The organism is Thauera sp. SWB20, from assembly GCF_000831325.1.
GTDB lineage: Bacteria > Pseudomonadota > Gammaproteobacteria > Burkholderiales > Rhodocyclaceae > Thauera > Thauera aminoaromatica.
In genome coordinates this window covers 678,355-735,056 of record NZ_JTDM01000021.1, presented here as the reverse complement: position 1 = coordinate 735,056, position 56,702 = coordinate 678,355, and the positions used below count along the sequence as shown (strand labels likewise).

Genomic DNA, 56,702 nt, shown 5'->3' with positions numbered 1-56,702 from the left:
GCCGCCTTTCTGATGCTCGGCGGCCATGGCGTCATCTCGGTGACCGCCAACGTCGCGCCGCGCGCGATGCATGCGCTGTGCGCGGCCGCGGCCGCGGGCGACATGCGCACCTTGCGCGCAACCAATGCCGGGCTCACCGGCCTGCATCGCGACCTGTTCTGCGAGGCCAACCCGATCCCGGTGAAGTGGGCGGTGGCGCGCATGGGGCTGATCGGCGACGGCCTCCGCCTGCCCCTCACCCCGCTGTCCGCAGCCCATCACGAGCGCGTGCGCGCGGCGATGCGCAAGGCCGGCATCCAGGCCTGATCCGAATCTCTCTGCCCAGGACTTCCATGATCCGCTCCAAGCGCACCTCCCTGTCCCTGCTCGCGCTCTCGATCGCGCTCGGCGGTTGTTCGGGATCGCTGCTCGAATCCAAGCGCATCGACTACAAGAGCGCGAAACAGATCGAACGCCCCCTCGAGATCCCGCCCGATCTCACCGCACCGCAGCGCGACGACCGCTTCGCCGTGCCCGATGTCGCCCCGCGCGGCGTCGCCACCTACTCCGCCTACACGGCCGATCGCGCCGGCCAGCCGGCGCAGGCCACCAGCGGTCCCCTGGTGCTCGCCAAATCCGACACCATGCGCATCGAGCGTGCGGGCAGCCAGCGCTGGCTGGTGGTGGGCGGCACCCCCGAGGAACTGTGGCCGCAGATCAAGGATTTCTGGCTCGAGCTCGGCTTCATCCTCAACATCGACAGCCCGGAAATCGGCGTCATGGAGACCGACTGGGCCGAGGATCGCGCCAAGATCCCGCAGGATTTCCTCCGCTCCAGCATCGGCAAGGTGCTCGACGGCCTGTTCTCGACCCCCGAGCGCGACAAGTTCCGCACCCGCCTCGAACAGGGCAAGGAAACGGGCACGGTGGAGGTCTACATCTCGCACCGCGGCATGATGGAAATCTACCCCACCGAGGCCAAGGACTCGACGATCTGGCAGCCGCGTCCCGCCGACCCCGAGCTCGAGGCCGAGATGCTGCGTCGCCTGATGGTCCGCCTCGGTGCCGAGGAGGCGCGTGCCGAGGTCGCGATCGCCACGCCGCAGCAGGCGGAGCGGGCGCGCATCGCCTCCGCGCCCGACGGCCAGGTGATGCTGGTGATGGACGAGGCATTCGATCGTGCCTGGCGTCGCGTCGGCCTCGCGCTCGACCGCATCGGCTTCACCGTCGAGGACCGCGACCGTGCGCAGGGCTTGTACTTCGTGCGGTACGTCGATCCCGACGCGGACAACCGCAGCACCGAGAAAGGCTTCCTGTCGCGGCTGGCCTTCTGGCGCAGCGATGCCAAACCGGCCGCCGGTGGCAGCGAATACCGTCTGCGCGTGCAGGGGCAGGGCGAGGCCTCGCGAGTCAGCGTGCTCACCCGCGAGGGCGGGCTCGACAACTCCGACACCGCGCGCCGCATGCTGGGCCTGCTGCGGGAACAGCTGCGCTGAGCGTCACGAGGGGATGGCACCGCCGCAGGTCGCGTCTCATCGGGGCGGAGGCGGTCTTCCCCGAGGTGGCGACAGCATGAAAAAAGCCGGCATGCAGCCGGCTTTTTTCATTCGAGCCGTGGAGCGGGGGCTTCTTACTTCGCAGCCGATTCCTTGGCGGCGCCGACGGCAGCTTCGGCGGCCGCCTTGGCTTGGGCCGCGGCATCGACGGTGTCGGCTTTGGCGTCGGCGGCGGCGTCCTTGACCGCCTCGACCGCGGCGTCGGCCTTCTTCGCAGCCGCGTCGGCAGCAGCGTCCGCCTTGGCGGCCGCAGTAGCGGCGGCTTCCTTGGTCGCCTCGACCGCCGCGGCGGCCTCTTGCTTGACGGCCTGCGCGCCGGCCGCGGCAGCGTCGCCGGCGGCCTTCGCGCTCTCCTTGGCCGCTTCCACCGCCTGGGCGGCCGATTCCTTCATCTGTTCCTGGGCCGAGGGTGCCGGCTGAACCGCGACCGGCTCTTCCTTCTTGCCGCAGGCAGACACGGCGAGGGCGACGAGGGCGGCGGCGAGGATGGAATGCTTCATGGTCTGTCTTCCTTGTTCTGGGGGTCGGGGTGCGTACGGCTTGTTTCGGCGGACGCCGGGAGACCCCGTCTTCCGCGCTGGATGCCGCAATGCACAAAGATTCTAGCATGGGGGATCATGTCGTCCGGATGAGGTGGCGGCGCGCAAGTGGGGCCCAAAGGTAAGGAGACATTGCCTGAAGCGGACATCCGCGCAGGCGTGGCGCGGTAGAATCGCGCGCTTCCCGAACCCTCTCGCACGACCATGCCGACAGCCAAGATCGATTCCCTGGACCACGAAGGCCGTGGCGTGACCCGCGTCGAGGGCAAGGCGGTATTCGTCGAGGGCGCCCTGCCGGGCGAGCGCGTCGAATACGTCGTGCGGCGTGCCAAACCGAGTTACGAGCAGGGTGAGGTGGTGCGCGTGCTGCGCCCGAGCGCGCAGCGCGTGGCGCCGCGCTGCCCGCATTACGGCGTGTGTGGTGGCTGCTCCATGCAACATTTGGATGCGGATGCGCAGGCCGCGGTGAAGCAGCGCCTCCTCGAGGACGCGCTGCGCCACATCGGCAAGCTGCACGCCGACCGCATCCTGCCGGCGATCCACGGTCCCGCCTGGGGCTACCGCTACCGCGCGCGCCTGGGCGTGCGCCTGGTGCCGAGCAAGGGTGGGCTGCGCGTGGGTTTTCACGAGCGCCGCTCGAGCTACATCGTCGACATGCGCACCTGCCCGGTGCTGCCGCCGGCGATCTCGGCGCTGCTGCCGCGCCTGCGCACGATGCTGGCCGGGCTGTCGATCGCGGATCGCCTGCCTCAGGTCGAGATCGCGGTGGGCGAGGACAGCACCGTGTTCGTGTTTCGCAACCTGCTGCCGTTCTCCGCGGCGGACGAGAAGCAGCTCGCCGCCTTCACCGATGCCGAGGGCATCCAGGCCTGGGTCCAGCCCGCGGGCCCCGATTCGGCGCGGCCTCTGCACCCGGCGAACGCGCAGCTACCGTTCTACACCTTGCCCGAGTTCGGCCTGCGGCTGGATTTCCGCCCTACCGACTTCACCCAGGTGAATGCAGACATCAATCGACTGCTGATCCGGCGTTCGATGCAACTGCTCGACCCGCGCCCGGGCGAGCGTATCGCAGACCTGTTCTGCGGGCTGGGAAACTTCAGCCTGCCGATCGCGCGCCTCGGCGCCGAGGTGGTGGGTGTGGAGGGCAGCGAGGCCCTGGTCGAGCGCGCCCATGCCAACGCGGCGCGCAATGGGCTCGCGGCGCGCTGTGAGTTCCACGCCGCGAATCTGTTCGAGACCACCGAGGACAGCCTGGCCGCGCTCGGCCGGCTCGACAAGCTGTTGATCGATCCGCCGCGCGAGGGCGCGATCGCGGTGGTGAAGGCGATCGACCCGTCACGCGGGCCATCGCGGATCGTGTATGTGTCGTGCAACCCGGCGACCCTGGCGCGCGACGCCGCGGTGCTGGTGCACGAGAAGGGCTATCGGCTCGCCGCGGCGGGGATCGCCAACATGTTCCCGCAGACCTCGCACGTCGAGTCCGTGGCGCTCTTCGAGCGCACCCCGGGGACTGAAGTCGGGCCGGGCTGAGCGGGGGCGCTCGCCCTCCGATGCGGGCGTGTCGCGGTGGTATACTTTGCAGTCTTGCGGAAGCGTGGCAGAGCGGTCGAATGCAACGGTCTTGAAATTTGTTTTAGGTAGTACGCAGGAAGCTTGGCAGAGTGGTCGATTGCACCGGTCTTGAAAACCGGCAACCCGCAAGGGTTCCAGGGTTCGAATCCCTGAGCTTCCGCCAATGATGAAGGCATTCAGCGTATTCCATTGAGCGCGCAGCAGCTTGAAGATGGCGACAAAAAGCCCCGCTAGCCGGGGCTTTATTGTTTGTGGAGAATTCTCACTCCGTATGTGATCAACTGCTCCGCCTCGAGATTCCAAGGCAGGAGGGCCTCGAAGTGTTCGACGGTGGTCGTGGTGGGCAAGGCGCGCAGCACTTGGCGCAGCCACAGCTACGGCTCGACGCCGTTGGCCTTGGCGTTTTCGGCCGGGTTGTTGTCGATCGGCAGATCGCCGCGCTCGAGGTAGCGCGTCGGACGCGGCCACTGCCGATGCAAGTCGCCCAGCGCACCTCCGAGCACCGAGGACGGTGGCACGGTAGGGAGCACTTGGTCACGACAGCAGCGCAGTTCATTGACGACAGCGCGGCTTCGGCCCTGGCGTAGCGCGAGCCACTCGGTGGCCTTGAATTTGCGCGTGTTCTTCTCGATGGCGTAGAGCTTGCCGATCAGGACCAGCACTTCGTGGGCGCGGCGGTGCTTGCCGGCGGGCAGCCCCTTGCTGACATCGACGAAACGGCATCGCGCATGCTCCCGGCCAAATTCATCGTTATGGAATTCTTGCCGACATGCCTAAGAAGCCCCTGGAATGAGGAAGCACAGGAATTTCATGGATTTGCCGAAACGAGTGCCCAAGCGCGAGCCTGCATCGGGTGTAAAAAAATCCGACACTCCTGCCGAAGGACGAGCTGAGACACGCCTCTTGCTGCTCAACAAGCCGTTCGGCGTGCTGTGCCAGTTCACCGACGAAGCCGGTCGCCGCACGCTGAAGGACTACGTGGAGGTGCCCGGTGTCTATGCCGCGGGCCGCCTCGATGCCGACAGCGAGGGCCTGGTGCTGCTCACCGGCGACGGTGCCCTGCAGCACCGCATTGCCGATCCGCGCCACAAGCTGGCCAAGACCTATCTGGTGCAGGTGGAGGGGGAGATCGACGAGGCCGCGCTGGCGATCCTGCGTGCGGGGGTGGATCTGGGGGACTTCCGCAGCTTGCCGTGCGCCGCGCGCCGCATGCCGGCGCCCGACTGGCTGTGGCCGCGCGATCCCCCCGTGCGCTTTCGCAAGTCGGTGCCGACGAGCTGGATCGAGATCGTGCTGCGCGAGGGCAAGAACCGGCAGGTGCGTCGCATGACGGCGAAGGCTGGCCATCCCACGCTGCGGCTGATCCGGGTGGCGATCGGGCCCTGGACGCTGGATGGATTGGGCGTGGGCGAATGGCGGGAACTTGCGTGCGCGGAGATTGCGAAGGTGATGGCTGCTGGTGCTCCGGCGGCGGCGCGCAGGGGCCGGTTGCGGCGCTAGAATCGGGCGTTTCGAAGAGCGCTGGTGGAGGCGTCCGTGAAAGTCATTCTCGATCTGTGCGTGGTTCCGCTCGGCGTGGGGCTGTCGGTTTCATCCTATGTGGCGGCTTGCGAGCGGGTGATCCGCGAGGCGGGCCTCGTGTCGCAGCTCCATGCCTACGGTACCAATATCGAGGGCGAGTGGGACGAGGTGATGGCCGCGGTCAAGCGCTGCCACGAGGTCGTCCATGCGATGGGCGCGCCGCGCATCACCACCTCGATCCGCCTGGGCACGCGCACCGACCGCGAGCAGACGATGCAGGACAAGATCGACAGCGTCGAGCGGGCGCTCGACCGGGCGGCGAGCGGCCCCGGTGCCTGACAGGTCCGGGGCCGCGCTCGGCAAGGACGCGCTTCAGCCGGTGCTGCGCGCGAGCTCGTTGCGGCGCAGCTTGCCGGTGTCGGTGCGCGGGAAGTGGTCCACGAGGTGGATCTTCTCGGGGCGCTGGTAGGGCGGCAGGCTCTCGATCGCGGCCTGCGCGGCGGCCAGCACCTGCGGTGGCGGCAGGTCTCCGGGAATGGCGAAGAGGTGCAGGCGTATCATGTCCGCGTCCTCGCCCTGCGCCGGGATCACGCACACCTCCTCGGCCTTGCCGCGCATGCGTTCCTGCACGGCCTGCTCGACCGCGACCACGTCCACCCAGCGGCCGAACACCTTGACGAGCTGGTCGCTGCGGCCGGCGAACAGCCAGCCTTCCCCGTCGGGGGCACGGCGGAACACGTCGCCGGGGGCGAAGCGGCCGTCGGCGAAGCGCGCGCTGTCGTGGGTGACCACGCGCGTATAACCGAGCGCGACTGCGGGGTGGGAGAACCACAGCCGCCAGGTCTCGAGCTCGCCGCTGGTGAGCTGCTCCGGGTGGATCTCGGTGAGTGGAGTGGGGCACGCGGCGTCCATCTCCGGCGTGCGGTAGAGCACCAGCGACAGCGTCTCGGTGGTGCCGTAGCCATTGACCAGCGGCACTCCGGTCATCGCCTGCCAGTCGCGCGCAAGCGCGGGCGGACAGGCCTCACCGGCGGAGACCGCGGCGTGCACGCCGCGGAAACGCACGCCGGCATCGATCAGGCGGCGGTAGAGGGTGGGCACGCTGAAGAAGATGTGCGGCTCGTGGCGCTCGACCATCGCCGCGACGCGCGCCGGGTCGGGCCATTCGGGGTCGAGCACGACGGTGGCGCCCAGGCGCAGGCCGGCGAAGAAGGCGTTGGCGAGCGGGTAGGCGAAGAACAGCTTGGAGCTGGAATAGAAGCGGTGCTCCGGGCGCGCACCGAGAAGGTCGCGGGCGAACACGTGGGCATAACGGATCGCGCGGTGGGCATGGAGGATGCCCTTGGGGCGGCCGGTGGTGCCGGAGGAGTACAGCAGGAACGCCGGATCGTCGTCGGCTGCCTGCGCGGCTGCGGGCGTCGCGGTGGCGCGCTCCACCCGGCGGCGCCATTCGCCGAGGTCGATCGCGTGCTTGTCGCCGAGCGCACGCGCGGCTTCGTCCTCGAGCAGCGCCGCGGCGGCGCCCGAGTCCAGCATCAGGTCGGCGAGTTGCGTGGTGGCGGTGCGCGGGTTGATCGCGATCGGCCGCACCCCCGCCCACAGCATGCCGATGAAGGCGGTGGCCCATTCGATGCCGTCGGGCAGCGCGAGCACGCAGGCGTCGCCGGGGCGCAGCCCGGCGTCGAGCAGGGCCGCGGCGCTGCGGATGGAATCGGCACGCAGGCCGGCGTAGTCGATGCGGACATCGCCCTCGATCAGCGCGATCCGCGCGGGATCGCCGGCGAGCAGCCATTCGGCGGCGTTCATGATGTCGCTCCGCAGACGGTGGTTCGCAGCGCGGGCGCGTGGCCCGAAATGGGATGGGTGGACATGATCGGTGTGTCTCCTCGGCAGGACTCCCCTCGCGGGCGGGGACGTCATCTGTTTGTCCGGACCATTAAATTCCCCCGGGCGATGCTGCACAATACCAATGAACGGATTACCTTTATTGACCCTATCGATAACACTCGGGCCAGCATGAGTCTGCGCGACTTCGACCTGAACCTGCTGCGTGTCCTGCTCGCGGTCTATGAGGCCGGCAGCGTGAGTCGTGCCGCGGAGCACCTCGGCCTGAGCCAGCCGACCGTGAGCAGTGCGCTCGGCCGCCTGCGCCGCGCGCTCGGCGAGCCGCTGTTCATCAAGACGGCGTCGGGTGTCACGCCCACCGCGCGCGCGCATGCGCTGGCGAGCAGCGCGCGGGCGATGCTGGCGCGGCTGGAAACCGATTTCTTCGTCGCCGACCGCTTCGACCCGGCGAAATACGAGGGCAACCTCACCGTCGCCCTCTCGGACGTGGGCGAGATGGTCTTCCTGCCGCGCATCCTCGACAGCGTGCGCCGCCTCGCGCCGCTGGCCATGCTCGATTCGGTGACGCTCGCGCCGGGAGAGCTGATGCGCGCGATGGAGGATGGAGAGGTCGATCTGGCGATCGGCTATTACCCCGACCTCGACGCCGCCGGCTTCTACCGCGAGAAGCTGCTCGACCACCGCTTCGTGTGCCTGTTGCGTGCCGATCATCCGGTGCAGGACCGTCAGCTGTCGCTCGAGCGCTTCCTCTCGCTCGAGCACGCCGCGGTCCGTGCCAAGGGGCGCAGCCAGGAGATCTTCGAGAAATACCTCGAGCGTCTGCGCATCCAGCGCCGCATCGTGCTGCGCACCCCGCACTTCATGAGCCTGCCCGGCATCATCGGGCGCTCGGACCTGGTGGTGACGCTGCCGCATGCGATCGGTCATTACTTCACGCGCGTGGGCGAGAAGGTGCGCATGGCCGAGCCGCCGCTGGCGATCCCGCATATCGAGCTGTACCAGCACTGGCACCGGGGCTTCCACCACGACCCGCGCAACCGCTGGCTGCGCACGCTGGTCGCGGGGCTGTTCTCCGACGGACAGGACGAGTGGCCCTATCCCTTCGCGTGAGCGGTCCGGCGCAGCCGCGTCGAGCGTTCAGCCGGCACGCCGGCGCGCGTCGCTCAGCGGCATGACGTCGGGCATCTCGAAGCGTGCGCGCTCGCGGTCGCCCTCGCGCAGCGGTTCGCAGGGCTTCAGGCTGGCGAGGCTGCGGCGGGCGAGGTTCTGGTAGCAGTCGGTGCCGATCACCTTCCACTTGCGCTCCTGCTCGGTGAGCTCGCGCAGCACCTTGGCCGGCACACCCGCCACCAGCACGCCGGGCGGGATCTTCATTTCCGCCTTCACGAAGGCGGCGGCGGCGATGATGCTGCCTTCGCCCACCTCCGCATGGTCCATCACCACCGCGTTCATGCCGACCAGCGCGTTGCGCCCGATCCGACAGGCGTGCAGCACCGCGGCATGGCCGACATGGCCGTTGACCTCGACCACGGTGTCTATGCCGGGAAAGCTGTGCAGCACGCAAGCGTCCTGCACATTGCTGCCCTCCTCGAGCACGATGCGGCCGAAGTCGCCGCGCAGCGAGGCGAGCGGGGCGACGTAGCAGCCGGCGCCGACGAACACGTCGCCGATCAGCACGGCGTCGGGATGCACGTAGGCGGTGGGATGGACGACCGGGCGGACGCCGTCGATTTCGTAGCAGGGCATGGCTGGGCTCCGATGGGATGGGACTCGTGCGGCCGACAGTAGCATGCCGGTGCGCGGGGCGCGTCGCCCCTCGCGTCGATGCGCGGCCTGCGGATCGAGGACGGGCCCCGGTCCCGGCTGCGGTGCAGGGCGCGCGTGAGTGCATGGGAAGGGCGCGGCACGCAAGCCGGGGTGCAAGAAAACCACTCGTGTCTTGATGTAGCGCAACATTGTTATTGATCGACTGGTTGGTCGGATCTGTTGCCGGGCACAATCCTGTTAACGGCGATCGAGCGCAAGCACCAGCCCGCGACCCGCAAGGATGCAGGGGCGAGGCGATGCGGACGATCCTCTCGATCGGCGACGACAGGCGCCGAGGGCGTGCGGCGTGCCCCCTCGGTGTGCCCCGGACAACCCGGTCGGCGTGCGTGCGCCTGCGCACCACGGAGCGGCCGCAGCACAGGAGCGAGACCCCGATGGCCAGAGGCAAGGCGCCGACCTTCCAGTTGCAGCGCGCGACGATCCTCGACGCCGCCGCGGGCCTCTTCGCGGCCGAAGGCTTCCATAACGCCTCGATGGCGGAGATCGCGCGCGCGTGCGGGGTTTCCAAGGCGCTGCTCTATCACTACTACCGCGACAAGGAACACATCCTCTACGACATCGCCGCGGGCCACGTCGAGGATCTGCTGGCGATCGTGGCGGATGTCGAGGCCGCGGCAGAGTCGCCGCGCGAGCGTCTCGAGCGCCTGATCCTGCGCTTCATGCAGGCATATGAGGGCGGGCGGCGGCAGCACGTCGTGCTGATCCAGGACGTCAAGTTCCTCAGCCCCGAGCAGCGCGCGCGCATCCACGAACAGGAACGCCGGGTGGTGCACGCCTTCGCGCTCGCGATCGAGGCGGTCGAGCCCGGCCTGCGCGTCGTGGCGCTCGACAAGGCGGTCACGATGGCGCTGTTCGGGATGATGAACTGGACCTTCACCTGGCTGCGCCCGGATGGTCCGCTGTCCTACGAGGACATGGCCCGGGTGGTGGCGCGGATCTTCCTGCAGGGCGTCGCGGGCTTCGCCGCGCAGGCGGGCCATCCGTCCGCCGCGGCGGTCGAGATCGCCCTGCCTTGAAGGCCCGGGTCGCCGCGGACAACGACTTCCCGGTGGCGCCCGGATCACACGGCTGCGCAGGTCCTTGCGCGGATGTTCGTTGACGTTTACGTTAGCGGAACTTCTGTGCAATCATCCAGGTCGAATCGATTGCATGCGAGCCCGGTGCGAGCCCCGTCGTGCGAGCGGCGTGAGAATGGGGCATGGGCGGACATCGCAGAACGGAGAATGAAATGAATCAAGAGATCGCCGGAAGGGCTGGCCGGGTGCGCGAATCGGCGAATGCAACGACGTATACGATATCCGATCTCGCCAAGGAGTTCGACATCACCACGCGCGCGATCCGCTATTACGAGGACCAGGGCCTGATCAGCCCGGCCCGTCGCGGCAGCCGGCGCATCTACAGCCGCCGCGACCGCGTGCGCCTGAGCCTGATCCTGCGCGGCAAGCGGCTGGGTTTCTCGCTGCAGGAGACGCGCGAACTCTTCGACCTCTACGACAACGCGCCCGGCGAGCAGGCACAGATGTCGCACTTCATGGAACTGCTCGGTGCGCGCAGGGCGATGCTCGAACGCCAGATGGAAGACATCCGCGCCATCCTCGACGAGATCGGCGCGGCCGAGAAGGAGGCGTTGCGCTCGATCGCCGTGCGTGCCCCGCAGCCGAAGGTGGCGACGAGCCCGAGCGCCTGAGCGCGCGCGGCCGCATTCGGGCGGCGCGATCAGCCCCCTCCGGGCCCCTCGGCCTCGGCGGCCCCGTCGCCGCCCGTGCGCTTGCGGCGCGGCGCGGTCTTGGGGTCGATCACGATGGGCTGGTAGATCTCCACCCGGTCGCCCTCGGCGAGCACGGTGTCGAGCGCCTTGATCTTGCCGAAGATCCCCACCTTGTTGCGCTCCAGGTCGATGTCCTCGTAGCGTCCGAGGATCCCTGAGCGCTCGATGGCCGCACGCAGCGTGCAGCCCTCGTCCACCTCCAGGCGCATCCACGCCGGCTTGTCGGGGTGCGCGTAACTGACGCTGATCTTCATCCTTACCTCCTGCGTTGCAGTGTGCGATCGCGCTTCGATCAGGCGCCCGCGGTGATCCCGGTGCCCGTGCCGGCGCCGAGGCTGCGTGCGCGTGCGCGGGCGAGCATGCGCTGACGTGCGGCCACCAGGAAGCCGAGGGCGAGGAAGCCGCCCGGCGGCAGGATCATCAGCAGCACGCCGCGGTAGCCCTCGAGGCGCAGCTCGAGAAAGGCGAAGTGCTCGCCGAGCAGCATCGAGGCGTCGGCGAACAGGGTGCCTTGGCCGATCGCCTCGCGCACCCCGCCCAGCACCATCAGCGCGAGGGTGAAGCCGATCCCCATCATGAGGCCGTCGAGCGCCGCCATGCCCGGCGCGCGTTTGGAGGCGAAGGCCTCGGCGCGCCCCATGATCGCGCAGTTGACCACGATCAGCGGGATGAACAGGCCGAGCACCTTGTGCAACTCGTGCAGCCAGGCGTTCATCGCCATGTCGACCAGGGTCACCACGGTGGACATCAGCAGCACGTAGATCGCGATCCGCACCTCGCGCGCGATGACGTTGCGGAACAGCGACACGAGCACGCCCGAGCTGACCAGCACCACGGTGGTGGCCAGGCCCATGCCGAGCCCGTTGGTCGCGCTGCCGGTGGTGGCGAGGGTCGGGCACATGCCCAGCATCTGCGCGAACACCACGTTGCTGTCCCACAGGCCGTCGCGGACGACCCTGCGCACTTCGCTCATGACGGACTCCCCGGTTGTGCCGCCGCGGCTGCGGCGCCGGCCGGCGCGGCGAGCAGGCGCTCGCGTTGCGCGGCGAAGAACTTCAGGCTGGCGTGGACCGCGCCGACCACCGCGCGCGGGGTGATGGTGGCGCCGGCGAACTGGTCGAACTCGCCACCGTCCTTGCGCACCCCCCAGCGTGTCCCGGTGTCGAGGCCGCGGCCGTCGAAGCCGCGGATCCAGTCCGACTTGCGCACGTCGATCTTGTCGCCCAGGCCCGGCGTCTCGCTGTGCGAGAGCACGCGCACGCTGGCGATGCGCCCGTCGCGGCGGATGCCGACGGTGAGCGTGATCGGTCCGCCGTAGCCGGCTTCACTCACCCAGTTGAAGGCCACGCCGCGCACCTCGCCCGCCATGCGCGCGCGATAGACGGTGACGGCGCGGCCTTCGCCCTCGATCGCCACCGTGTCCGCGGCCGGATTGTTGTCGTGGGGCACGCTGGAGAGGGTCTGGTCGAGGGCGTTGCGCAGGTCTTCGGCCTGGCGCAGGCGGATCTCCTCGTGGGTGGCGAGGTCGCCCATGCCCAGCATCGCGCTGCAGCCGAGGGCGAAGGCCCCGAGCAGCAGCCCCGGGCGCTGGCGCAGGCCGCCGGCAACGATCGAACTCATCGGCCATCCTCCTTCGGGGCCAGGGGGAGCGGGTTGCCGGTGCGCAGGCGGCCGTAGCGGCGCGGACGCACCAGGCGATCGATCAGCGGCGTCGCCGCATTCATCAGCAGGACCGCGAACGCCACCCCTTCGGGATAGCCGCCCCAGGTGCGGATCACGTAGATCAGCGCGCCGATGCCCGCGCCGAAGATCGCCCGCCCGAGCGGGGTGACCGGAGCGCCCACCGGATCGGTGGCGATGAAGAAGGCGCACAGGATCGCGCTGCCGCCGAGCAGGTGGAGCAGCGGCCCCGGGTAGTGCGCGGGGTCGATCTGGTTGAACAAGGCCGCGAGCAGGGCGAGCGTGCCGAGCAGCGCGGCGGGGATCTGCCAGGGCACGATGCGGCGCGCCACCAGCAGGGCGCCGCCGGCGAGCAGCGCGAGCGCTGAGGTCTCGCCCAGGCTGCCCGGCACCGTGCCGAGCGCGAGCGCGAGCAGCGCCTCGCCAGCGGCGAAGTCGCCGCCGTGCTTGAGCGGGGCGAGCGCGGTGGCCGCGCTCACGGCGTCCGGCACCGCGCCACCGCCGAGGGTAATCGCGAGGCCGTCCAGCAAGCCGGGCGCCGCCGGCGAGAACAGCGGCTGAGGCGCCACCCAGGCGGTCATCTCGAGCGGGAAGGACACCAGCAGCGCGACGCGCGCCAGCATCGCCGGGTTGAGCACGTTCTGGCCGAGGCCGCCGAAGACCTGCTTGCCGACCACGATCGCGAATGCGCCGCCCAGCAGCGGCAGCCACCACGGCGCCCACGGCGGCAGGCAGAGCGCGAGGATCAGGCCGGTCACCACGGCCGAACCGTCGGCGAGCGTGTGGTGCAGCGGCCGCTTGCCGATCGCCAGGGCGGCGGCCTCGGCCGCCACGCACCCGGTGATCGCGAGCACCACGGTGGCGAGCGCCGGCCAGCCGAACAGCCACACGCCGGTCGCGGTCGCCGGCAGCAGCGCGAGCAGGACCGTGCGCATGACCTGCGGGATGGTGCTGCGCCCATGCACGTGGGGCGCCGCTACCGGGGAGCGGTTCGGGGTCCAGCTCGTCATGATTCGGTCTCCGCCGTCTCGGCCTGGCGGGTGGGCCGGCGCGCGGCCTTGGCGGCGGCTTCGGCGGCCAGCCGCAGCCGGCGCGCCTCGGCCAGCTTGCGCGTCTCCTCGGCCTTGCGCTGGGCCTCGCGGCGCGCGGCGATCTCGCCCTTGGCGTAGTTGAACAGGTGGGCCAGCGGCAGGTGGGCCGGGCACACGTAGGCACAGCAGCCGCAGGACAGGCAGTCGCCCATGCCGAGCTCGGCGGCGTCGTCGATACGCCCGACGCGTACGCGCGCGGCGAGCTCGAGCGGCACCAGGCCGACCGGGCAGACATCCACGCAGCGCCCGCAGTGCAGGCAGGCGCGCTCGCTCGCCGCGTGCGCCTCGGCCGCGGTGAGCGCGATGATGCCGCTGGTGCCCTTGACCACCGGCGCCTCCAGCCCGGGCAGGACCTGGCCCATCATCGGTCCGCCCATCAGCACGCGGGTGGGGGGCGCGGTGAAGCCTCCGCAGAACTCGATCAGATCGGCCACCGGCGTGCCGATCGGCACCACCACGTTGCGCGGGTTGCGGATCGCGCCGCCGCCCACCGTGACCACGCGCGACACCAGCGGCTTGCCGAAGCGCACCGCGCGGCACACCGCGAGCGCGGTGCCGACGTTATGCACGCTGACGCCGATCTCGGCCGCCAGCCTGCCGGCGGGGATCTCGCGCCCCGTCACGGTGGTGACGAGCTGCTTCTCCGAGCCCATCGGGTAGCGCGAGGGCACGCGCAGCACGCTGATGCCGGGGTGGGCTGCGGCGGCCGCGCGCATCGCCTCGAGTGCCTCCGGCTTGTTGTCCTCGATCGCGATCACGGTGCGCTTCGCGCCCAGGCCGTTGGCGATCAGGCGCACACCCTCGACCACGTAGCCGGCGCCTTCGCGCATCAGGCGGTCGTCGCAGGTCAGGTAGGGCTCGCATTCGCCGCCGTTGATGAGCAGGGTGTCGATCGGGTGGCGGTTGCCGGCGTCCAGCTTGACCGCGGCCGGAAAGGCCGCGCCGCCCAGGCCGACGATGCCGGCGTCGCGTACGCGCGCGGCCACCTCGGCACGGGTGAGCGCGAAGGGATCGGCCGCCGGCTCGGTCTCGATCCAGCGCTCCTCGCCGTCGGCTTCGAGCGTGATCGTCTGCACCGGCAGGCCGGAGGGGTGCGGCGCCATGTGGTCGCCGATCGCGATCACCTTGCCCGAGGTGGGCGCGTGCACCGGCGCCGACACCGAGCCCTGGTGGCGGGCGAGGCGCTGCCCCTTGAGGACGTGGTCGCCGACCTTGACCTCGGGCGCCGCCGGTTCGCCAATGTGCTGCTGCAGCGGGATGTGCAGGCGCTCGGGCAGTGGCAGGCGGGCGATCGGATGGCAGGCGGTGGGATCCTTGTTCCCTTCGGGATGGATGCCGCCGCGGAAGCGGAAGATCTTCATGGTGAGTACGGGCCCGGTGTGTTTGCGAGGGGCGCTCAGGCGTGCCTGACGCCCGGCTTGTGCCAGCGCCAGTTGCGTAGGGTGACCGGGATTCCCTCGAGGTCGATGCCGCCGGTGGGGCAGACCTCGGCGCAGGCGCCGCAGCCGATGCAGGCCTCTTCGAGCACCACGTGGAGCTGCTTGGTCGCGCCCAGGATGGCGTCGGTCGGGCAGGACTTGATGCAGCGCGAGCAGCCGATGCAGGCGTCGGTGCGCACGCGCGCCAGCAGCGGGCCGCGGTCGGGCAGGTTGCCCGGATCGAAGGTGGCGCCGAGGATCTGCGCCAGCTTCTCGGCGACCGCACGCCCTCCCGGAGGGCACAGCGTGACCGGCGCGTCGCCCGCGGCCACCGCGGCGGCGGCCTGCGCGCAGCCGGCAAAGCCGCACTGGCCGCACTGCGAACCGGGGAGGGCCTCGGCGATGCGCTCCACCACCGGGTCGGTGGTCGCCCCCAGCCACTGCGAGGCGAGACCGAGCAGCCAGCCCAGGCCGAGGCCCAGGGCGGCGACCGCCACTACCGAGAGAATCATCGTCATCTTCGTGCTCCTTGCTCGTTCGGAGGGGGAGGGCTCAGCGCACCGGCAGCCCGGCGAAGCCCATGAAGGCCAGGGACAGCAGGCCGGCGGTGATCAGCGCGATGGGGGCGCCGGCGAAGGCGGCCGGCACGTTCGCGAGCGCGATGCGCTCGCGCAGGCCGGCGAAGAGGAGGATCACCAGCGTGAAGCCGAGCGCCGAGCCGGCGCCATACAGCATGCTTTGGACGAGGCCGTTGCCTTGCTGGGTGTTGAGCAGCGCCGTGCCGAGCACCGCGCAGTTGGTGGTGATCAGCGGCAGGTAGATGCCCAGGGTGTGGTGCAGCACCGGGCTGGCCTTCTGGATCGCCATCTCGGTGAACTGCACCACCGCGGCGATCACCAGGATGTAGGTCAGGATGCGCAGGTGCAGCATGTCGAGCGGCTGCAGCAGGGCGTGCTCGACCACCCACGCCGCGCCCGAGGTGAGGGTGAGCACGAAGGTGGTGGCCAAGCCCATGCCGAGCGCGGTCTCGAGCTTGCCCGACACCCCGAGGAAGGGGCACAGGCCGAGGAAGCGGACCAGGATCACGTTGTTCACCAGGGCCGTGCCGAGCAGTAGCAGCAGATATTCCTTCATGGCGGGATCAGGTTCCTGCAAGCGGTTCGAGTGGCATGCAAGTTCATCTTAATTGACGTTGACGTTAACGACAAGTAGAATTCGCTCCGTAGTGCCGAATTCCGCTCTGCGCCCCGCAGCGCCCCCACCCAAGCCGGAGGAGTCCGCCATGCCCAACGTCACCGCCGTCATGTCCACGCCCAACCCGCTGGCCAACAAGTTCATGCTCGATGCGCCGCTCTATACCGGCGCGCCGCGCCATTTCCGTGCCGGTGTTGCGGTCGTCGGCGACGCCCTGGGCGAGAGCCTGCTGGCGGTACCCGGCGTCGTCGATCTCTATTGCACGGGTGGCTTCGTTACCATCACGCGCGATCCGGGCACGCCCTGGTCGGCGATCGAGCCCGCGGTCACCGAGCTGATCGAGGGGCACAAGGCGCGCCGCGTCATCGGCATCGCCAACCCGGCGGGACCGGGCGGGGCTGCGGGCGCCGTGGCCGGCGCAGGCGAGGCCGCGGCCGAGGAGCCGGTCGAGGTGGAGGCCGACGATGCCGAGCTGCTGATGCGCATCAACCAGATCCTCGACGAGCACATTCGCCCCTTCCTCGACCAGGACGGCGGCGGTGTCGACGTGGTGAAGCTGAAGGAATTTACCCTGACGGTGCGCTACAAGGGCGCCTGCGGCGGCTGCCCGTCGTCCTCCACCGGGACGCTGTTCGCGATCAACAACCTGCTGCAGAACTACGTGGACGATCGCCTGCTGGTGGAACCGATCTACTGAAGAACGCGCGCCGCGCTCGCGTCACCCCTGGCCGTCGGCCACGGGGCGCGCGACAGTGTCGCGGCGGCCGTCGCGCGGCGGCGCCACCGCATCGGACGCGCGCGCGACCACCTCCGGGTAGTAGCACATGAAGCCGGTCGCGCAGTGTTCGTGCGCAGGCCGCAGATCGCGCGCGCGCGCCGCCACCGCCGCGGGGGCTTCGCCGTTCTCGTGGGCGTCGAGGATCTGGCGGACCATGCGCACGCTGGCGAGCTTGCGCTCGGGCGGGCCCTCGCGGCCGGCGATCTTGAGCGCATGGATGCCGCCGCGCCCGAGCGTCGGGATCGCGCACAGGCCGCAGGGGCCGAAAGGCATGCCGCCGGCGGTGGTGGTGAAGCCGCACGAGAAGCGGTACCACAGCCAGCGCCGGTAGGCCTCGTCGTTCTCGCGCAGGCGGGCCGCGAGCGTGGCCGAGAGCGGCCGGCCGTCGCGGTGGCGGTGGGCGTAGGCGTAGCGGTCGAGGCAGATCGGCCCGCCGAGCGCGCCCGGCAGGTGCAGGGTGTTGCAGCTGCCTTCCTCGTATACGCAGCCATCGTTGAGAATGAAGGCCTCGATCTCCAGGTCGGGCACCGCGGCGGCGATCTCCGCGGCCTCGTCGAGCGTGACGTCGCGCGGCAGGATCAGCCGGCGCGCGCCGAGCTCGCGGTAGAGGCGGGCGCCGTCGGCGTTGCGGCAGGTGGCCACCGAGCTGACGTGGATGCGCAGCCCCGGCACGGCCTCGGCCAGCGCGAGGATCAGACCGGGGTCGCTCGCGATCACCGCATCGCCTCCCATGTCGGCGTAGGCGTGCGCGATCGCACACGCGAACTCGATCTGTTCGACCGAATACTGCTGTGCGTTGAGCACCAGGGAGAGCTGTACGCCATTGCGGTGGGCGAGCGCCACCGCCTCGGCGAGCGCGGCCAGCGAGGGGAGGTTGCCTCCGGGACGGCGGTTGGCGCTGGCGCCACCGAAGCGCTCGGCCCACTCGCGCGGCGTCACCCCGCAATAGAGTTCGTCCGCCCCGGCGCGCGCCAGCGCGGCGATCTCGTCGAGTTGCCGGATGGGGGCGACGATCTTCATGCGCGTTTCCTCACAAGGTCTCGCCGGGCACGATCAGGCGCGCCACCCGGCCCGCCGCGACCGCGCTGGCGAGCGTGGCGAGGTTGGCGGCGGAGTGGCGGCAGAACACGGTGTTGCCCACGTGCAGGGTCTCCCAGGCGTCGTGTGTACCGTCGCGTGTGCGCTCGGTGCGGGCGGCGAGTCCGAGGCATTCGTGGCGGCAGAAGGGCCGCGCCGCGAACCGCTCCGGGCCCTCGCGCGCGAGACCTGCGGTGCGGCACATGCGTCCCTTGGCGACGAAGGCGAAGGGCAGGTGCACCCCGAGCGGCAGCGGCACGCCCGCGAAGCTGTCGGCGGACGCGAAGAGCGGCAGGTCGATCTCGACGCGTGCGATCCCCAGGCGGGCGAGCAGGCGCCGGGTCCAGGGCGAGGCGAAGCCGTGCGCGGCGGGCGGTGCGTACTGCGGGTTGCCGAGGCGCGGGTCCTTGAGCATGCGGCACAGGATGCGGCCGGCGACGGCCTGCAGCAGCGGATGGCGCTCGCGCAGGCGCAGCGCCACCCCCCAGTCGTTGACCACCACCTCCGCGCCCGGCGGCAGCAGGGCGAAGAGCGCATCGAGGGCGCGCAGGACCTCGGGCGAGGCCACCGGCGTGAGCAGGCAGACCTCCAGCCCGGCCACGGACGCCTCGGCGAGCGTGCGCGCGAGCTGCGCGGGCTCGGGCAGCAGGCGCTCGCAGAATTCGCTGCCGACGCGCAGCCGCGTCGGGCGCAGCGGTGCCAGCCAGGCCGCGAGCGCCTCGTCGTACAGGGTGGCGGACCAGAATGCCGCGCGTGCGGGCGTGTCCGCACCCAGGCGCTCCAGTGCGCGCGGTCGCACCATCGCCACCGCGATCGCCACCCCGGTCGCCGGCAGCGCAGCCAGGGACGGAGGCGACGCCGTGCTCGCAGCAACGCTCGCGCTTGCCGGCGCGGACGGGCGGCGCAGGAAGCCGAGCGGTGCGGACATTCAGGCGGCGGGGAGGTTGATGTTGAAGAGCTGCGGGCGGGTGTATTCGAGCAGCCCCTCGAGGCCGAACTCGACGCCGAAGCCCGACATCTTGCAGCCGCCAAAGGGGCAGTGCGGCAATACCTCGGCATGGCCGTTGATCCACACCGTGCCGCACTCGAGGCGGTTCGCCAGCGCGCGCGCGGCCTCCAGGTCGCCCGACCACACCGAGCCGCCGAGACCGTTGGTGCTGGCGTTGGCGAGCCGCAGCGCCTCGTCCACGTCGCGGTAGCGGATCACCGGCAGCACCGGGCCGAACTGCTCCTCGTCGACCAGCCGGGTGCCGTCGGCGATGTCGGCGACGATGGTCGGCGGGTAGAAGTAGCCCTTGCCGGGCAGCGGCTCGCCGCCGCACAGGATGCGGGCGCCGGCGGCGCGTGCATCCTCGACGAGCTCGCATACGCGCTCGAACTGGTCGCGGTTCTGGATCGGCCCGAAGCTCGTGCCCTCGTCCAGGCCGCTGCCGAGCTTCTGCCGCGCGGCGATGGCGACCAGGTGCCGGCACATGTCCTCGTACTGGGACTCGTGCACATAGAGGCGCTTGAGCGCGGCGCAGGTCTGTCCCATGTTGAGGAAGGCGCTGCCGAACACCCCCTCGGCGATCGCGCCGATGTCGGTGCCCGGCAGCACGATGCCGGCGTCATTGCCGCCCAGTTCCAGGGTGAGCCGCTTCAGCGTGTCGGCGGCGTTGCGCATGATGTCCTGGCCGGTGCGCGTCGAGCCGGTGAACACGATCTTGTGGATGCCGGGGTGGCCCGAGATCCCGCGCCCGAGCGCTGCGCCGCCGGCCACCGCATTCACCAGCCCGGGCGGCGCCACCTCGTCGATCAGCTCGACCAGGCGCAGGGTGTTGAGCGGGGTCAGCTCCGAGGGCTTGATCACCACCGCGTTGCCGGCGCGCAGCGCGGGCATGATGTGCCACACCGCGATCATCAGCGGCCAGTTCCACGGCGTGATCGATCCCACCACGCCGAGCGGCCTGCGGTGCAGCTCGATGCGCTTGCCCGGGCGGTCCTCGATCACCTCGACCGGCAGCTCGAGCGCGGCGGTGGCGCGCGTCCATGCGACCGCGCCGCCGACCTCAATGTGCGCGAGCGCGAGCGGCTTGCCCTGCTCGCGGACGATGATCTCGGCGAGCTCGGGCGCGTTCTGTTCGATGCGCGCGGCGATCGCTTCGAGCAGGGCGCGGCGTTCCGCGCAGGAGCTGTGCTGCCACTGCTCGAACGCGCGCGCGGCCGCCGCCACCGCCTCGTCGAGCTGCGCGGGGGAGGCGTTCGGGCACTCGGCGAAGGCCTCGCCGAGCGCGGGGTCGATGACCGGCAGGGTGCCGCGGTCGCCGGCGACCTTGCGGCCGCCGATGACGAGGGAGGGCGTCTTGTTCATGGATCGGATCCTGGCAGGAGTTGGAAGGCGTGGTGACGGGCTCGCGGGTCGGCTGCCGCGGCCCTGCCTGCGTCGATGGGAAGACTAGCCCGGCGCTGTAAACCAGCTTTTCACGATTTGTGCGGAATTGTGCGCAGTTGTAGCGTGCGCGGCGCGAGGCGGGCGGCCTCAGCGCGCCGCGGCTTCGAGCGCAGCTTGCGCGTCCCGGGGGTCGAACGCGTGCAGCGCCGCGATGCTGTCCTCGAACAGCGTCCGCAGCGCGCCGGCCTGTGCGCGCAGGTCGGCCGGGAGGGGCGTCGCCTCGAGCTCCCGGCAACGCGTGGCGAAGGCGGCGAGGCCCAGGTTCGCGGCCATGCCGACGAGCCGGTGCAGGCGCTCGCGTTGGGTCGCGGGGTCGGCGCTCGCGGCGAACTCGGCGAGCCCGGCGCGGCCCTGGGTGGCGAGCATGTCCATCATCGGCCGCACGCGCTCGTCGCCGAGGCGGGCGAAATGGGTGGCGAGCAGGCGCGTGTCCATCAGGGCGCTCCCCGGTGCCGCGGCGGGCGGTATGGGGGGCTCGCGCAGGCTGCGGATCAGCTCGTCGAAGTCGAAGGGCTTGCCGACGACCGCGTCCACGCCGGCCGCGCGGTAACGCGCCACCTCGTCGGTGGTGATCGAAGCGGTGAGCGCGACGATGCGCGCGCGCGCCTTGCGCGCGTCGGGGTGGCGGCGGATGCGGCGTGCGACCTCCATGCCGTCGAGGTCGGGAAGGTGGATGTCGAGCAGGATCGTGTCGAAATCCTCGCGCTCGTGCAGCTCGAGCGCGCCGTAGCCGTCGGCCGCGAAGCGCACGGTGTGGCCCTCGTCCTCGAGCAGCGTGCCGGCGATGCAGCGGTTCAGTTCCACGTCCTCGACCACCAGCACGTGCAGGCGCGCCTCGCCGATGGCAGCGTGCGGACGCGGCGATGCCCGTGGCGCCGGGGTTGCGAGGGGGTATTCCAGTTCGCAGGAGAAGGTGCTGCCCTCTCCCGGGCGGCTGCGCACGCCCAGGCTTCCACCCTGCAGGTCGACGAGGCGCCGACAGATCGCCAGCCCCAGGCCGGTGCCGCCGAAGCGGCGGGTGATCGAACCGTCGGCCTGGGTGAATTCGGTGAAGATGCGGCGCTGCGCCTCCTCGGCGATGCCGATGCCGCTGTCCTCGACCTCCAGGCCCAGGCGGCAGCGCCCCGCGCGCGCCGGCAGGCACCGCGCGCGCACCGCGACGAAGCCGCGCGCGGTGAACTTCACCGCGTTGCCGGCCAGGTTGAGCACGATCTGGTGCAGTGCGCGACGGTCGCCGAGCACCCCTCCGGGGAGCGCCGGATCGATCTCCAGGCGCAGCACTAGCCCTTTCTGTGCGCTCATCGTCGCCAGCATCGGACGCAGGGCGGCGAGCGCCTCGGCCGGCGAGAAGGGCGCGGACTCGAGCGTGAGCTGCCCGGCCTCGATCTTGCTGAAGTCGAGCACGTCGTCCAGGATCCCGAGCAGCGTGCTGCCCGAGGCCCGGATCGCGTCCACCCATTCGGCCTGGCCCGGCGCCAGCCCGGAGCGCGCGAGCAGCTGCGCCATGCCGAGGATGCCGTTCATCGGCGTGCGGATCTCGTGGCTCATCGCGGCGAGGAAGTCGCTCTTGGCGCGGCTGGCGGCCTCGGCGCGCTCGCGTGCGAGTTCGGCGCGCTCCTTGGCCTTGCGTTCGCCGATGTCGGTGAGCGAGCCCTCGTAGCAGCGCAGCCGCCCGCCGTCGTCGAGCACGCGGCGGGCCGAGATGGAGACCTCGACCTCGCTGCCGTCGCGCCGGCGCCAGCGCGTCTCGAAGCCGACCACCTTCTCCTCCATGTTGAGGCGGCCGAGGAAGCGGCGCTGGTCCTCGGCGCGGGCGAAGCACTGCGTGCTGACGTCGGTGATGCCGGTGAGGAACTCTGCCGCGCTGTCGTGGCCGAGGAGGCGGACCAGCGCGGGGTTGGCGGACAGGAAGCGCCCGTCGGGATCGACCCGGAAGATGCCCTCGATCGCGTTCTCGTACAGCGAGCGGTAGGCCTGCTCGGATTGCTGCAGGCCGAGGTAGAGCTTGGCGTTCTCGATCGAGATTGCCGCCTGCGCGGCGAGGATGCGCAGCGTCTTCAGGCGTTGCTGGTCGAAGATGTCGCGGCCGAGGCGGTGCTCGAGGTAGAGCAGGGCGGTGAGCTCGCCGTGGTAGAGGATGGGCATGCACAGCAAGGAGCGCGGCGCCTGGCTGCGGATGTAGGGGTCGTGCGCGAACATCTGCTGGCGCGGGGCGTCGCCCAGCACCAGCGCCTCGCCGGTGCGGGCGACGTAGTTGAGCACGCTGACCGGCACGCGGCTCGTCGCGGCTTCGAGGGCGAGGCTGCACATCAGCGTCGAGCCCTCTTCCAGCCCGGCGATCGCCTCGACGCGCAGATGCCGGTCGCGGCTCAAGGCGAGCGCGCCGCGCTGGGCGCCCGCGCTCGTCAGCGCGAGCTGCAGCAGGCGCTCGATCAGGCGCTCGAGCACGATCTCGTCCGAAATCGCTTGCGAGGCCTCGATGACCGAGGAGAGGTCGAAGGAATGGTTGGTCTCGTCGAGGCCGCCCTGCATTTCGCCCGCGCCCGCGAGCCCCGGCGGTCGGGGCCACAGGCCGTATTCCTCGAGCTGCTCGTGCAGATGGACGACGGGGGAGTGGGCGCCGAGGCGCTGGTAGCGTCGGCAGGCGTCGTCGAAGCAGCTGCGCGCCACCGCGCGTTCGCCGGCATCGAGGTGGAAGCGCGCGGCGAACTCGCAGGCGAGCGCGGCGTCGAGCCAGAAGCCGCCCTGCTCCGCGAGCGCGATGGCGCGATCGTAGGCCGCCGCTGCACCGGGGCGGACGCGCACGCGCAGGCGTTCGGCCTCGATCAGCGCCACGCGGTGGGCGTGGTTGGCGGGCGCATGCCTCGCCTGCATGCGCACGTGGCGCACCAGGCGTCGCAGCGTGTGCAGCGCGCGCCGGCGCGCCTTGCCCGGTGGCGGCAGGGTGCGCAGCAGCGCGAGCGCATGCAGGCTGCGGAACCAGGTCGCGGTATAGGTGCCGCCGACATAGGGCAGGTGGGCTTCGCCCAGGGTGCATTCGGCGAGTGCGGCGGGATAGTCCGCATGCACCAGCGCGAGCAAGGCCTTGTAGAAGTGGTGCAGGCAGACCGCGGTGAGGTGGTTCCCGCGCCGATGCGCCTCGAGCATCGCCGCCTCGCGGTAATGCTCGCCGTCGAGCGCGGTGGGCGAGGCCGACGGCTCGCACAGCCGGGTGACCGCCTGAAGCGCCATGTAGCTGTATTGCAGGGACTGCTGCTGCCCGGTCTGTTCGAGCTGCACCAACTGCCCCCGCATGCGCCGGGCGAGGGCCTCGAGATCGTCGGCGAGCGGCACCGCGTACTGGATCGCGGCGGCGAGGCTGTACGCGGCGTACTCGAGATCGCCGCAGGCGAGCGCCTCGGCGTGTGCCTCGCGCAGGCCGTCGAGGGCGCACTGCAGCGGTTCGCGGTAGTGGCGCACGTAGCAGTTGAACAGCGACAAGGTGCGCTGGCGCCCCTGGCGCGAAGGGCGCGCCGCCTCCAGTGCGAGTGCCAGCGTGCCGGCGCGGTAGCCCTCGTCGATCGCGCCGAGCACGCCGCAGAGCACGCCGCCGAAGCCGGCGAGGGCCTGGGCGCTGGCGTCGGTGTGGCCGTGGCGCAGCGCGAGCTCGACCTGGCGCGCCATCACCAGCGGGCGCAGGGCGGAGCTGGAGAACTTGACGATGCCGAACATGCCTCCGAGCAGCGCCTGCGCGGCGAGCACGCGTGGCTCGGTCGCTGCGGGCATGTGCAGCAGTTCCTCCGGCGCGGTGTGGCGGATCAGCAGGCGGGTGCGCAGCAGTTCTGCCGCGATGCGCAGGCGGCCGGGCGCCGCGGGAAGATGTACGCCCAGACGCGCGAGGGTGTCGCGCGCGATCTCCAGCCCGGCGCCGAAGCGGTTGTGCGCGACGTGCGCCTGGATGCGGATCTGCTCGCAGCGTACGCGGTCGAGCGGAGCGTGCGCGTGCTCCTGGGCGGCATCGAGCAGGGCCTGCATGCGCTCGCCGTCGCCGCGGCTGTTGGCCGCATCCGCGGCGGCGAGGTGCAGGTCGAGGCACAGCCGGTGCTGCGTGCGCCAGGCGTCCGCGGGCAGCGCGTGGAGGCCGCTGTCGAGATAGTCGAGGGCCGACTCGAAGGCGGCGGATTCGCGCGCGCGCAGCCCGGCGCACAGGTTGAGGGTGGCGAGCGCGATGCGTTCGTCGGGGTCGTCGATGGCGCTGCGCGCGAGGTTGAGGTGGCCGGCGATCTCGAAGACCCGGCGGTCGAGCGCGCCCGTGTCGAGGTTCTGGCGCAGCAGGCGGCCGACGCGCAGATGGAGCTGCTCGCGCGCGTCGTCCGCGAGCAGCGAGTAGGCCGTCTGCTGCACGCGGTCGTGCGCGAAGCGATAGCGCGCGCGCCCGAGACGGTCGCGCTCGGGGCGGTCGCCGTCGTCGAGCGGCACCACGAGGCCCTCGCCGAGCGCCGGCACGAGGTCGTGCGCGAGCTGGCGCGCGCGCCCCTCGGCGACGATGGACAGGGTCTTGAGGTCGAAGGTGCCGCCGATGCAGGCCGCCAGCGGCAGCACCGCGCGCGTGCGTTCGGGCAGGCGGCGCAGGCGCTCGACCATGAGCTCGACCACGTCGGTGCTGAGCGCGCGCGCGCGGATCGCCGCTTCGTCCCATTCCCAGCGTTGGCCGTGGAAGCGGATCAGGCCTTCCTCGTGCACCGCGTCGAGGAGCTGGTTGAGGAAGAACGGATTGCCCTGCGTCTTCTCGTGGCAGGCTTCGGCCAGGCGCGCGCATTCGATCGGGCTGCAGCGCAAGGTGTCGGCGAGCAGCTGGCGGACCTGCGCGAGGTCGAGCGGCTGCAGGCGCAGTTCCACCGGCGGCAGCGCGCTCCTGCGCAGGTGCTCGACGAACCCGGCGAGCGCATGGCCCGGCCCGATCTCGTTGTGCCGGTAGCTGCCGACGAGCAGCAGGCGCGGCAGCCCGGCGTGGGTCGCGAGCGACTCGATGAGTCCGAGCGAGGCCGGGTCGGCCCATTGCAGGTCGTCGAGGAAAAGCGTGAGCGCCTGTCCGGGCTCGGTGAGCGCGTCGATCAGGCGCGAGAACAGATGCAGGCGGCCCTGCTCGTCGAAGCGGTGCTGGCCGGCCGGCGACGTGCCGGCGTCGGGCACGACGAGGCCGAGTTCGGGCAGCAGGCGCACCAGCGTGCCGAGGTAGCCGCCGAGCTGCTCGCGCAGACGGCTGCCGAGGGCCGCGAGGCGTTCGCCCGGCTCGGTGAGATGCTGACGGACGAGCTCGCGCAGCGCCTGCAGCAGCGCGGAGTGGGGTGGGTTGCGGCGGTACTGGTCGAACTTGCCGCTGGCGAAGTGGCCGTGGCGCTCGAGGACGGCACGGCGCAACTCGTGCACCAGGCTGGACTTGCCGACCCCGGTGTAGCCGCTGATCAGCACGATCGCGCGCCCCCCGGCGGCGCACGCCTCGACCCGACCCTCGAGTTCGGCGAGCTGGGCCGTGCGGCCGTAGAGCCGCCTGGGCACCTGGAAGCGCGCGGAGACGTCGCGGCTGGCGAGCACGAAGTCGTGCGCCGCCGGCTGTTCCCGCCGCTGCAGGCACTCGCGCAGGTCGTGCACGATGCCGTGCGCCGACTGGTAGCGCTCGGAGGCGTCCTTGGCGAGCAGCTTCAGGACCACGGCGGAGACCGCCTCGGGGAGCAGGCGGTTGATGTGGTGCGGCGGGCGCGGCTCGCGGGCGATGTGGCAATGCACCAGTTCGAGCCCTTCGCGACCCGCGAAGGGCGGCTGGCCGGTGAGCAGCTCGTACAGGGTGGCGCCGAAGCTGTAGTAGTCGGTGCGGTAGTCGATCTCGCGGTTGATCCGCCCGCTCTGCTCGGGGGCGAGGTAGGGCAGGCGATGTCCCGCCAGCTGCGGCGTGTTCCAGTCCGCCTGCTCGCGCAGGAAGCGCGTCGCCATGCCGAAATCGACCAGCAGGGGCGCGCCGGACGGGGTCACCAGGATGTGGTCCGGATTGATCTGCTTGTGGATGACGCGGGCCTCGTGCAGCCTGCCGAGCAGCTCGCACACCCGGATCATCAGCGCCAGCCAGTCGTGCCATTCGCGGCTGCCGGGCCGCATCGCCTGGCGCAGCGAATGCGCCTCGCGGTCGGCGAACACCAGCGCCGGGCCGCGCTCGAACTCGAGCTGCTCGAGCGCCTGCGGAATGCCTTCCAGCTCGAGCGTGCCGAGCAGCTCGAACTCGTGCTGCAGGCGTGCGGGCGCCCCGGGCGCGCAGCGTCCGCGATCGAGCTGCTTGACGATCACCGGCGCGTCGCGTCCCGGCAGCAGCACGCGGCTCACCGTGCTGCAGCGCCCCTGGTAGAGGCGCTTGAGCAGGCGGTATTGCAGCGGGGGCGCGTTCATCGCGGCGGCCGGCGCGGGTTCAGTCGAGCTCGCCGGCGAAGAGGTAGCCCGCGCCGTGCGCGGTCAGGATCAGGCGCGGGTCGGCGGGGTTGTCGTCGAGCTTGCGGCGCACGCGCCCGACCAGCACGTCGACCGTGCGGTCGTTGGGCGTCCACTCGCGGTCGTGGATCGCATCCATCAGCTGGTCGCGCGACAGCACCTGGCCGGCGTGGCTCAGCAAGGCCATCAGCAGCTTGAACTCGCCCTGGGGAAGGCGCTCGATGCGGCCGTCCGGGGAGACCAGCTGGCGCTTGTGCGGGTTCAGCGTCCAGCCTTCGAAGCGGAAGCAGCCTTGCTCGGCCTCGCGCGTCTCGCTGCCGGCGCATTGCGCCACCCGCCACAGCAGGTTGCGCGCGCGCACCAGCAGCTCGCGCGGGTTGAAGGGCTTGGTGACGTAGTCGTCGGCGCCGAGCTCGAGCCCGACGATGCGGTCGATCTCGTCGTCGCGCGCGGTCACCAGGATGATGCCGACGCGCGAGGCGGCGCGCAGCTCGCGGGTGAGCGTGAGCCCGTCCTTGCCGGGCAGGCGGATGTCGAGCAGCACGAGCGCGATGCGCTCCTGCTCGACGCGCTGCAGCAGGTCGTCGGCATTGTCGCTCGCGGAGACGCGATAGCCTTCCTTCTCGAAATAGCCGACGAGCAATGCGCGCGAGACGGGGTCGTCCTCGACCACCATGATGTGCGGCATCGCGGGTGTCTCCTTCGACATCGATCCTCCTTCGTTTGGGGTCGAACGTTCGCTTGTCGTGCGCGGATGATCCCCCGAATCCCCGTCACCGGCAATCCGTCGCGAGAGGGCGTGCGTGGGATGTTGCACGGCGTTTACATTCGCGCACAACTCGGCACATCGGCCGCCAAGTTCGTTTACCGGACGGCCTTATCGTGTCCGTCATCGGAAGTCCGGCGGGCCGCCACGGCACCCGCCCGGGCCGCATGCGCAACGGAGCGAGGAGCGAAGGCCTTGGAAAAGGAAAGGAACATCACGTCGATGATCGCGGCGGGGCTGCTCGCCCTGGCGGCCGTGGTCGGCGCGCCGGAGCGGGCGCTGGCGGCGGACGGCGCGGCGCTGCTGGCCGCGAACTGCCTGTCCTGCCACAGCGCGCAGGGCGGCAGCATTTCCCGCGTCGAGGGCCAGCGCAAGACCCCCGAAGGCTGGCAGATGACGATCACCCGGATGCAGGAACAGCACGGCGCGAAGGTCTCGGCCGAGGACAAGCGCCGCCTGATCAAGTACCTGGCCGACACGCGCGGGCTGGCCCCGGCCGAGACGGCGGGCTGGCGCTATCTGCTCGAGCACGACAACAACCGCGTCGAGACCATCGACGGGCGCTACCGCGACATGTGCGCGCGCTGCCACTCCGGCGCCCGCTTCGCGCTGCAGCGGCGCAGCGAGGACGAGTGGAAGCTGCTGATGCACACGCACATCGGCCTCAACCCGACGCTCGAGTTCCACTCGCTGGCACGCGACCGGCAGTGGTTCCCGCTCGCGGTGAACGAGGTCGCCCCCGCGCTGGCGCGCGACTTCGCGCTCGATGCGCGCGCATGGAAGGCGTGGCAGGCCGCGCCGCGCACGGCGCTGGACGGCAGCTGGCGGATCGCCGGCTTCCTGCCCGGCAAGGGCGCGTTCGAAGGACGGATGCGCGCGAGCGCGGCCGGCGAGGACCGCTACGAACTGGCGATCGAGGGCCGCTACGCCGACGGGGCCCTGCTCTCGGGGCGTGGCGTGGCCACGGTGTACACCGGCTACGAGTGGCGGGGCAGCGTCGACATCGACGGCGTCGCGCTGCGCCAGGTGATGGCGGCCGATGCGCGCGGCGAGCGCATGCATGGGCGCCAGCACTTTGCCGATTCGCGCCGCATGGGCGGGGCGCTGAGCGCGCTGCGCGAGGGTGCCGCGCCGATGGTGATGGCGGTGATGCCCGCGCAGCTGCGCCGCGGCGAGACCGCCGAGCTGACCGTGGTCGGCAGCGGGCTGGCGGGGGCGGTGTCGCTCGGCAAGGGCGTGCGCGTGCTCGAGGTGGTCTCGCGCAGCCCCGACCGCGTGGTGGTGCGTGCGCGTGCCGAGGGCCGTGACGGGCTGAACGACGTGGCGGTGGGCAGCGCGCGCGGCAAGGGGCTGCTCGCAGTTTATGGGCGGGTGGCGCGCGTCGAGGTCGAGCCGGCCAACGCGATCGCGCGCGTGGGCGGGCCGGGCGATGCGCAGATGCAGAAGGTGGGCGTCGCCTACCGCGCCATCGGCTGGGCGGCGGGGCGCGACGGCAAGGCGGGTACCGCCGACGACCTGCGCCTCGGTTACCTGCCTGCACGCTGGTCGATCGAGGCCGCCGACGAGGAGGCCGAGAAGGCGCACGATGCGGACTTCGTCGGCCATATCGGTGCCGACGGCGTGTTCGTCCCGGGCGATGCGGGACCGAACCCGGCGCGGCCGAAATCGCTCGGCAACACCGGCCGGGTGAATGTGGTCGCCACGGTCGAGGCCGCGGGCGCGACGGTCGAGGGGCGCGGCAAGCTCGACGTCGCGGTGCCCGACTTCGTTCAGCGTGCGCTCGATTGAGCGCGGGGCGGATCCGATGACGACCCTGACCCTGATCCGGCCCAACCTGCACCGCGTCGACAGCGCGGGCCGGCAGCTGCTGTTCCATGTGCCGAGCAGCAGCCTGTTCGAGCTCGATGGCGCCGCGCGCGACGTGCTGGCGCTGTTCGACGAGCAGGCCACGCTCGAGACCGCGACCCTGGCCGATCGCCTCGGTGGCCGCCACGATGCGCTCGCCCTGCGCGAGACGGTGGACGAGCTGCGCCAGCTCCACGTGCTCGCCGAGCACGGCGAGGACGGCCCGATCGAGCCGCCGCCGGACCCGCCGACGCGCTTTCCCCTCGACACCCTGGTGCTCAACGTCAATACGGGCTGCAACCTGAGCTGCACCTATTGCTACAAGGAAGACCTCAGCGCGCCGGCCAAGGGCCTGCGCATGAGCCTGGAGACGGCGACGAAGGCGATCGAGATGATGCTCGTCGAGTCGCCCGGCAAGCCGAAATACACCCTCGTCTTCTTCGGCGGCGAGCCCCTGTCGAACATGGGCCTGATCCGCGCGGTGGTCGACTTCGCCGAGCGCCGCTTCGCCGAGGTCGGCGCGCGCGTGGATTTCACCCTCACCACCAACGCCACCCTGCTCACCGCCGAGATCATCGACTGGCTGGACGCCCACCGCGTGGGGGTCACCGTGTCGATGGACGGGCCGCCCGCGGTGCATGACCGCAACAGGCGCAGCTTCGGCGGCGAGGGTACCTACGACGTGGTGCGGCGCAAGGTCGACCTGCTGCTCGCGCGCTACCGTGCGCGCCCGGTCGGCTGCCGGGTCACGCTCACCCGCGGCATCACCGGGGTGGTGCCGATCTTCGAGCACCTGCACCACGAGGTCGGCTTCGCCGAGGTCGGCTTCGGCCCGGTGACCTCGGGCGACATCCAGGCCTTCAACCTCACCGCCGAGGAGCTCGCCGAGGTGTTCCACGGCCTCAAGGCGCTCGGTCGGCGCTATCTCGACGCGGCGCTGCGCAACCGCAGCCTCGGCTTCGGCAATCTGCACCAGCTCATGACCGACCTCCACGAGGGCAACAAGAAGCGGCTGCCCTGCGGCGCCGGGGTCGGGCTGCTCGCGGTCGATGGCAAGGGCGGGCTCAACCTTTGCCATCGCTTCACCGGCTCCGCGCTGCCCACCTTCGGCGACGTCGATGCCGGCATCGACCGCGCCCGCCTGGGCGCCTTCATCGGCCGCCGCCTGGACCGCAACGGCACCGGCTGCGCGACCTGCCGCATCCGCAACCTCTGCTCCGGCGGCTGCTACCACGAGAGCTACGCCAAGTACGGCGATGCCGCCGCGCCTTCCTATCACTACTGCGAACTGCTGCGCGACTGGATCGACTTCGGCATCGAGACCTACGCGCGCATCGTCACCGAGAACCCCGGCTTTTTCGCCGCACACGTTTCCCCGCGGAGGACCGCATGAAGCACCTGAAGTCGCTCAACAAGAAGGCGCAGCGCCTGGACGCCGCGGAGGGCAAGCCCGAGGCGATCGAGGAGGTCGTCGCCATGCAGACGGTGGTCGGCTGCACCGCGACCACCGACCCGGGCTGGGAGATCGACGCCTTCGGCGGCGCCGCCTCGCTGTGCCAGCCGATGGAGGCCGACCTCTACGGTTGCGCCGACTCGTGCTGGTGGCCGGCGCAGGTGCCCGACACCATGAGCCATTACCCCGACTGGGGCGACGGCAAGGCCGATGCGACCAGGGACTGGCGCAAGCTGGACGGCATCTTCGAGGACAAGATCTGAATGGGAGCGATCCTCATGAGCCTCATCCCCGACCTGCGTGCGCTGCGGGCAGCCGGCGCGATCGCCGCCGCGGCGCTCGCGACCGCGTGCGCGACCCCGGCGCAGAAATCCGCGACGAGCGACGCGGAGTATCTGCTCACCGTCACCCGCCCCGGCCTGCTCCACGTCATCGACATGAAGACCGACCGCATCGCGCGCAGCTGCGAGCTGCCCGGCAAGTTCGGCTCGGGCGCGCTGGTGCCGACGCGCGACGGCCGTCACGCCTTCGTGCTCGGCAACCTGTGGGAGGACGTGTACGGCTTCGAGCTCGAGACCTGCAAGCTGGTGTTCTCCGCCCGCCAGTCGGAAGGCGACGTCACCGTCAAGACGGTGCAGTCGCTCGCGGTGAGCGCCGACGGCAGCGAGTTGTACACCGTGCAGAACCCGGTGCGCCGCGGTGCCGACCGCTTCGAGGTGCTGCCGCCGCGCCTCGCGGTATATCGCATCGCCGACGGGCTGGACGCCAAGCCGGTGCGCAGCTTCCCGGTCAAGCGCCGCATCACCAAGATCGCCGCCACCGCCGGCGGCGAGGTGATCCTCGGCGGTGCCGACGTGGAGGCGATCGACGTGCGCAGCGGCGCGGTGCGCACCGTGTCGGCGCTGGCGAGCTGGGACCGCGGTCCGCGCTGGCTGACGCCGGACGCGTTCGCGATGCACTCGCAGGGCGAGCATCTGAACGAGTACGTGATGCCCTACGTGACCGCGAAGTTCGCCGACGACCGCCAGGACATGGCGAGCGCCGAATGGTGGTGGGGCATGAGCCGGGTGGACCTCGCGACCGGCAAGGCCGAGGCGCGCGAGATCTTCCCCTTCGAGTTCGTGATCTTCTCGCTTGTCGCCGATCCGCGCGATCGCAACATCCTCTACGGCGCCTTCAATACGCTCTCCAGGCACGACATCGAAAAGCGCGAGACGCTGAAGGTGGTGGAGCTCGACCACACCTACTACAGCCTGCAACTGTCGCGCGACGCCTCGCGTGTTTACGTCGGCGGGGCGGGCAGCACGATCAGCATCCACGACAGCGGCACGCTGGAGAAGATCGGCACGATCCAGCTCCCGGGCGACATGTCGACCGCCGACGTGCGCGTGGCCTGGCGGCGCCCGTAGTCGCGGCGCGTGTTTCCCTGGCGCCTGACGGGGGGCCGTACTATATGTTCAGCAGGAGCCGGCCGCTGCCGCGACCGGATTCGGCGAACGCCGCTTGCTGCGGCGAGTCGCGGCCACGTCAGGGAGGGATCCGCCATGACCCGAACGCCCAAGGTGTGCTTCGACCGGGTGCTGCCCCGGGACCTGATGCGCTTCCAGACCACCATGCCCGACCGGCCGGGCCAGGTGCGCGGACTATCGCCGATCGGCAAGACCTGGATCAACGGCTCCACCCTGCATGTGCGTTTCATGGGTGGAAGCGCGCAGCAGAAGAAGAAGGTGCAGGAGCAGGCCGCGTGGTGGACGGCGCACGCCAACCTGCAGTTCGTGTTCGACGACGCCCCCGCGGCCGAGATCCGCATCACCTTCGACGAGAACGACGGAGCCTGGAGCTACATCGGCACCGACGCGAAGAGCATACCGGTCAACGAGCCGACGATGAACCTCGGCTTCCTCGACGGCGGTACGGCGGCGCACGAGTTCGGCCATGCGATCGGGCTCGCGCACGAGCACCAGAACCCCGCCGGCGGCATCCAGTGGAACGAGCAGGCGGTGATCCGCGCCATGGCGGGGCCGCCCAATCACTGGAGCGAGACCCAGACCCGGCACAACATCCTGCGCAAGTACGCCGCAAACCAGGTCAACGGCACCGACTTCGACCCCAAGTCGGTGATGCTGTACTTCTTCCCTGCGGAGTGGACCCTCAACGGCGTGGCGACCTCGCGCAACGAGGTGCTGTCGGAGCTCGACAAGCAGTTCATCGCCGGCGCGAAGATGTATCCGCGCGCCAAGCCCGGCGTAACGGGCGAGGTGACCGAGCTGAAGGTCAACGCACGCCGGCGCACCGCCGCCAGCATCGGCAAGTTCGGCGAGGAGGACGTATTCCGCTTCCGCGTGACGCAGCCCGGGCGCTACGTGGTCGACACGCGCGGTCCGACCGACGTGTACATGAAACTCTTCGGCCCCGATTCACCGACCGCGCTGATCGCGGAGGACGACGACTCCGGCTTGGGCAGCAACGCGCGCATCGCGACGGATCTGGTCGAAGGCGAGTATTTCGTGCAGGTGCGTCACTGGAATCGCGCCAGCGGCGTCGGGGATTACACCGTGGCGGTGCGCACGGCGAACTGAGTCCGCATGCGCGGCCGGCCGTTTCAGCCGGCCGCGAGCAGCAGGCGGCCGAGCAGCTTGCGCAACTGCACGCGTTCGGCAGGATCGAGATCCTGGAGCACGCGTTCCTCGTGGGTCCGGACCTGCGGAATCAGGCGCTGCAGCAAGTGCCGGCCGGTAGCGGTGAGATGCAGGGCGTTGGCGCGCCGGTTGTCCGGTGCGCGCACGCGCTCGACCAGGCCGCGTGCCTCGAGCTTGTCGAGCACCGACACCACGCTGGAGCGGTCGAGCTGGATCGCGTCGGCGAGCTGGGTCTGCTTCATGCCCGGATTGGCATCGATCAACACCAGCACGCCGAACAGGGTGGGGGTGATCTCGGCTTCGTCCATGCTCGTGCAGAAGTCGCGGAAGATGCCGATTTGCGCGATGCGCAGGCGGTAGCCGATCAGCTCGGGGAGCATCCCGAAGCGGATGCCCTCCGGCGGGGTCTGCGCGCTCGTTTCGTCGTTGCCACGGCCCATCGGTCGCTCGACTCGGGGTTGAACAAGCGTGAAATTCTAACAGGCGGAGCGCGCGGCGCGGGCAAACCTGGCGGCCCGCGCCAGGACGAGGGCGCGCGGATCGCTTGCCGATGCGCGGCAGGCGTGGGGACGCGGCCCGCCGGCGCACCTCATCCCGCCCCGCCACCGTCTGTTCGCCCCACCGCCTGGTGAGCGCCGATGCCCACACCCGCTTGCTCGCCCTTGCCGCCCGCGGCACCCGATGCGGCCCCGGTATCGGCGGGCCTGCCCGGGCCTGTCCAGGTGGGCGACGTGAGCGATTTCGGCAGGGGGCTGCTTGCCTGGAATGCGACCTACGAGCAGCTCGCACCGGGCTGCTTCGAGGGCGGCGCGGAGGAGTTGTGGATCGACGACGGCCTCGAGGTCCTGTGGGAGACGGGCAACCGCTCGGTGTGGACCGCAGGCAGCAATCGGGCGGGCATGGTGTCGCTCGGCATTCCGGTGGCAGGCGGCGGCGCCGGCATGCATGTATTGCGGCGTTCCGATCCAGGACGGGGCGGTGTCGTGGCTTCCGGGCGGCGGAGATTTCGAGATCTTCTCCCGCGAGCGCATGGATATCGTCTCGGCGACGGTGTCCGAATCCCTGCTGTGCGGATTTGCCGCCAGCGACTCGCCGCGGACCGCGGAGGCATCGCTGCAGCGCCCGTTTCTCCAGCAGCAGCCGAGGCGTGCCGGGATGTTGCGCCGCGCGCTGATCGAGATCGTCGTCGTGGCCCGCCGCCAGCCCGGCCTGCTGGAGATTCCGGCGAGCAGGGCGGCGATGCGCGACTGCGTCCTGTCGCTGATGCTCGATACGCTGGATCGGGCCTCGGAGCGCCCGACGGCGGACCTGCGTCCGAGCGTGAAGGCCTGGATCGTGCGCAAGGTGCGCGAGCTGGCGCTCGAGCGCCCGAGCGAGCCCCTCCAGATCGCCGACATCTGCCGCAGCCTCGCGGTGTCGCGGCGCTCGCTGCAGTACGCGTTCGAGGACCTCGTCGGGATGGGGGCGGTGGAGTTCCTGCGCAACGTGCGCCTGAACGCCGTGCGGCGCGAGCTCCGTGTTGCGACCGGCAGCCCCGATGAACCGATCGCCGCGATCGCGGCGCGCTGGGGCTTCTGGCACATGCCGCGGTTCGCGGCGTACTACCGGGCCCTGTTCGGAGAGCTGCCCTCGGAGACGCGTCGGCGAGAGGGTGGCAGCACGCCGCACGGTCCCGGTTGAGCGTTTGCTGCACTGCGTCGGCATTTCCATGCCGATTGCGGATACCGTCCCATGCATCGGTCTTCCTAATCTCCACATCACGACTCGGCCAGCTGGTGCGAGCGCAACACGCCGCGGACGCTCATTCCAGAGCATGGACAGCGGCGACGGAGGAGATCGGAGATCATGGATTACAAGACCTCTGCGGCGTCGGCCGCGGGCGCCGACGACAGTGCGCGGCGACGGTTCCTGAAGCTGGCATCGACGGCTGCGGCCGCTTCGGTGTTGCCGGTGGGCGTCGGCGCGGCAGCGCCCGCGACGCCGGGTTACGACGTGGTGGTGGTGGGCGGCGGCTTCGCCGGCGTCACCGCCGCGCGCGAACTCGCCCACCGTGGCGCGAGGGTGCTGCTACTCGAGGCGCGCAATCGTCTCGGCGGGCGCACCTTCCATGCGAACTTCGGCGAGCGCAAGGTGGAACTGGGCGGCACCTGGATCCACTACACCCAGCCCCACGTGTGGGCCGAGGTCATGCGCTACGGCATGGAGATCGCCGAAACGCCAGGCGTCGCCCATCCCGACCGCGTGCTGTGGATGTCCGGGGGAAAGGTGCTGGAGATCCCGGTGATGGAGAACTGGGCGCTGCTCGAGGACGCGCTCAAGCGCTTCCATGCCGAGGCGGGCGAGGTCTTCGAACGACCGTTCATGGCGGGCCTGTCGGCCGCCGGGCGCAAGCTCGATCACCTGTCCATCGCCGACCGCATGGCGGCAATCGAGATGAGTCCGGCGCAGCGCGACCTCATGAACGCGATGATGGCCACCAACTGTCACGGCCCGATCGCGAGCGGCGCCTACACCGAGATGCTGCGCTGGTGGTCGCTGGTCGATGGCGATGCGGCGCGGCTGCTCTACAGCTGCGCGCGCTACAAGCTCAAGGACGGGACCTCGACGCTGATCGAGCGCATGGCCGAGGACGGCGGCTTCGACGTGCGCCTGTCGACCGCGGTGGCGGAGCTGAGTCAGGACGCCGCAGGCGTGAGCCTGGTGACGGAGGCGGACGAACGCATCTCCGCCCGCTTCGCGGTCGTCGCGGTGCCGGTGAACACGGCCGGCCAGATCGAGTTCTCGCCGCCGCTGCGGCCCGGCAAGACCGCGATGGCGAAGGAGCACCACGCGGGCAAGGGGCACAAGCTCTATCTGAAGGTGAAGGGCCGGCTGGAGACGCTGATCTTCTTCGCGCCCGAGACCGAGCTGTTCACGATGGTGTTCACCGACCAGCCGGGCGAGGACGGCGGCGTGCTGGTCGCCTTCGGTCCGCCAGTCGACGGCAGGGTCGATCTCAACGACCCGAAGGCGGTCGAGCCCTTCGTGCGCCGCTTCCTGCCCCACCTTGCGGTCGAACAGGTGCTCGGCTACGACTGGGGGCTGGATCCGTATTCGCGCGGCACCTGGTGCACGCTGCGTCCAGGGCAGTTCGGCAAGCACCTGGAGGACCTGCGTGCCCGCGAAGGCCGGGTGTTCTTCGCCGGGGCGGACATCGCCACCGGCTGGCGCGGCTTCATCGACGGCGCGATCGAGTCCGGCCTGCAGGTCGGACAGGCGGTCGCGGCCGAGCTGCGCGGTCGCGCGTGATGGGAGCCGGCATCATGAGCAGATCCGTCCCGCTGCGCGCCGTGGTCGCGATCCTCGGCGTGCTCGCCGTACCGGCACCGGCGCTTGCCGCCGACATCGGCGAGTCCGGCTTCGTCCAGTGCGCCGCCTGCCATCCCGCCGCTGCAGGGCAGCCCCACGGCGTGGGGCCCAACCTGCACGGTCGCTTCGGACGGGCGATCGCGGGCACCCCGGGTTTCGTCTTTTCCCGCGCACTCCGGAAGCGCGAGGGGGTGTGGACGGAGGCGGAGCTGGACCGCTGGCTCGCCGATCCGCAGGCCTACGCGCCCGGGACCAAGATGGCCTATGCGGGCCTGAAGGACTCGGTCCAGCGCCGGGCGGTGATCGAGTACCTGAAGACGCTGCGCTGAGGAAGGCGGGCCGGTGGGGCAGGGCCGTGGTGGCCTCCGCTACAACTGCGCACAAATCGGCACATTTCGCGGAAATGCGGTTTACACCGCGTCGCTATGCTCGACACACCATAGGCCTGCAAGGCTGGCGGGAAGGCGGGCCCGGTCGGCCGCTGCGCAGCGGTGGCGTCCTCGGTGACCGCCTGCCGCTGCCGACAAAATCAGAAACGTGGAGGAGACACTCATGAGGTTCTGCAAGCTGACTGCGCTCGCCTGCGCCCTGCTGGCCAGCCACGCCGCCCTGGCCGCCGACGCGGCGAGCCTGGGTACCACGCTGACCCCGCTCGGCGGCGAACGCGCGGGCAACGCCGACGGCAGCATCCCGGCCTGGACGGAAGGCTCGGCACTCGAGCCGGGCTGGAGCTACGGCAAGCCGCGCGCCGACTACTTCAAGCACAAGGGCGACAAGCCGCTGTTTACGATCGATGCCGCCAACGTCGACAAATACGCCGGCAAGCTCACCGAGGGCCAGGTCGCGGTGATCAAGGGCTTCAAGAACTACAAGCTCGAGGTCTATCCGAGCCGCCGCTACTGCTCCGCGCCCGACTTCGTGCAGGCCAACACCAAGGCCAACGTAGGCATGGCGAAGATCGGCGCCGACGGCTGGAGCCTGGCCGAGGCCACCGTGCCCGGCATTCCCTTCCCGCTGCCGCAGAGCGGCATCGAGGTGCTGTGGAACGCCAAGCTGAAGTACGCCGGCGTCGCCCTCGACATGAAGGCGCTGTGGGTGATGCTGTCGCCGCGCAGCGGCGGCAGCGACTGGATCGAGGCCGGGTCCACGCAGACCTATTACTACCCCTGGGGCAAGAAAGGCTCGAACAAGCTCAGCGAGCTGCCGCCGGTCGAGTACCACACCTACTTCAACTACACCTCGCCCACCGCACTGGCCGGCCAGGCGCTGGTGATCACCTCGTACCTGAACAAGACCAGCGACACCTTCTACTACTTCCCCGGCCAGCGCCGCGTGCGCCGCATGCCGAGCTACTCCTACGACGCCCCCCAGGTCGGCTTCGAGAACCAGTACACGCTCGATGAGCCGCGCGTCTTCAACGGCACGCCCGACCGCTTCGACTGGAAGCTGGTGGGCAAGAGGGAAATGTTCATCGGCTACGGCAGCTTCGGCATGTACGACCCCGCTGCCGACCGCCGCAAGGTGGTGACGCCCGACGGCGTGGATCCGAAGGCGACCCGCTACGAGCTGCACCGCGTCTGGGTGGTCGAGGCCACCGCCAAGGACGGCGTGCGCCACGTCGCGCCCAAGCGCCGCTTCTACTTCGACGAGGACTCCTGGGCGCTGATGGGCGCGGAGGACTACGACGCCCAGGGCAAGCTGTGGAAGGTCCGCGAGAGCTTCCTGATTCCGGTCGCCGAAACGGGCGCCTGCGACAACCCGGCCTTCGTGCAGTACGACCTCGTCTCCGGCCGTGTGCTCTTCGACCAGGCGGGCATGGGTGCCGGCAAGGACATGGTCTGGGCGGTCGAGGCCGACGATCCGAAGTACAAGGACGCCTTCTACACCCCGGACAACCTGCGCGCGATCAGCGACCGCTGAGCCCGCTCCCTCCTCTTTCTTCCCGACCATCACCCGGGCGCGTGCGCCGGGCCGTCATGCGGCCCGGGCGGGGCGTCCTGCGGAGAACGATCATGACGACACATCTGAAGAAACTGGTGCTGGGGCTGGCCATGGCCGGCATCTGTGCGCCGGCGGCGTACGCCTTCCAGTTCGAGGCCGGCTCGGTGCGCGGTTCGCTCGATTCCACGCTGACCGCGGGCTTCGGCAAGCGCGTGGAGGGCCGCGAGTGCAGCCACCACGGCGATCAATCCACCCCCTGCGGCGCCGATGCCAACACCGCGGTATGGGGCAACGGCGACGACGGCAATCTCAACTACGACAAGGGCGACCTGTTCACCACCCACCTCAAGGGCTCGCACGAGCTGCTGCTGAGCTTTCCCGACGAGTGGAAGTTCATGGGCCGGGTGGGCTGGCTGTACGACTTCGTCGCCGACGACACCGCGCGCACCCCGCTCGACGGCGACGCCAAGCAGGCGGTCGGCCAGTACGTGCGCCTCTACGACCTGTGGGTGAGCAAGGAATTCGACCTCGGCGAGCGCCGCGGCCGCGTGCGCTTCGGCAACCAGGTGGTGAGCTGGGGCGAGAGCCTGTTCATGATCGGCGGCATCAACTCCAACGTGGCGATGGACCTGCAGCGCCTGTCCTCGCCCGGCGTGCAGCTGAAGGAGGCCTTCCTGCCCTCGCCGGCGCTGTCGGTCGCCGCCAACCTCGGCAGCGGAGTGAACGTCGAGGCCTACTACCAGTTCCAGTGGAAGCCGTACAGCTTCCCGCCGGCGGGGACGTATTTCTCGCAGAGCGATTTCTTCGACAAGGGGCGTGACAGCCTGATCTATTTCACGCCGGATGCCGCCAGCCGGATCCGCACCCCGGGCGATCCGCTTTACGGCATGACCCTCGCCGCGGCTCGCACGGCCATGCTCAATGCTGGGGAGGCCATCCCGGTCGACGCCGACGACGAGCCGGGCGACTCCGGCCAGTTCGGCGTCTCGCTGAAGTACCGGCCCGAGGGCATGGACGTCGATCTCGGCCTCTACTACCAGCGCTTCCACGACAAGACCCCCAACCTTCAATACTGGAACGCGAACGGTGCGGCTCGCATGTACTTTCTGGAGGACCGCGAGCTCTACGGCATCAGCGCCAACACCTCGGTGGGCAACTGGGCGGTGGGCGCCGAGTTGTCGTATCGGCCGGAGGATGCGGTTTCGCTCGGGGCCTGCCAGGACATCGGCTTCGGGTCACCCGATCAGTGCGACGGCTCGATCGACGAGGAGCGCTACCAGTTCCACCTCACCGGCATCCTCAGCCTGACGCCCGGCGACCACGGCTGGTTCCTCGACCTGATGGGCGCGCAGACCGGCACCTTCCTTGGCGAGGCGGTGGCGATCGCCTATCCGGGGGTGAGCAAGGACAAGGCCTACGTGCGCACCCGCAACGGCGTGACCTACCAGCAACTCCCCGCCGCCGGCGCGTGGACGCACGACAGCGGCGTCGGCGACAAGCTGTCCTGGGGCTACATGTTCGACTTCAGCCTGACCTACGACAGCACCCTGATCCCGGGCTGGCAGGTGATCCCGGGGGTGTTCTTCTCGCATGCGGTCAATGGCAACACGCCCAACTTCATGGCCAACTGGATGGAGGGGGCGAAGTCGGCCAACTTCTATGTGCTGTTCAACCGCAACCCGATGACCTGGCAGGCCGGCATCAACTACACCCGGTTCTGGGGCGGCGACTACAGCTTCAGCGCGCCCTACAAGGATCGCGACTTCGTCGGCGGCTTCATCTCGCGCAACTTCTGAGGAGCACCCCCGGGGGCGGCGAGCGCCGCCTCCGGCCCGCTGCCCCGTTCCAATCCCGATCGGTAGCACCCGCCCATGCTCAATCCCTTCAGCGTCAGCAAGGTCGACACCTTCCTGACCCGCTACCTGCGCCTGCTCGAGGCGGTGTGCTTCCGCTTCCGCGGCACCATCCTGGTCGCGCTCATGTTGTTCACCGCGCTGATGGGCTACTTTGCCCTGCAGCTGCGCATGGACGCCGGCTTCGAGAAGCAGATGCCGATCGGCCACGAGTACATCCAGACCTTCGACAAGTATCGCGAGGACGTGCTCGGCGCCAACCGGCTGAACTTCGTCGTGAAGGCGCGCAGCGGCGACATCTGGACCCAGGCCGGGCTGGAACGCCTGTACGAGGTCACCCAGGCGGTGAGCTTCCTGCCCAACGTCGACCGCCTCGGCGTGCAGTCGCTGTGGACGCCCAACTCCTTCGTCAACGAGATCACCGAGGAGGGCTTTCGCGCCGATCCGCTGATCTCGGGCACCATCATGCCGCGCGACCTCACGCCCGAGATCATCGCCGGCATCCAGCGCGCGGCCAGCCAGGGCGGCTTCATCGGCACCCTGGTGGCGCGCGACCAGACCAGCGCGATGATCGTCGCCGAGCTGCACGAGCGCGACCGCGAGGGCAAGGCGCTCGACTACGTCGCCTACAACCGCATCCTCGAGGAGCTGCGCGCGAAATTCGAGGACGCGCAGTTCGAGGTCCAGATCATCGGCTTCGCCAAGCAGATCGGCGACATCGCCGACGGCGCCTCGGCGGTGCTCGAGTTCTGCGCGATCGCGCTGCTGCTGACCGCGCTCGCGGTGTACTGGTACTGCCACTCGGTGCGCTTCACCCTGCTGCCGATCGCCTGCTCGCTGACCTCGCTGGTGTGGCAGTTCGGCACCCTCAGGCTGCTCGGCTACGGGCTCGACCCGCTCGCGGTGCTGGTGCCCTTCCTGGTGTTCGCGATCGGCGTCTCGCACGGCGTGCAGCAGATCAACTTCATCGTGCGCGAGCTCTCGCACGGCAAATCGAGCGACGAGGCCGCGCGCGCCAGCTTCACCGGGCTGCTGATCCCGGGCACGCTGGCGCTGGTCACCGCCTTCGTGTCCTTCATCACGCTGATCCTGATCCCGATCCCGATGGTGCGCGAGCTGGCGATCACCGCCTCGCTCGGCGTCGGCTACAAGATCGTCACCAACCTGGTGATGCTGCCGCTGGCGGCCTCGCTGTTCACCTTCACCAAGGAATACGCCGACAAGGCCGTGCTCAAGCGCGAGCAGCGCTCGGCCTGGCTGCGCACGCTGGCGCGCGTGGCCGAGCCGCGCAACGCGGCGATCGTGATCCTGGCGACCCTGGCGGTGTTCGCGGTGGCGGTGTGGCAGAGCCACGACCGCGTCATCGGCACGGTGCAGCCGGGCGCCCCGGAGCTGCGTGCGGAGGCGCGCTTCAACCGCGACGCGGTGTCGATCGCCTCCAGCTACGACACCGGCCTCGACTGGCTCACGGTCATCTTCGAGGCGCCGCCCGACGCCTGCGACGACGTCGCGGTCGGGCGCTATCAGGACCGCTTCGTCGCCGAGATTCAGTATGTGCCGGGCGTGCTGTCGGCGCTGTCCTTCTCCGGCCAGCTGCGCACCTACAACGAGGGCTACAACGAGGGCAACCCGAAGATGTCCGTGGTACCGGGCGACCCCGGCAACTACGCCGCGCTCGCCACCGAGATCGGCCGCGTGCGCGGCTTCATGAACAAGGACTGCAGCATGACCGCGGTGCACCTGTTCCTGTCCGATCACAAGGCGACCACGATCAACCGCGTGATCGCGGCGGTGAAGGCCTTCCGCGAGCGCGACCGCGAGCCCGGGCTGACGATCCGGCTGGCCTCCGGCAACGCCGGCGTGCAGGCCGCGGTGAACGAAGAGGTGCACAAGTCCGAGCTGCCGATGATGCTCTATGTGTACGCGGCGATCATGGTGCTGGTGGCGCTGATGTACCGCGACTTCCGTGCCGTGGTGGCGTGCTGCCTGCCGCTCACCGTGGGCACCTTCATCGGCTACTGGTTCATGAAGGAGCTCGAGATCGGCCTTACGGTGGCGACCCTGCCGGTGATGGTGCTGGCGGTCGGCATCGGCGTCGATTACGCCTACTACATCTACAACCGCCTGCAGCTTCACCTCGCCCGCGGTGAGAACATCGTCAAGGCGCTGGAACACTCCATCCTCGAGGTCGGCACCGCGACCATCTTCACCGCGATCACGCTCGCGGCGGGCGTGGCGACCTGGATGTTCTCGGAGCTCAAGTTCCAGGCCGACATGGGCAAGCTGCTCGCCTTCATGTTCATGGTGAACATGGTGATGGCGATGACTGCGCTGCCGGCCTTCGCGGTGTGGCTGGAACGCCTTTTCCCGCGCAAGGGGCCGGTGCGTGCGCCGGGCATCCTGGCGCACTGACTGCGGAGTGGACATGAACGCCTTCTCGACGCCGCGCCGCGTGCGCTTCTTCGCGACCCGCATCGCGGCCTGCTGCGCGGCGCTCTGCGCGAGCCTGGCGCCCGCTGCCGGCGATACGTCGGTGCACGGCGCGGCCGCCGCTGCCGCCGCCTTCGTACCGCGGCCTGCGGTGCGCTCGGCCTTCGCCGAACGCAGCATGATCCTCGACGCGACCCGTGCGGGCCCCCGCCTCGTCGCGGTGGGGGAGCGCGGCGTGGTGCTGCTCTCCGACGACGACGGCGCGCACTGGCGCCAGGCGGGCAAGGTGCCGGTCGACGCGACCCTGACCGCGGTGAGCTTCGCCGACGCGCGCGAGGGCTGGGCGGTGGGGCATCTCGGCGTGATCCTGCACAGCGCCGACGGCGGCGAGACCTGGAGCGTGCAGCGCATCGACCCTGTCGAGGACAGGCCGCTGTTCGCTGTGGCGTTCACCGACGCACGCAACGGAGTCGCGGTCGGGCTGTGGTCGCTGATGCTGCGCACCCGCGACGGCGGCCGGACCTGGGAGGCGGCGGAGCTGCCGCCGCCGCCGGGCGACACGCGCGCCGACGCCAACCTGATGAGCGTGTTCGGCGATGGGGAGGGGCGACTATTCATCGCCGGGGAGCGCGGCCTGGTGTTGCGCTCGCTCGATGGCGGCGCGACCTGGAGCTATCATCCGACCGGCTATCGCGGCACGTTCTGGAGCGGCACCGCGCTCGCCGACGGCACGCTGATCGTCGGTGGCCTGCGCGGCAGCGTCTATCGCAGCACCGACAACGGCGAACACTGGCAGCGCGTCGAGACCGGCTCGCAGAGCTCGGTCACCGACCTCGTCGCCTTCGACGGTCGCGTGCATGCGGTCGGCCTCGACGGTGTCAGCCTCGACAGCCGCGATGGCGGGGCGAGCTTCGCGGTGGAGCGGCGGGCGGATCGCCTGTCGCTGACCGCCGCGGTGGCGACGGCCGGTGGTGTGCTGCATTTTTCGCGCGCTGGCCTGGTGCGCTGAAACGGGTGGGCGCGCAATTCAGGCGCCGTATCGCGGCTCGCGCCGCTCCTGCGGAGAACCGCTTCCGCCGTGCGGGAGCGCCGCAGGGCGCGAACGGTGGCTTGCAGCAGCGATGACGCGGGATCCATGCGCCGTATCGCGGCTTGCGCCGCTCCTACGGAGAACCGCTTACGCCCTGTAGGAGCGCCGCAAGGCGCGAACGCTGGCCCGCTCAGGCCGCCTGCGCCTTGGCGAGCTTGCCGAGCAGGCGCTGGCGGGTCTTGTCGACGCCGACCACGAAGCGGTTGTGGCGGCCGCGGGCGACCTCCTCGAGGGCGTCGCGCGCGCTGAACTCGAACACCACCGCAGGGCCATCGACCTGGACCAGCTTGACGGTGATCTCGATCCACATGCCGAGCAGGGTGGCGCCGACGTGGTCGAGCTCGACGCGGGTGCCGACCGAGTCCTTGCCTTCTCCGATGTGCTGGAGCAGCAGGTCGCGGCAGCACACCTCGATGTCGTAGAGCAGCGCGGGGGTGGAATAGACGCGGCACTCGTCGCCCATGAAGGCGATCGTGCGGGCGGCGTCGATATCGTACTTGCGGGTGAGGCTGAGGCCGGGTTGAAGGGTGTCGCTCATCGTCTGTCTCCGTCTGCGGGTGGTTGGGTGTGTGTTCGTGCTGCGGGGTGCTTGCGGGCTGGAATCACGATTGGCCGAAATGGCGGCGGATACGCTCGGCGTCCAGGCGGGCCTCGACGTGGCGCACCAGCGCGCGGGTGCCGCGCGCGACGTTGCGGAACACGCATACGCCGCGATCCATCAGGCCGGCGGCCATGGCGTCGTAGAGGCGGCCGGCGTCGACGACCGCGACGATCGGCTTGTCTGTGCGCGCCACCAGCGGCGGCAGGGTGTGCACCGTGCTCTCGGGGTCCGACAGGTCGTAGCCGGGGCGCAGCCTGCTCTGTTCGAGCGCGCGCACCATGGGGGCGGTGGGGTCGAGGCCGACCACGACCGCGTCGACCTCGGGATCCTCGATCATCGCGGCGGTGATGCGCACGTGGGCGTCGTCGTCGGCGCCCGGGTTCATGTCGAGCGGGTTGCGCACCTCGACCAGGGCGGCGAGCTTCTTCTCGGCCAGCACCGCCTCGATGCGGCCGACGGTGTCGGCGGACAGCGCGGCCATGCGCATCGAGAAGGTCTCGCCGACGATCGCGTCCGCGGCGCTCACCGCCTCGAAGCCGGCGCCGCTCGCCGCGGCGAGGCGGTCGCCGCCGATGCGCTTGGCGTGCAGGGTGCCGGCCATGTAGAAGAGGTCGTCGAAGACCTCGACGTCGTCGGTGACGGTGGCGCCGGCCTGGGCGAGCACCGAGGCGAACAGCACCGGGTCGCCCGCGATCGAGGCGGTGTGGCCCATCACGCCGGCCTGGCCGGCCTCGCTGCGGCCCGACTTGTACACCACGACCTGCTTGCCGGCGAGCACCGCGCGCCGCACCGCGCGCGCGAAGGCCAGGCCGTCGAGGTCGCGGAAGCCTTCGACGTAGATGCCGATGCTGTCGACGTCCTCGCGCGCGGCGAACCAGGACAGCAGGTCGCCGTGGGTGAGGTCGGTCTGGTTGCCCATCGCGATCATGTAGCGCGGGTCGAGCCAGGGGTTGTGCGAGAGCCGGGTGATCATGAAGGCGCCGCTCTGGCTCAGCATGACCGCGCGGCGTTCGGGTGCCTTCTGCGGCTTGGGCAGGCGCTCGAGCGGAATGAACCAGGAGTCGTAGCGCCCCGGGTGCGAGACCACGCCGAGGCAGTTGGCACCGAGGAAGATCGGCCCGCCGTCGCCGCACGCGTGCGCGGCGTTGATGCGGGCCGCCAGGTCGGCGGCGGGCGCGCGGCTCTTCGCGGTCTCGCCGAGGCCGCCCGGGATCAGCATGACGGCCTCGACGGTGCCGGCCGCGATGATCTCGTCGACCAGGGGGTAGACCGCGTCGGCGGCGACCGCGACGATCAACAGGTCGAGCTTGCCCTCGATCGCGGCGAGGTTCTCGATGCAGGCGACGCCGTCGATCTCGCCGCCGCCCGGGCGGATCACGCACAGGCGCTCGGGCGCGCAGCCGCTGCCGAGCAGGTTGCGCAGGATGATGCGACCGAAGTTCATGCCGCTGGCCGAAGCGCCGACGATGCCGATGCGCTCGGGGTGGAGCAGGCGGTCGATCTTGTGGATCGGTCGTGCCACGCGCAGCGGCGGAGGGGCGCCGACGCTGCAGCGCGCCGCGACAACCCGGACAGCCTCGCCGTCGCAGGCGCAGTCCAGCGCCAGCTCCTGCAGCGCGGCCTGCGCGCCCGGGGCGTCGGGCAGGCCGCCCGCGGCCAGCTGCAGCGCGGCCTCGAAGAGGCGGGCGAGCGCCGCGTCCGGGGGCTGCACGCCGCGACGGGCGGCGAGGGCGGTGATGCGCTGCCAGGCGATCGTGCGACGGAAACGCTCGAGGAAGTCCTCGCCGTCGGTGAGCTCGACCGCGGCATGCACTGCCGCGCGGTCGCGCGCGAAGTTGGCGGGGTCGAGCGCGCCGTCGAGGCCGCCGGCGCCGGCGCTGAGCACCAGGCCGAACTCGCGCGTGGCATGGACGCGGATCGACAGTTCGATCGCGTCCGCTGGCGCGGTCGTGGTGTGCAGGTCTGCGGCGGCGAGCAGGCGGGCGAGCTCGTCGGCGTCCAGCGTCGCGCGCCCGGTTGCGAGGGCCGTGCGGTAGTGCTGCGCGGCCTCCCCTGCTGCGCGGCTGGCGGCATGGCTTCGGACTTCGGTCATCGGGTGTCTCCGTGTCTGTTCTTGTGGGGTGATGCGTTCCCGACGCGCCCTCAGGCGGTGCTGGTTGCGGCGTTGCGGCGGTCGATCACGCGCTTTGCCTTGCCGACCTGGGTACGCTCGATGCTGTCGGGGTCGAGGATCTCGATCTCGGCGCTGATGCCGACGAAGCTCTTGATCGCGTGCCGGACCTCCTCGCCGATCTGGCGGCGCAGGCCCTGGCCGATGCCGTCGGCGAGCTCGGGGCGCAACTCGGCGCGGACGGTGAGCTGGTCGAGGTGACCCTCGCGGGTGAGCACGAGCTGGTAGTGGCCGCACAGCTTGTCGTGGCGCAGCAGCACCTCCTCGATCTGGGTCGGGAAGACGTTGACGCCGCGGATGATCAGCATGTCGTCGCTGCGCCCGGTGATCTTGTCGATGCGGCGCATCGCGCAGCCGCTGCCGGGCAGCAGGCGGGTGAGATCGCGGGTGCGGTAGCGGATCACCGGCATCGCTTCCTTGGTGAGCGAGGTGAACACCAGCTCGCCACGCTCGCCGTCGGGCAGCACCTCGCCGGTGACCGGGTCGATGATTTCGGGATAGAAGTGGTCTTCCCAGATGTGCGGGCCGTCCTTGTGACCGACGAACTCGCAGGCCACCCCCGGGCCCATCACTTCGGACAGGCCATACACGTCGATCGCGTCGATGCCCAGCACGCGCTCGATCTCGGCGCGCATCTGGTTGGTCCACGGCTCGGCGCCGAACATGCCCAGCCGCAGCGTGGTCGCCGAGGGGTCGAGCCCCATGCGCTGCATCGTGTCGGCCAGTGTCAGCATGTAGGACGGCGTGGCCATGATCACCGTGGGGCGGAACTCCTGGATGAGCTGGATCTGCTTCTCGGTGTTGCCGCCGCCCATCGGGATCACCGTGGCGCCGAGCGCCTCGCCACCGTAGTGGGCGCCGAGGCCGCCGGTGAAGAGGCCGTAGCCGTAGGAGTTGAGGATGATGTCCTCGCAGCTCGCGCCGGCCACGCGCAGCGAGCGCGCCATGACCGCGGCCCAGCGCTCGATGTCGCCCTTGGTGTAGCCGACCACGGTGGGGCGGCCGGTGGTGCCGGACGAGGCATGCACGCGCACGATCTTGGCCATCGGCACCGCGAAGAGGCCGTAGGGATAGTTGTCGCGCAGGTCCTGCTTGGCGGTGAAGGGGAACCTCGCCAGGTCGGCCAGGCCGCGCAGGTCGGATGGCCGCACGCCGGCGGCCTCGAAGGCGTGCCGGTAGTGCGGCACGTTGTCCCAGGCGTGCTGCAGCGACCAGCGCATGCGCTCGAGCTGCAGCGCCTGCAGCTCGGCGCGGCTCATCTGCTCCGGGGGGGACGGCTTCTCATTGCTCATCGGCCTGCTCCGCGATCTTGCGCACGAAGCGCAGGTTCTCGGCCACCTTGTTCTGGATGTGCTCGACCTGCTCCGGGCTGAGGTGGCGGAAGCGCCCCATGGCCTTGAGGTAGTCGGCCACCGGCAGCGGCTTGTCCACCGGGCGGGTGAAGTGCAGCCCGGCCTCGGGGGTGTATTCCCACAGGGTGACGAAGTTCGACTCCACCGCCTTGCGCGCGACCTCGATGTTGAGCGCGCTCTGGAAGCGCCAGCCGGTGGTGCAGGGCGAATACACGTGCAGGTAGGCGAAGCCCCGCTCGGAGGCGGCGAGGGCCTTGTCGAGCTTCTCGTAGAGGTCCTCCATGTACGCGGTCGACGCGGTGGCGACGTATTCGCAGCGGTGGTTCACCATGATCATCGGCAGGTTCTTGGCGTCCTGCGTCTTGCCGCGGCCATGTGCGCCGATCGGGGTGGTCGAGGTCCATGCGCCGTAGGGCGTGCAGCTCGAGCGCTGCATGCCGGTGTTCATGTAGCCCTCGTTGTCGACCACCATGAAGAGGATGCGCTCGCCGCGCTCGGCCGCGCCCGAGAGCGACTGGAAGCCGACGTCCGAGGCGCCGCCGTCGCCGGCGATCGCCATCGCGGTGACCTTGCGGCCGACGCGCTCGTACTGGCGCTTGACCCCGGCGAGCATCGACGCGGTGTTGGTGAGCAGCGGGTGGAAGACCGGGACCTTGGTGCCGGTGGTGCCGTTGAAGCCCACCGAGCCCATGCCGGGCACGCAGCCCGGCGGGGTGGCGAGCACGGTGTCGGGGCCGACGCGGCGCAGCGCGTGGCGCATCAGCAGCTCGGTGTTGCAGCCCTGGCAGCCGGCCAGGCCGGGTGCGAACAGGTCTTCCCAGCTGCCGACCTCGTTGTAGATGCGCGCGGTGGTGATGTGGCGCAGCGCGCCGGTGGGGCAGGCGGGCACGCAGGCCGGCTTGCCCTCGCAGGTGTCGCACTTGCTGACACGGCCGCTGTGCTCGTCGAGCGCGATGCCGGCGTAGGTGCAGCCGATGGTGCACAGCAGGCAGTCGACGCACTTCGAGGCGTCCCAGTCGATCACGCCGGTGGTGCCGTTCTTGCCGAGCGCGCCCGCCGGGCACACGGTGACGCACTTGGGATCGGCGCACTGGCGGCACAGCGCGAGCTCGAACTCGCCCGGGCGGGGCGGCTCGATGCGGGCGCCGCCGCTGCGCACGATCTGGATCAGCGAGCGCGTGGTGTCGGTGGAGTCGAACTTGACGCTCGCGCACGCCGTCATGCATTTGCCGCAGCCGTCGCACTTGGCGGGGTCGAAGGCGATGGTGGAGTAGGCTTGTCCCATGATCTTCCCCTTAGCGCCAGAGCTGCGACATGAGCTCGCGGCCGGTGGCGAGCGGCTGCGCGAAGAAGCGTTCGCGCAGCGGTCCGAGATCGGTGCGGCGCAGGATGAGCTGGGCCATCACGCCGGCATCGAAGAATTCATTCACCCCGAAGATGCCGGTCAGGCGCTCGTCGCGGTCGAACACCGCGCGCAGGTAGCGCCCGCTCGCGGCGTCGAAGCGCACCTGCGCGCGCCCGCCCTCGGGGACCGCGGCGCTGCCCACCGAGATCGCGTGGCGGCCGAAGAAGTGGTAGGTGTTGAGCGGCAGACCGCCCGCGTAGGGCTTGAGCCCGGGATCTTCCGCCATCGCCATGCCGGCGATGCGGCCCTGGAGCGTGGCGTCGGGCAGGATCGCGTTCATCACCGGCGTGCCGGTGAAGAAGCCGCGCGCCTGCGCACAGTCGCCGGCGGACCAGACGTCCTCTGCGCTCGTGCGCATGGTGTCGTCGACCAGGATGCCGCGCTCGGTGGCGATGCCGCTGCCGTCGAGATAACCGAGCTCGGGGCGCACGCCGACCGCGACCAGCAGCAGGTCGGTGGGGATGGTGTCGCCGTTGTCGAGCTTCAGGGTGGCGCCGTCGGCGCTCGGCTCGAGGCCGACGACGCGGTGGCCGGTGCGGATCTTCGCGCCGTTGCCGAGGAAGGCCTGCTCGATCATGCCGGCGGCGACCTCGTCGAAGTAGCCGGAGGTGAGCTGCTTGCTCATCTCGACGATGGTGACGCTGGCCCCGGCCTTGACCAGGTTTTCGGCGGCGTGCATGCCGACCAGGCCGGCACCGAGCACGACCGCGTTCTTCGACGCGGCCATCGCCGCACGCAGCCGGGTGGCGTCGTCGAGCGTGCGCAGCACGTGGTAGTCGACGCGCTCGATGCCGGGGATGGGCGGCACGATCGGGCTGGCGCCGGTGGCGAGGAGCAGCTTGCGGTAGCCGATGGTGCTGCCGTCGGCCAGGCGCGCCTGATGCGCCGCGGGGTCGAGGCCGGCGAGCGCGCAGCCGCTGCGGTAATCGACCTTGTTCGCGGTGAAGAAGTCGTCGTCGCGCAGGAACACGCGTTCGGGCGTCGAGCGCCCCGAGACCACGTAGGGCAGCACGGTGGGCGAGTAGGGGCGGTGCGGATCACGGGTGACGACGGTGATGCTGCCGTCGCCGTCGTGCATGCGGATCGCGTTGATGGCCTCGAGCGCGGCGTGGCTGCTGCCGGCGATCAGGTAGTCGGTGGTGTGCATGGCGGTTTCCTCGGTCCTTGGCGCTCAGTCTTTGGCGTTGAGCCACACCGGCTCGTCGGAGGGCGCTCGCTCGAGCAGGGCGCGGGTCTCGTCGATGACGCGGTGGAAGGTGGTGACGGTGAGGTCGGCGCCGGCCAGGCCGCCGATGAAGCTTTGCGCCGGCACCTGGCGGCCGAGGCGGTAGAGCACGCCGAGGGTTTCCTGGAACATCGGGCCGCAGTTCCAGCGGAAATTGACCGAGCGGTCCACCACGCCGAGCGCACGCACGCCGCGCAACGCGTGTTGCAGCGCTTCGACCGGGAAGGGGCTGAAGGTCTTGATCTTGATGAGGCCCACCTTCTCGCCGGCCGCGCGGGCCTCGTCGACCGCGTCCTTGGCGGCGCCGGTCATGCTGCCCAGGGTCATGATCGCGTACTCGGCGTCGTCGAGCCGGTATTCCTCGACCAGCGGTGCGAAGCGGTGGGCTTCGCCGAAGCGGCGCGCCCAGTCCTCGTGCATCTCGGTGATCACGTGCAGTGCGTTCTTCATGCCGGCGCACTGGCCGCGGCGGTAGCGCACGAAGGTCTCCGGACCGTTGCCGCCCGAGCCGCCGGTGAGCGGGTCGACCGCCATCGGACGCAGCGGGTCGAGGGCGACGTGCCAGTTGACGTCCTTGTGTCCCATGAAGTCGTCCACCTCGGCCTGATCGGGCATCTCGATGCGCGAGGTGCCATAGGAGAGGTAGTTGCCGTCGAGGCAGACGTTCACCGGCAGCATCACGTCGTGATGCTCGGCGAGGCGGAAGGCCATCACCGTGGTGTCGAGGACTTCCTGGACGGTCTCGCAGTACATCTGGATCCAGCCCGCCTCGCGCACCGTCATCGCGTCCTGGTGGCCACCCCACACCGACTGCGGGGTGATGCCGTCGCGGGTGACGATGGTCATCACCAGCGGCAGGCGCATGCCCGAGGTGCGGAAGTAGGGCTCGAACATGAAGGCGAGGCCGGGGCCGCAGGTCGCGGTGTAGGTGCGTGCGCCGGCGAGCGCGCCGCCCTGCAGCACCGACAGCACCGAATGCTCGCCCTCGGCATCGACGATGTCGGCGTCCATCCTGCCGTCGGCGATGAGCTTGGCGAGCTTCTCGACCAGCGAGGTTTGCGGCGTGATCGGGTACACCGCGACCATGTCGGGGCGGGCGAGCGCGACGCCGAGCGCGGCGGCCTCATTGCCCTCGCACAGCATCAGCTGCGGTGCCGGGCGCTTTTCGGTGGTGGGAGCGGTGTCGAGCGTGGTGGTGTTCATTGCGCCTCCGGAATCATGGTGATCGCCCGCTGCGGGCATTCGTGCGCGCAAATGCCGCAGCCCTTGCAGGTCTTCATGTCGAAGTCGAACCAGGCGGCGTGCTCCTCGACGCACTGCACCGGACAGTAGAGCCAGCACACCGCGCACTTGACGCACTTGTCGCGATCGACGACCGGGCGGAAGCTGCGCCAGTCGCCCGGCAACATCGGACTCTGCTCGGTGGCGACCGGACAGAGGTCGTCGGGAACCCCGGCCTCCTTGAGGTGCCAGGCCGGGTAGTGTTGGTGGCGTTCGCTCATGCTGTGATCCTCCGTTCGAGGGTGTGCACGGTCGTTTCCGCATAGCCGCGCTCGAGGGCGTCGAGGTTCTGCCGCAGGCCGGCGTCGCGGAAATCGGATTGCTCGATCACCTTCTTCAGCGCCTCGAGCGAGACCTGGCCGGTGCTGCGCGCGAAGGCGCCGAGCATCAGGGTGTTGGTGATCGGGCGGCCGAAGATCTCGGTGGCGATGCGCACCGCGTCGCACAGGCCGACGGTGCCGACGCTGTCGGGCACGTCGATCTCGGCGAGCGGGCGCGAGGTCGCCTGCACCAGGGTGCCGCCGGGCTTGAGGCCGGCGAAGATGTTCACGGTGCGGGCGAGCGCGGGATCGACGCAGACGATGCAGTCGGGTGCGTAGATGTTGGTGAGCTGGCGGATCGGCTGTTCGCTCGCGCGGATGAAGGACACCACCGGCGCGCCGCGGCGCTCGAAGCCGAAGGCGGGAATGGAGACGGCGTACTTGCCGTCGAACACGAGTGCGGTCGCGAGCAGCTGGGCCGCAAGCACCGCGCCCTGCCCGCCACGACCATGGATCCTGACCTCGTACATGCGCTTTGCTCCTGATTTCGGCGGCGGTCCGGCATGGTCCGCCGCCCCGGGGTGGAGGGAGGGGTTCAGTTCCAGCCCGGCTTGACGCCGGGGTGCGAATAGCCGGGGGTGCGCGCGGGAACGTGCTGCAGCGCGAAACCCTGGGTGTAGGCGATGCGGGTGATGAGCGCGAGCTTGAACAGCCAGCCGCTGGCGGCGACCGCGATGCCTGCGAGCGCGAGCAGTGCGGTGCCGAAGCTGCCGCCGGCGAAGAGCGCGATCAGCAGCACCGCCGCCGGCAGGGTGTGGCCGAGGAGGAGGAAGTGGCGATCGTTCTCGCGCAGCGCGCGCAGCGTCTTCAGGGGGGCGTTGTTCGGGCGGGCGAGATGGGCGGCGTAGCGCCGCGACAGCCAGAAGCGCAGCACGACCAGCACCAGCAGCGGGAAGGCGAACTCGGCGCCGGGCGAGCGGACGAGCAGCGGCGAGAGCAGCGCGAGCATGCCCGCGCCTTCGGCGAGCCCGGTGACCACGATCAGCGGCAGCAGCGCCGGCTCGCGCCAGGCCGGGATGCCGCGCGCGGCCTGCAGGATGCGCGCCTGGCAGTACAGGAAGACCAGGCCGGTCAGGGCGGCGAGCCAGGCGAAGAACAACCAGCCGCTGAGCAGCGCGATGAGGCCGCACAGGAAGAGCGGGCCGGCGACGATCGCCTCGCGGGTCATCCACGAGGTGCGCGCGTGGAAGAAGACGTTGAGCGCGCGCAGCGGACGACCGATCTCCATCCACACGCAGAACAGGCCGACGCCGATGAAGGCGAGCGCGAGGAAGAGCGGCAGGCCGATCGCGGTGCCGTGGCCGCTGGCCGCGATCGCGCTCCACAGCAGCAGTCCGGCGCCGGTGCCGCCGCCGATGAAGTTGCCCGCGGCACGTTCGTCCCAGAAGGGCTGCAGTTCGGGTTCGACGCCTCTCATTGCTTTTTCTCCCAGAGATAGAAGAAGCCGGGGCCGGTGCCGAGCTCCTCGTGCATGCGGAAATGCTCGTTCTCGCGCAGCAGGCGCGAGGCCTTGCTGTCGGGGTCGTCGATGTCGCCGAAGGTGAGCGCGCTGGCGATGCAGGCGTTGGCGCAGGCCGGGGTGGCGTCGGGATCGACGCCGGGCACGAGGCCGTGGGCGTGGCCGTAGTCGATGCGGTCGGAGCAGAAGGTGCACTTGGTGGCCACGCCGATGCGCGCCGGGTCGGTACGCTTCACCTCGTTGGCCATCTTGCCCTCGCCATAGGCGGGGGTGTCGCGGGTGACCTTGTAGCGCGCGTTGTACGGACAGGCGACCGAACAGTAGGCGCAGCCGATGCACAGGTCGTAGTCGATGGTGACCAGACCGTCGGCGCGCTTCTTGGTGGCGGTGGTGGGGCACACCGTCTCGCACGGCGGCTCGTCGCAGTGCTGGCATCCCACCGGGACGAAGCTGCGGGTGACGTCGGGGAATTCGCCCGCCTCGACGTCGAGCACCCAGCGCCATTGCACGCCCGGCGGGGTGGCGTTGGTGTGCTTGCAGGCGGCGGTGCAGGTCTGGCAGCCGACGCAGCGGCGCAGGTCGACCACCATGGCGTAGCGGGTCATTGGGCACCTCCGATGCGCTTGATCGACACCGGCACGATGTCGGCGGCCGAACCGGTGGCGTCGGTCAGGTCCATCAGCATCGGCACCAGGGCGTTCATGCTGGGGACGTCGAAGTCCTTCGCGTAGGGCGTGATCCAGTGGTCGAACTGACCCACCATCAGCAGGGTGTCGGGGCGGATGCCCTGGCGCAGCACGACGCGACCGCGGGTCTCGCGCAGCGGCGAGCGCACCTCGACGAGGTCGCCGTCCTCGATGCCGAGCTTGCGTGCGGCCGTCGGGTTCATGATCACGCCGCGGTGGCCCTTCACGTTGGCGGCCACCTCGCGCACCATCTGCAGGCTGACGTTGCCGCCCCAGGAGTACTGCATGCTGCGCGCGGTGAGCAGCCAGAACGGGAAGTCCTCGTCGCGCCCGCCCAGGTTGGAGATCACCGCGTGCTTGATGAGGTGGGAGAAGTCGTGGAACTCGGGCAGCGGGCGGTATTCGGTGAGCTGGCGGTCCCACCAGTCGATGCCGGATTCGTGCAGGCGGCGGCCGAGTTCCTCGCCGATGCGGTAGATGCGCTCCTGGTAGGGCATCTCGAAGCGCAGCCCCTGGTCGACCAGGTGGGGATAGAGATACCACTGCAGGCGCGGATACTCGATGGTGCGGAAGCCGTGCTCCTTCCACCACTCCAGCCCGTGGTCCTCGGCGCCTTCGGTGAGCTCGGCGCTGGCCGCGCGGCAGCTCGCGTCCCAGATCTCCTCGACCCCGTAGGCGTGGTCGGGCTGCAGCGAGAAATCGTAGTTCGGCCCCTTCAGCGGCACGCCTGCGGCGCCGCGGTTGATCGCCTTGTTGTACGGCTCGAGGATGCCCGCGCGGCGGGCCAGTTCGGTGCTGATCCAGGTGAAGTCGCGGGTGTCGCCCTGCGTCGGCACGACCGGTTGGCGCAGCGCGAAGCCCTGGTGGTCCCAGAACTGCTCGACGTACTTGGTGCCACCGATGCGCAGCATCTGCAGGCCTTCGAGGTCGGTGCAGTCGGGCAGCAGGATGTCGGCGAAGTGGTTGGTCTCGTCGCGGGTGTAGGTGAAGGCGACCACGAAGGGGAACTTCGCCACCGCCTCGGCGACCTGGGGCGTGTCCCAGAACGAGATCACCGGGTTGGTGCGGTAGAAGAACCAGACGTCGGGCTGGGTGGGCTCGGGGAAGCTCTCGAAGCCGTGACGCTGCTGCATCCAGGCCAGGTGGGTGGGACCGAGCGCGGCGCTCCACGCCGAGTTGGCCACCAGCGGCACCAGGGTGCGGTTGGCGTTGCGGATCTGCGGGCGCGAGATCCAGTTTTCCTTGTCGGTCGGGTTGAACGGATAGTCCATGAACCCGTCGACGCCCGGCTTGGCGCTGCTCTGGCGGTCGTTGGCTGGGCGGTTCAGGCGCACCGCGGTGCCGATGGTGCCGCCGGGCACGTCGAGCGCGCCGACCAGGCAGGCCATCAGCGTGCGCGCCCAGCAGCAGTCGTAGCCGCCCCAGCCGTTATTCACCGTCTTGCCGAGCGTGACCGCCACCGGGCGATAGGGCAGGGTGCGACCCTCGATCTCGATCGTCGCGCCGATCTCGGCATGGTCGAGGTATTCGTTGGCGATGCGGCGGATGGTCGCCGCCGGTACGTCGCAGATGCCCTGCGCCCACTCCGGGGTGAAGGTGCGCTCGTGGTCGAGCAGCTTGCCGAAGGCGCTGCGCACCGGCGCGGCCTCATGGGTGACGAGTTCCTGGTCGGGCAGCACCTCGAGGCCGGAGGCGAGGAAGTCGCCGTCGAGCGCGGGATCGATGCCGGGGGTGTCGAAGACGACGGCCTTGCCGGACTTGAGGTCCCACACCAGCGGCTTGCGGGTGTCGGGATCGCGCAGGTAGAAGCCATTGGGCGCCACCAGGTAGGGCGACGCCGTCATGTGCTTGAGGAAATCGATGTCCAGCCGCGAGCGTGCGTTCTCGAACAGCATCACGTGGATCATCGCGTGCATGCAGGCGGCGTCGGTCTTGGGCTTGATCGGCAGCCACTCGGCGGAGCAACCGCCGGTGACCGACAGGTGCGGCTCGACCTGCACGCGCTTGACGCCCTGCTCGACGCGTGCGGCGGCGTGGCGCCAAACGCCGCATACGCCGCCCGAGGCCTCGATGTTGCTGCCGAAGGACAGGATGTACTTGCTGCGC

At 70.3% G+C, this 56,702-nt stretch carries 48 protein-coding genes, 1 tRNA gene and 1 pseudogene (2 of these 50 only partly in view); 22 read left to right on the top strand and 28 right to left on the bottom strand.

Features of this window, described 5'->3' with window-relative positions; translation table 11 throughout:
* Positions 1-306: the 3' end of a 4-hydroxy-tetrahydrodipicolinate synthase gene (gene dapA / locus PO78_RS20650; RefSeq protein WP_043746581.1), read on the top strand. The gene continues 573 nt to the left of window position 1, outside the view; 306 of the gene's 879 nt are visible here — the last part of the coding sequence; the start codon falls outside the window, past its left edge; it ends in the stop codon at positions 304-306.
* Between the two features lie 26 nt (positions 307-332).
* Positions 333-1,475, top strand: a complete 1,143-nt coding sequence (bamC, locus tag PO78_RS20645) for an outer membrane protein assembly factor BamC (RefSeq protein ID WP_043746578.1) — start codon at positions 333-335, stop codon at positions 1,473-1,475.
* Positions 1,476-1,609: 134 nt separating this feature from the next.
* On the opposite strand, the gene PO78_RS20640 is transcribed toward bamC, so the two are convergent.
* Positions 1,610-2,035, bottom strand: a complete 426-nt coding sequence (locus PO78_RS20640) for a hypothetical protein (protein ID WP_043746575.1) — start codon at positions 2,033-2,035, stop codon at positions 1,610-1,612.
* A gap of 243 nt (positions 2,036-2,278) precedes the next feature.
* On the opposite strand from PO78_RS20640, the gene rlmD reads away from it, so the two are divergent.
* Entirely contained in the window at positions 2,279-3,604 is a 1,326-nt protein-coding gene (gene rlmD, locus PO78_RS20635) for a 23S rRNA (uracil(1939)-C(5))-methyltransferase RlmD (RefSeq protein WP_043746573.1), read from the top strand.
* 117 nt (positions 3,605-3,721) lie between these two features.
* Positions 3,722-3,809, top strand: a tRNA-Ser gene (locus PO78_RS20630).
* A gap of 211 nt (positions 3,810-4,020) precedes the next feature.
* On the opposite strand, the pseudogene PO78_RS20625 reads toward PO78_RS20630, so the two are convergent.
* A pseudogene (locus PO78_RS20625) lies at positions 4,021-4,365 on the bottom strand (IS66 family transposase); the annotation flags it as partial.
* A gap of 184 nt (positions 4,366-4,549) precedes the next feature.
* Between PO78_RS20625 and PO78_RS20620 the strand changes: the two are divergent.
* On the top strand, positions 4,550-5,146 hold the full coding sequence (locus tag PO78_RS20620) for a pseudouridine synthase (RefSeq protein ID WP_043746567.1): 597 nt from the start codon (positions 4,550-4,552) through the stop codon (positions 5,144-5,146).
* Between the two features lie 36 nt (positions 5,147-5,182).
* Positions 5,183-5,506 (top strand): MTH1187 family thiamine-binding protein, encoded by a 324-nt coding sequence (locus tag PO78_RS20615; protein WP_004314933.1) that lies wholly within the window; start codon positions 5,183-5,185, stop codon positions 5,504-5,506.
* Positions 5,507-5,539: 33 nt separating this feature from the next.
* Here the strand turns inward: PO78_RS20615 and PO78_RS20610 are convergent, their stop codons facing one another.
* Positions 5,540-6,973, bottom strand: coding sequence for an AMP-binding protein (locus tag PO78_RS20610; RefSeq protein WP_043746563.1), 1,434 nt, complete (start codon positions 6,971-6,973; stop codon positions 5,540-5,542).
* A gap of 210 nt (positions 6,974-7,183) precedes the next feature.
* Here PO78_RS20610 and PO78_RS20605 point away from each other — a divergent pair, with 210 nt between their 5' ends.
* Complete coding sequence (locus PO78_RS20605) at positions 7,184-8,122, top strand: LysR family transcriptional regulator (protein WP_043746560.1); 939 nt, start codon at positions 7,184-7,186, stop codon at positions 8,120-8,122.
* Positions 8,123-8,149: 27 nt separating this feature from the next.
* Here the strand turns inward: PO78_RS20605 and paaY are convergent, their stop codons facing one another.
* Positions 8,150-8,758: a phenylacetic acid degradation protein PaaY gene (gene paaY / locus PO78_RS20600; protein ID WP_004314927.1), complete on the bottom strand. Its 609-nt coding sequence runs from the start codon at positions 8,756-8,758 to the stop codon at positions 8,150-8,152.
* Positions 8,759-9,213: 455 nt separating this feature from the next.
* Here paaY and PO78_RS20595 point away from each other — a divergent pair, with 455 nt between their 5' ends.
* Together PO78_RS20595 and PO78_RS20590 are read left to right on the top strand one after the other, a co-directional pair.
* Positions 9,214-9,855, top strand: a complete 642-nt coding sequence (locus PO78_RS20595; RefSeq protein WP_012585776.1) for a TetR/AcrR family transcriptional regulator — start codon at positions 9,214-9,216, stop codon at positions 9,853-9,855.
* Between the two features lie 212 nt (positions 9,856-10,067).
* On the top strand, positions 10,068-10,526 hold the full coding sequence (locus tag PO78_RS20590; RefSeq protein ID WP_043746557.1) for a MerR family transcriptional regulator: 459 nt from the start codon (positions 10,068-10,070) through the stop codon (positions 10,524-10,526).
* 29 nt (positions 10,527-10,555) lie between these two features.
* Here the strand turns inward: PO78_RS20590 and PO78_RS20585 are convergent, their stop codons facing one another.
* From PO78_RS20585 to rsxA, 7 genes are read right to left on the bottom strand one after another with little or no spacing between them, the layout of a single operon-like run.
* Positions 10,556-10,861: an RnfH family protein gene (locus tag PO78_RS20585; RefSeq protein ID WP_043746554.1), complete on the bottom strand. Its 306-nt coding sequence runs from the start codon at positions 10,859-10,861 to the stop codon at positions 10,556-10,558.
* Between the two features lie 38 nt (positions 10,862-10,899).
* On the bottom strand, positions 10,900-11,580 hold the full coding sequence (locus tag PO78_RS20580; protein ID WP_043746550.1) for an electron transport complex subunit E: 681 nt from the start codon (positions 11,578-11,580) through the stop codon (positions 10,900-10,902).
* Positions 11,577-12,227, bottom strand: coding sequence for an RnfABCDGE type electron transport complex subunit G (locus PO78_RS20575; RefSeq protein WP_043746547.1), 651 nt, complete (start codon positions 12,225-12,227; stop codon positions 11,577-11,579). The genes PO78_RS20580 and PO78_RS20575 overlap by 4 nt, the downstream gene beginning before the upstream one ends.
* The gene (locus PO78_RS20570) at positions 12,224-13,297 is read right to left on the bottom strand and encodes an RnfABCDGE type electron transport complex subunit D (RefSeq protein WP_043746544.1); all 1,074 of its coding nucleotides are present in this window, start codon (positions 13,295-13,297) and stop codon (positions 12,224-12,226) included. Before PO78_RS20570 ends, PO78_RS20575 begins: the two co-directional genes overlap by 4 nt.
* Complete coding sequence (gene rsxC / locus PO78_RS20565) at positions 13,294-14,739, bottom strand: electron transport complex subunit RsxC (protein ID WP_043746541.1); 1,446 nt, start codon at positions 14,737-14,739, stop codon at positions 13,294-13,296. The genes PO78_RS20570 and rsxC overlap by 4 nt, the downstream gene beginning before the upstream one ends.
* 35 nt (positions 14,740-14,774) lie before the next feature.
* Positions 14,775-15,314, bottom strand: coding sequence for an RnfABCDGE type electron transport complex subunit B (locus PO78_RS20560; RefSeq protein WP_043746538.1), 540 nt, complete (start codon positions 15,312-15,314; stop codon positions 14,775-14,777).
* A 34-nt stretch (positions 15,315-15,348) separates the two neighbouring features.
* Positions 15,349-15,930, bottom strand: coding sequence for an electron transport complex subunit RsxA (gene rsxA / locus PO78_RS20555; protein WP_043746535.1), 582 nt, complete (start codon positions 15,928-15,930; stop codon positions 15,349-15,351).
* A 148-nt stretch (positions 15,931-16,078) separates the two neighbouring features.
* Between rsxA and PO78_RS20550 the strand changes: the two genes are divergently transcribed.
* On the top strand, positions 16,079-16,687 hold the full coding sequence (locus tag PO78_RS20550) for an iron-sulfur cluster biogenesis protein NfuA (RefSeq protein WP_043746532.1): 609 nt from the start codon (positions 16,079-16,081) through the stop codon (positions 16,685-16,687).
* 21 nt (positions 16,688-16,708) lie between these two features.
* On the opposite strand, the gene PO78_RS20545 is transcribed toward PO78_RS20550, so the two are convergent.
* The 5 genes from PO78_RS20545 to torR all read right to left on the bottom strand — a co-directional run bounded on the left by PO78_RS20545 (position 16,709) and on the right by torR (position 27,441).
* The gene (locus PO78_RS20545) at positions 16,709-17,788 is read right to left on the bottom strand and encodes a U32 family peptidase (protein WP_052484474.1); all 1,080 of its coding nucleotides are present in this window, start codon (positions 17,786-17,788) and stop codon (positions 16,709-16,711) included.
* Between the two features lie 10 nt (positions 17,789-17,798).
* Positions 17,799-18,773, bottom strand: a complete 975-nt coding sequence (locus PO78_RS20540; protein ID WP_052484473.1) for a hypothetical protein — start codon at positions 18,771-18,773, stop codon at positions 17,799-17,801.
* A complete protein-coding gene (locus tag PO78_RS20535; RefSeq protein WP_043746529.1) occupies positions 18,774-20,195 on the bottom strand; it encodes an aldehyde dehydrogenase family protein in 1,422 nt (473 codons plus the stop codon).
* 168 nt (positions 20,196-20,363) lie between these two features.
* Positions 20,364-26,693, bottom strand: coding sequence for an AAA family ATPase (locus PO78_RS20530; RefSeq protein ID WP_043746526.1), 6,330 nt, complete (start codon positions 26,691-26,693; stop codon positions 20,364-20,366).
* A gap of 19 nt (positions 26,694-26,712) precedes the next feature.
* Entirely contained in the window at positions 26,713-27,441 is a 729-nt protein-coding gene (torR, locus tag PO78_RS20525; RefSeq protein ID WP_004303192.1) for a two-component system response regulator TorR, read from the bottom strand.
* 252 nt (positions 27,442-27,693) lie between these two features.
* Here torR and peaA point away from each other — a divergent pair, with 252 nt between their 5' ends.
* From peaA to PO78_RS20500, 5 genes are all read left to right on the top strand, one after another.
* The gene (gene peaA, locus PO78_RS20520; protein ID WP_012585770.1) at positions 27,694-29,286 is read left to right on the top strand and encodes a quinohemoprotein amine dehydrogenase subunit alpha; all 1,593 of its coding nucleotides are present in this window, start codon (positions 27,694-27,696) and stop codon (positions 29,284-29,286) included.
* Between the two features lie 16 nt (positions 29,287-29,302).
* Positions 29,303-30,736, top strand: a complete 1,434-nt coding sequence (peaB, locus tag PO78_RS20515) for a quinohemoprotein amine dehydrogenase maturation protein (RefSeq protein WP_004303196.1) — start codon at positions 29,303-29,305, stop codon at positions 30,734-30,736.
* The gene (qhpC, locus tag PO78_RS20510; protein ID WP_004303198.1) at positions 30,733-31,059 is read left to right on the top strand and encodes a quinohemoprotein amine dehydrogenase subunit gamma; all 327 of its coding nucleotides are present in this window, start codon (positions 30,733-30,735) and stop codon (positions 31,057-31,059) included. The genes peaB and qhpC overlap by 4 nt, the downstream gene beginning before the upstream one ends.
* A gap of 15 nt (positions 31,060-31,074) precedes the next feature.
* Entirely contained in the window at positions 31,075-32,205 is a 1,131-nt protein-coding gene (gene peaD, locus PO78_RS20505) for a quinohemoprotein amine dehydrogenase subunit beta (RefSeq protein WP_012585769.1), read from the top strand.
* A 135-nt stretch (positions 32,206-32,340) separates the two neighbouring features.
* A complete protein-coding gene (locus PO78_RS20500) occupies positions 32,341-33,375 on the top strand; it encodes a M12 family metallopeptidase (RefSeq protein ID WP_043746523.1) in 1,035 nt (344 codons plus the stop codon).
* A 23-nt stretch (positions 33,376-33,398) separates the two neighbouring features.
* On the opposite strand, the gene PO78_RS20495 is transcribed toward PO78_RS20500, so the two are convergent.
* On the bottom strand, positions 33,399-33,875 hold the full coding sequence (locus PO78_RS20495) for a MarR family winged helix-turn-helix transcriptional regulator (RefSeq protein WP_004303204.1): 477 nt from the start codon (positions 33,873-33,875) through the stop codon (positions 33,399-33,401).
* Between the two features lie 538 nt (positions 33,876-34,413).
* Here PO78_RS20495 and PO78_RS20490 point away from each other — a divergent pair.
* The 7 genes from PO78_RS20490 (at position 34,414) to PO78_RS20460 (ending at position 44,016) form a co-directional block, all read left to right on the top strand.
* Positions 34,414-35,115, top strand: coding sequence for a helix-turn-helix domain-containing protein (locus PO78_RS20490; protein ID WP_231570779.1), 702 nt, complete (start codon positions 34,414-34,416; stop codon positions 35,113-35,115).
* Between the two features lie 165 nt (positions 35,116-35,280).
* Positions 35,281-36,723: a flavin monoamine oxidase family protein gene (locus tag PO78_RS20485; RefSeq protein ID WP_043746519.1), complete on the top strand. Its 1,443-nt coding sequence runs from the start codon at positions 35,281-35,283 to the stop codon at positions 36,721-36,723.
* A gap of 14 nt (positions 36,724-36,737) precedes the next feature.
* Entirely contained in the window at positions 36,738-37,112 is a 375-nt protein-coding gene (locus PO78_RS20480) for a c-type cytochrome (RefSeq protein ID WP_231570778.1), read from the top strand.
* 223 nt (positions 37,113-37,335) lie between these two features.
* Positions 37,336-38,703 (top strand): DUF1329 domain-containing protein, encoded by a 1,368-nt coding sequence (locus tag PO78_RS20475; protein ID WP_043746513.1) that lies wholly within the window; start codon positions 37,336-37,338, stop codon positions 38,701-38,703.
* A gap of 92 nt (positions 38,704-38,795) precedes the next feature.
* On the top strand, positions 38,796-40,520 hold the full coding sequence (locus PO78_RS20470; RefSeq protein ID WP_043746509.1) for a DUF1302 domain-containing protein: 1,725 nt from the start codon (positions 38,796-38,798) through the stop codon (positions 40,518-40,520).
* Between the two features lie 75 nt (positions 40,521-40,595).
* On the top strand, positions 40,596-42,989 hold the full coding sequence (locus PO78_RS20465) for an efflux RND transporter permease subunit (RefSeq protein WP_043746507.1): 2,394 nt from the start codon (positions 40,596-40,598) through the stop codon (positions 42,987-42,989).
* A 13-nt stretch (positions 42,990-43,002) separates the two neighbouring features.
* Positions 43,003-44,016, top strand: coding sequence for a WD40/YVTN/BNR-like repeat-containing protein (locus tag PO78_RS20460; RefSeq protein ID WP_004303219.1), 1,014 nt, complete (start codon positions 43,003-43,005; stop codon positions 44,014-44,016).
* Between the two features lie 211 nt (positions 44,017-44,227).
* On the opposite strand, the gene PO78_RS20455 is transcribed toward PO78_RS20460, so the two are convergent.
* The 11 genes from PO78_RS20455 to PO78_RS20405 all read right to left on the bottom strand — a co-directional run.
* A complete protein-coding gene (locus tag PO78_RS20455) occupies positions 44,228-44,635 on the bottom strand; it encodes a thioesterase family protein (protein WP_004303224.1) in 408 nt (135 codons plus the stop codon).
* A 64-nt stretch (positions 44,636-44,699) separates the two neighbouring features.
* Positions 44,700-46,790, bottom strand: coding sequence for a CoA-binding protein (locus tag PO78_RS20450; protein WP_012585762.1), 2,091 nt, complete (start codon positions 46,788-46,790; stop codon positions 44,700-44,702).
* Positions 46,791-46,840: 50 nt separating this feature from the next.
* Positions 46,841-48,160, bottom strand: coding sequence for a phenylacetate--CoA ligase PaaK (gene paaK / locus PO78_RS20445; RefSeq protein WP_004303010.1), 1,320 nt, complete (start codon positions 48,158-48,160; stop codon positions 46,841-46,843).
* The gene (gene padI / locus PO78_RS20440; RefSeq protein ID WP_004303011.1) at positions 48,150-49,505 is read right to left on the bottom strand and encodes an NADH-dependent phenylglyoxylate dehydrogenase subunit beta; all 1,356 of its coding nucleotides are present in this window, start codon (positions 49,503-49,505) and stop codon (positions 48,150-48,152) included. The genes paaK and padI overlap by 11 nt, the downstream gene beginning before the upstream one ends.
* Positions 49,506-49,515: 10 nt before the next feature.
* Positions 49,516-50,772 (bottom strand): NADH-dependent phenylglyoxylate dehydrogenase subunit epsilon, encoded by a 1,257-nt coding sequence (padH, locus tag PO78_RS20435; protein WP_004303012.1) that lies wholly within the window; start codon positions 50,770-50,772, stop codon positions 49,516-49,518.
* Positions 50,773-50,796: 24 nt separating this feature from the next.
* Complete coding sequence (gene padG / locus PO78_RS20430; protein WP_004303013.1) at positions 50,797-52,053, bottom strand: NADH-dependent phenylglyoxylate dehydrogenase subunit alpha; 1,257 nt, start codon at positions 52,051-52,053, stop codon at positions 50,797-50,799.
* Positions 52,050-52,352 carry an NADH-dependent phenylglyoxylate dehydrogenase subunit delta gene (padF, locus tag PO78_RS20425; protein ID WP_004303014.1) on the bottom strand — a complete coding sequence of 101 codons (303 nt, stop codon included), beginning with the start codon at positions 52,350-52,352 and terminating at the stop codon, positions 52,050-52,052. Before padF ends, padG begins: the two co-directional genes overlap by 4 nt.
* Positions 52,349-52,921, bottom strand: a complete 573-nt coding sequence (gene padE / locus PO78_RS20420) for an NADH-dependent phenylglyoxylate dehydrogenase subunit gamma (RefSeq protein WP_004303015.1) — start codon at positions 52,919-52,921, stop codon at positions 52,349-52,351. Before padE ends, padF begins: the two co-directional genes overlap by 4 nt.
* 65 nt (positions 52,922-52,986) lie before the next feature.
* The gene (locus tag PO78_RS20415; RefSeq protein WP_043746502.1) at positions 52,987-53,868 is read right to left on the bottom strand and encodes a DmsC/YnfH family molybdoenzyme membrane anchor subunit; all 882 of its coding nucleotides are present in this window, start codon (positions 53,866-53,868) and stop codon (positions 52,987-52,989) included.
* A complete protein-coding gene (locus PO78_RS20410; protein WP_004303017.1) occupies positions 53,865-54,515 on the bottom strand; it encodes a 4Fe-4S dicluster domain-containing protein in 651 nt (216 codons plus the stop codon). Before PO78_RS20410 ends, PO78_RS20415 begins: the two co-directional genes overlap by 4 nt.
* Positions 54,512-56,702 carry the 3' portion of a molybdopterin-dependent oxidoreductase gene (locus PO78_RS20405; protein WP_012585757.1) on the bottom strand. 551 nt of this gene lie beyond the right edge of the window, so the window shows 2,191 of its 2,742 coding nt (coding positions 552-2,742); its start codon lies beyond the right edge, outside the window; its stop codon occupies positions 54,512-54,514. The genes PO78_RS20410 and PO78_RS20405 overlap by 4 nt, the downstream gene beginning before the upstream one ends.

Excerpts from the sequence above, each read along its gene's own strand:
- bamC (WP_043746578.1), top strand. The coding sequence starts at position 333 with ATGATCCGCTCCAAGCGCACCTCCCTGTCCCTGCTCGCGCTCTCGATC.
- PO78_RS20640 (WP_043746575.1), bottom strand. The coding sequence starts at position 2,035 with ATGAAGCATTCCATCCTCGCCGCCGCCCTCGTCGCCCTCGCCGTGTCT.
- rlmD (WP_043746573.1), top strand. The coding sequence starts at position 2,279 with ATGCCGACAGCCAAGATCGATTCCCTGGACCACGAAGGCCGTGGCGTG.
- PO78_RS20610 (WP_043746563.1), bottom strand. The coding sequence starts at position 6,973 with ATGAACGCCGCCGAATGGCTGCTCGCCGGCGATCCCGCGCGGATCGCG.
- PO78_RS20605 (WP_043746560.1), top strand. The coding sequence starts at position 7,184 with ATGAGTCTGCGCGACTTCGACCTGAACCTGCTGCGTGTCCTGCTCGCG.
- paaY (WP_004314927.1), bottom strand. The coding sequence starts at position 8,758 with ATGCCCTGCTACGAAATCGACGGCGTCCGCCCGGTCGTCCATCCCACC.
- PO78_RS20595 (WP_012585776.1), top strand. The coding sequence starts at position 9,214 with ATGGCCAGAGGCAAGGCGCCGACCTTCCAGTTGCAGCGCGCGACGATC.
- PO78_RS20590 (WP_043746557.1), top strand. The coding sequence starts at position 10,068 with ATGAATCAAGAGATCGCCGGAAGGGCTGGCCGGGTGCGCGAATCGGCG.
- PO78_RS20585 (WP_043746554.1), bottom strand. The coding sequence starts at position 10,861 with ATGAAGATCAGCGTCAGTTACGCGCACCCCGACAAGCCGGCGTGGATG.
- PO78_RS20580 (WP_043746550.1), bottom strand. The coding sequence starts at position 11,580 with ATGAGCGAAGTGCGCAGGGTCGTCCGCGACGGCCTGTGGGACAGCAAC.
- PO78_RS20575 (WP_043746547.1), bottom strand. The coding sequence starts at position 12,227 with ATGAGTTCGATCGTTGCCGGCGGCCTGCGCCAGCGCCCGGGGCTGCTG.
- PO78_RS20570 (WP_043746544.1), bottom strand. The coding sequence starts at position 13,297 with ATGACGAGCTGGACCCCGAACCGCTCCCCGGTAGCGGCGCCCCACGTG.
- rsxC (WP_043746541.1), bottom strand. The coding sequence starts at position 14,739 with ATGAAGATCTTCCGCTTCCGCGGCGGCATCCATCCCGAAGGGAACAAG.
- PO78_RS20560 (WP_043746538.1), bottom strand. The coding sequence starts at position 15,314 with ATGACGATGATTCTCTCGGTAGTGGCGGTCGCCGCCCTGGGCCTCGGC.
- rsxA (WP_043746535.1), bottom strand. The coding sequence starts at position 15,930 with ATGAAGGAATATCTGCTGCTACTGCTCGGCACGGCCCTGGTGAACAAC.
- PO78_RS20550 (WP_043746532.1), top strand. The coding sequence starts at position 16,079 with ATGCCCAACGTCACCGCCGTCATGTCCACGCCCAACCCGCTGGCCAAC.
- PO78_RS20545 (WP_052484474.1), bottom strand. The coding sequence starts at position 17,788 with ATGAAGATCGTCGCCCCCATCCGGCAACTCGACGAGATCGCCGCGCTG.
- PO78_RS20540 (WP_052484473.1), bottom strand. The coding sequence starts at position 18,773 with ATGTCCGCACCGCTCGGCTTCCTGCGCCGCCCGTCCGCGCCGGCAAGC.
- PO78_RS20535 (WP_043746529.1), bottom strand. The coding sequence starts at position 20,195 with ATGAACAAGACGCCCTCCCTCGTCATCGGCGGCCGCAAGGTCGCCGGC.
- PO78_RS20530 (WP_043746526.1), bottom strand. The coding sequence starts at position 26,693 with ATGAACGCGCCCCCGCTGCAATACCGCCTGCTCAAGCGCCTCTACCAG.
- torR (WP_004303192.1), bottom strand. The coding sequence starts at position 27,441 with ATGTCGAAGGAGACACCCGCGATGCCGCACATCATGGTGGTCGAGGAC.
- peaB (WP_004303196.1), top strand. The coding sequence starts at position 29,303 with ATGACGACCCTGACCCTGATCCGGCCCAACCTGCACCGCGTCGACAGC.
- qhpC (WP_004303198.1), top strand. The coding sequence starts at position 30,733 with ATGAAGCACCTGAAGTCGCTCAACAAGAAGGCGCAGCGCCTGGACGCC.
- peaD (WP_012585769.1), top strand. The coding sequence starts at position 31,075 with ATGAGCCTCATCCCCGACCTGCGTGCGCTGCGGGCAGCCGGCGCGATC.
- PO78_RS20500 (WP_043746523.1), top strand. The coding sequence starts at position 32,341 with ATGACCCGAACGCCCAAGGTGTGCTTCGACCGGGTGCTGCCCCGGGAC.
- PO78_RS20495 (WP_004303204.1), bottom strand. The coding sequence starts at position 33,875 with ATGGGCCGTGGCAACGACGAAACGAGCGCGCAGACCCCGCCGGAGGGC.
- PO78_RS20485 (WP_043746519.1), top strand. The coding sequence starts at position 35,281 with ATGGATTACAAGACCTCTGCGGCGTCGGCCGCGGGCGCCGACGACAGT.
- PO78_RS20480 (WP_231570778.1), top strand. The coding sequence starts at position 36,738 with ATGAGCAGATCCGTCCCGCTGCGCGCCGTGGTCGCGATCCTCGGCGTG.
- PO78_RS20475 (WP_043746513.1), top strand. The coding sequence starts at position 37,336 with ATGAGGTTCTGCAAGCTGACTGCGCTCGCCTGCGCCCTGCTGGCCAGC.
- PO78_RS20470 (WP_043746509.1), top strand. The coding sequence starts at position 38,796 with ATGACGACACATCTGAAGAAACTGGTGCTGGGGCTGGCCATGGCCGGC.
- PO78_RS20465 (WP_043746507.1), top strand. The coding sequence starts at position 40,596 with ATGCTCAATCCCTTCAGCGTCAGCAAGGTCGACACCTTCCTGACCCGC.
- PO78_RS20460 (WP_004303219.1), top strand. The coding sequence starts at position 43,003 with ATGAACGCCTTCTCGACGCCGCGCCGCGTGCGCTTCTTCGCGACCCGC.
- PO78_RS20455 (WP_004303224.1), bottom strand. The coding sequence starts at position 44,635 with ATGAGCGACACCCTTCAACCCGGCCTCAGCCTCACCCGCAAGTACGAT.
- PO78_RS20450 (WP_012585762.1), bottom strand. The coding sequence starts at position 46,790 with ATGACCGAAGTCCGAAGCCATGCCGCCAGCCGCGCAGCAGGGGAGGCC.
- paaK (WP_004303010.1), bottom strand. The coding sequence starts at position 48,160 with ATGAGCAATGAGAAGCCGTCCCCCCCGGAGCAGATGAGCCGCGCCGAG.
- padI (WP_004303011.1), bottom strand. The coding sequence starts at position 49,505 with ATGGGACAAGCCTACTCCACCATCGCCTTCGACCCCGCCAAGTGCGAC.
- padH (WP_004303012.1), bottom strand. The coding sequence starts at position 50,772 with ATGCACACCACCGACTACCTGATCGCCGGCAGCAGCCACGCCGCGCTC.
- padG (WP_004303013.1), bottom strand. The coding sequence starts at position 52,053 with ATGAACACCACCACGCTCGACACCGCTCCCACCACCGAAAAGCGCCCG.
- padF (WP_004303014.1), bottom strand. The coding sequence starts at position 52,352 with ATGAGCGAACGCCACCAACACTACCCGGCCTGGCACCTCAAGGAGGCC.
- padE (WP_004303015.1), bottom strand. The coding sequence starts at position 52,921 with ATGTACGAGGTCAGGATCCATGGTCGTGGCGGGCAGGGCGCGGTGCTT.
- PO78_RS20415 (WP_043746502.1), bottom strand. The coding sequence starts at position 53,868 with ATGAGAGGCGTCGAACCCGAACTGCAGCCCTTCTGGGACGAACGTGCC.
- PO78_RS20410 (WP_004303017.1), bottom strand. The coding sequence starts at position 54,515 with ATGACCCGCTACGCCATGGTGGTCGACCTGCGCCGCTGCGTCGGCTGC.